Source organism: Flavobacterium sp., from assembly GCF_027531905.1.
Taxonomy (GTDB): Bacteria; Bacteroidota; Bacteroidia; order Flavobacteriales; family Flavobacteriaceae; genus Flavobacterium.
On the sequence record NZ_JAPZSU010000067.1, the window covers coordinates 1 to 53047 of the forward strand.

The 53047-nt window shown below is 35.1% G+C and carries 43 protein-coding genes and 1 pseudogene; 26 read left to right on the top strand and 18 right to left on the bottom strand.

The features are described 5' to 3' along the window. Window positions 1-268: 268 nt before the first annotated feature. From O9307_RS14060 to O9307_RS14080, 5 genes are all read right to left on the bottom strand, one after another. Window positions 269-2821 carry a sodium-translocating pyrophosphatase gene (locus O9307_RS14060; RefSeq protein ID WP_298300452.1) on the bottom strand — a complete coding sequence of 851 codons (2553 nt, stop codon included), beginning with the start codon at window positions 2819-2821 and terminating at the stop codon, window positions 269-271. A 110-nt stretch (window positions 2822-2931) separates the two neighbouring features. Beyond that, a complete protein-coding gene (locus O9307_RS14065; protein ID WP_298300455.1) occupies window positions 2932-3462 on the bottom strand; it encodes an inorganic diphosphatase in 531 nt (176 codons plus the stop codon). A gap of 104 nt (window positions 3463-3566) precedes the next feature. Further along, a complete protein-coding gene (locus O9307_RS14070) occupies window positions 3567-4175 on the bottom strand; it encodes a DNA-3-methyladenine glycosylase 2 family protein (RefSeq protein ID WP_298300458.1) in 609 nt (202 codons plus the stop codon). Between the two features lie 85 nt (window positions 4176-4260). Beyond that, window positions 4261-6762 carry a DUF5686 and carboxypeptidase-like regulatory domain-containing protein gene (locus O9307_RS14075; protein WP_298300462.1) on the bottom strand — a complete coding sequence of 834 codons (2502 nt, stop codon included), beginning with the start codon at window positions 6760-6762 and terminating at the stop codon, window positions 4261-4263. 129 nt (window positions 6763-6891) lie between these two features. Further along, a complete protein-coding gene (locus O9307_RS14080) occupies window positions 6892-7911 on the bottom strand; it encodes a pyruvate dehydrogenase complex E1 component subunit beta (RefSeq protein WP_298300561.1) in 1020 nt (339 codons plus the stop codon). A 378-nt stretch (window positions 7912-8289) separates the two neighbouring features. Here O9307_RS14080 and O9307_RS14085 point away from each other — a divergent pair, with 378 nt between their 5' ends. The 5 genes from O9307_RS14085 to O9307_RS14105 all read left to right on the top strand — a co-directional run bounded on the left by O9307_RS14085 (window position 8290) and on the right by O9307_RS14105 (window position 13109). Next, complete coding sequence (locus tag O9307_RS14085) at window positions 8290-9036, top strand: electron transfer flavoprotein subunit beta/FixA family protein (protein ID WP_159687800.1); 747 nt, start codon at window positions 8290-8292, stop codon at window positions 9034-9036. 120 nt (window positions 9037-9156) lie between these two features. Then, window positions 9157-10125 (top strand): electron transfer flavoprotein subunit alpha/FixB family protein, encoded by a 969-nt coding sequence (locus tag O9307_RS14090; RefSeq protein WP_298300469.1) that lies wholly within the window; start codon window positions 9157-9159, stop codon window positions 10123-10125. Between the two features lie 157 nt (window positions 10126-10282). Further along, window positions 10283-10906: a bifunctional nuclease family protein gene (locus O9307_RS14095; protein ID WP_064715563.1), complete on the top strand. Its 624-nt coding sequence runs from the start codon at window positions 10283-10285 to the stop codon at window positions 10904-10906. Window positions 10907-10983: 77 nt separating this feature from the next. Further along, window positions 10984-12270: an amidohydrolase family protein gene (locus tag O9307_RS14100; RefSeq protein WP_298300472.1), complete on the top strand. Its 1287-nt coding sequence runs from the start codon at window positions 10984-10986 to the stop codon at window positions 12268-12270. A 14-nt stretch (window positions 12271-12284) separates the two neighbouring features. Next, entirely contained in the window at window positions 12285-13109 is an 825-nt protein-coding gene (locus O9307_RS14105) for a thymidylate synthase (protein WP_298300474.1), read from the top strand. 34 nt (window positions 13110-13143) lie between these two features. On the opposite strand, the gene O9307_RS14110 is transcribed toward O9307_RS14105, so the two are convergent. Next, window positions 13144-13440, bottom strand: a complete 297-nt coding sequence (locus O9307_RS14110) for an isoamylase early set domain-containing protein (RefSeq protein WP_298300476.1) — start codon at window positions 13438-13440, stop codon at window positions 13144-13146. Between the two features lie 234 nt (window positions 13441-13674). Here O9307_RS14110 and O9307_RS14115 point away from each other — a divergent pair, with 234 nt between their 5' ends. After that, a complete protein-coding gene (locus tag O9307_RS14115) occupies window positions 13675-14004 on the top strand; it encodes a 2TM domain-containing protein (RefSeq protein ID WP_298300478.1) in 330 nt (109 codons plus the stop codon). Between the two features lie 4 nt (window positions 14005-14008). Next, window positions 14009-14494 (top strand): dihydrofolate reductase, encoded by a 486-nt coding sequence (locus O9307_RS14120; protein WP_298300481.1) that lies wholly within the window; start codon window positions 14009-14011, stop codon window positions 14492-14494. 68 nt (window positions 14495-14562) lie between these two features. On the opposite strand, the gene O9307_RS14125 is transcribed toward O9307_RS14120, so the two are convergent. Beyond that, window positions 14563-14886 carry a hypothetical protein gene (locus O9307_RS14125; protein WP_298300483.1) on the bottom strand — a complete coding sequence of 108 codons (324 nt, stop codon included), beginning with the start codon at window positions 14884-14886 and terminating at the stop codon, window positions 14563-14565. A gap of 196 nt (window positions 14887-15082) precedes the next feature. Here O9307_RS14125 and ubiE point away from each other — a divergent pair, with 196 nt between their 5' ends. Both ubiE and O9307_RS14135 read left to right on the top strand, forming a co-directional pair. Beyond that, window positions 15083-15814, top strand: a complete 732-nt coding sequence (gene ubiE / locus O9307_RS14130; RefSeq protein ID WP_298300486.1) for a bifunctional demethylmenaquinone methyltransferase/2-methoxy-6-polyprenyl-1,4-benzoquinol methylase UbiE — start codon at window positions 15083-15085, stop codon at window positions 15812-15814. 21 nt (window positions 15815-15835) lie between these two features. Next, entirely contained in the window at window positions 15836-16555 is a 720-nt protein-coding gene (locus tag O9307_RS14135; protein ID WP_298300489.1) for a porin family protein, read from the top strand. Here the strand turns inward: O9307_RS14135 and O9307_RS14140 are convergent. Further along, window positions 16552-17283: an RNA methyltransferase gene (locus O9307_RS14140; RefSeq protein WP_298300492.1), complete on the bottom strand. Its 732-nt coding sequence runs from the start codon at window positions 17281-17283 to the stop codon at window positions 16552-16554. The two genes, O9307_RS14135 and O9307_RS14140, sit on opposite strands and share 4 nt — an antisense overlap. A 38-nt stretch (window positions 17284-17321) precedes the next feature. Between O9307_RS14140 and O9307_RS14145 the strand changes: the two genes are divergently transcribed. The 3 genes from O9307_RS14145 to accD all read left to right on the top strand — a co-directional run bounded on the left by O9307_RS14145 (window position 17322) and on the right by accD (window position 21978). Next, entirely contained in the window at window positions 17322-19880 is a 2559-nt protein-coding gene (locus O9307_RS14145) for a BamA/TamA family outer membrane protein (RefSeq protein ID WP_298300494.1), read from the top strand. Window positions 19881-19944: 64 nt separating this feature from the next. Then, window positions 19945-21012, top strand: coding sequence for a class II fructose-bisphosphate aldolase (fbaA, locus tag O9307_RS14150; RefSeq protein ID WP_298300497.1), 1068 nt, complete (start codon window positions 19945-19947; stop codon window positions 21010-21012). 111 nt (window positions 21013-21123) lie between these two features. Beyond that, window positions 21124-21978: an acetyl-CoA carboxylase, carboxyltransferase subunit beta gene (gene accD, locus O9307_RS14155; protein WP_298300499.1), complete on the top strand. Its 855-nt coding sequence runs from the start codon at window positions 21124-21126 to the stop codon at window positions 21976-21978. A 94-nt stretch (window positions 21979-22072) separates the two neighbouring features. Here the strand turns inward: accD and O9307_RS14160 are convergent, their stop codons facing one another. Then, window positions 22073-23320, bottom strand: a complete 1248-nt coding sequence (locus O9307_RS14160; RefSeq protein WP_298300503.1) for an ABC transporter permease — start codon at window positions 23318-23320, stop codon at window positions 22073-22075. A gap of 163 nt (window positions 23321-23483) precedes the next feature. Here O9307_RS14160 and purH point away from each other — a divergent pair, with 163 nt between their 5' ends. From purH to rodA, 6 genes are all read left to right on the top strand, one after another. Next, window positions 23484-25010: a bifunctional phosphoribosylaminoimidazolecarboxamide formyltransferase/IMP cyclohydrolase gene (gene purH, locus O9307_RS14165; protein WP_298300506.1), complete on the top strand. Its 1527-nt coding sequence runs from the start codon at window positions 23484-23486 to the stop codon at window positions 25008-25010. A 44-nt stretch (window positions 25011-25054) separates the two neighbouring features. Continuing rightward, window positions 25055-26083 carry a rod shape-determining protein gene (locus tag O9307_RS14170; RefSeq protein WP_064715550.1) on the top strand — a complete coding sequence of 343 codons (1029 nt, stop codon included), beginning with the start codon at window positions 25055-25057 and terminating at the stop codon, window positions 26081-26083. Window positions 26084-26146: 63 nt separating this feature from the next. Further along, window positions 26147-26980 carry a rod shape-determining protein MreC gene (gene mreC, locus O9307_RS14175; protein WP_298300511.1) on the top strand — a complete coding sequence of 278 codons (834 nt, stop codon included), beginning with the start codon at window positions 26147-26149 and terminating at the stop codon, window positions 26978-26980. Beyond that, window positions 26973-27479, top strand: coding sequence for a rod shape-determining protein MreD (locus O9307_RS14180; RefSeq protein WP_298300513.1), 507 nt, complete (start codon window positions 26973-26975; stop codon window positions 27477-27479). Before mreC ends, O9307_RS14180 begins: the two co-directional genes overlap by 8 nt. Further along, window positions 27476-29428 carry a penicillin-binding protein 2 gene (mrdA, locus tag O9307_RS14185; RefSeq protein ID WP_298300515.1) on the top strand — a complete coding sequence of 651 codons (1953 nt, stop codon included), beginning with the start codon at window positions 27476-27478 and terminating at the stop codon, window positions 29426-29428. The genes O9307_RS14180 and mrdA overlap by 4 nt, the downstream gene beginning before the upstream one ends. Before the next feature lie 15 nt (window positions 29429-29443). Beyond that, the gene (rodA, locus tag O9307_RS14190; protein ID WP_064715546.1) at window positions 29444-30679 is read left to right on the top strand and encodes a rod shape-determining protein RodA; all 1236 of its coding nucleotides are present in this window, start codon (window positions 29444-29446) and stop codon (window positions 30677-30679) included. A gap of 1 nt (window position 30680) precedes the next feature. Here rodA and O9307_RS14195 read toward each other — a convergent pair whose 3' ends face one another. Together O9307_RS14195 and O9307_RS14200 are read right to left on the bottom strand one after the other, a co-directional pair. Further along, on the bottom strand, window positions 30681-31493 hold the full coding sequence (locus tag O9307_RS14195) for a DNA/RNA non-specific endonuclease (protein WP_298300520.1): 813 nt from the start codon (window positions 31491-31493) through the stop codon (window positions 30681-30683). A 78-nt stretch (window positions 31494-31571) separates the two neighbouring features. Continuing rightward, entirely contained in the window at window positions 31572-33824 is a 2253-nt protein-coding gene (locus tag O9307_RS14200; RefSeq protein WP_298300564.1) for a carboxy terminal-processing peptidase, read from the bottom strand. 182 nt (window positions 33825-34006) lie between these two features. Here O9307_RS14200 and surE point away from each other — a divergent pair, with 182 nt between their 5' ends. The 6 genes from surE (at window position 34007) to O9307_RS14230 (ending at window position 41326) form a co-directional block, all read left to right on the top strand. After that, window positions 34007-34786 carry a 5'/3'-nucleotidase SurE gene (gene surE, locus O9307_RS14205; RefSeq protein WP_298300522.1) on the top strand — a complete coding sequence of 260 codons (780 nt, stop codon included), beginning with the start codon at window positions 34007-34009 and terminating at the stop codon, window positions 34784-34786. Further along, entirely contained in the window at window positions 34779-35054 is a 276-nt protein-coding gene (locus tag O9307_RS14210; RefSeq protein ID WP_298300525.1) for a hypothetical protein, read from the top strand. The genes surE and O9307_RS14210 overlap by 8 nt, the downstream gene beginning before the upstream one ends. A gap of 169 nt (window positions 35055-35223) precedes the next feature. After that, entirely contained in the window at window positions 35224-36210 is a 987-nt protein-coding gene (locus tag O9307_RS14215; protein ID WP_298300529.1) for an SDR family oxidoreductase, read from the top strand. 9 nt (window positions 36211-36219) lie between these two features. Next, entirely contained in the window at window positions 36220-37935 is a 1716-nt protein-coding gene (locus O9307_RS14220; RefSeq protein WP_298300532.1) for a hypothetical protein, read from the top strand. Between the two features lie 194 nt (window positions 37936-38129). Then, window positions 38130-39242: a lipid-A-disaccharide synthase gene (lpxB, locus tag O9307_RS14225; RefSeq protein WP_298300534.1), complete on the top strand. Its 1113-nt coding sequence runs from the start codon at window positions 38130-38132 to the stop codon at window positions 39240-39242. 29 nt (window positions 39243-39271) lie between these two features. Beyond that, window positions 39272-41326, top strand: coding sequence for a ComEC/Rec2 family competence protein (locus tag O9307_RS14230; protein ID WP_298300537.1), 2055 nt, complete (start codon window positions 39272-39274; stop codon window positions 41324-41326). Window positions 41327-41338: 12 nt separating this feature from the next. Here O9307_RS14230 and O9307_RS14235 read toward each other — a convergent pair whose 3' ends face one another. The 5 genes from O9307_RS14235 to O9307_RS14255 all read right to left on the bottom strand — a co-directional run bounded on the left by O9307_RS14235 (window position 41339) and on the right by O9307_RS14255 (window position 48980). Further along, on the bottom strand, window positions 41339-41806 hold the full coding sequence (locus O9307_RS14235) for a thioredoxin family protein (protein ID WP_298300540.1): 468 nt from the start codon (window positions 41804-41806) through the stop codon (window positions 41339-41341). A 55-nt stretch (window positions 41807-41861) separates the two neighbouring features. Beyond that, window positions 41862-43346 (bottom strand): peptide MFS transporter, encoded by a 1485-nt coding sequence (locus O9307_RS14240; RefSeq protein WP_298300541.1) that lies wholly within the window; start codon window positions 43344-43346, stop codon window positions 41862-41864. Between the two features lie 9 nt (window positions 43347-43355). Further along, window positions 43356-45014: a peptide MFS transporter gene (locus O9307_RS14245; protein WP_298300544.1), complete on the bottom strand. Its 1659-nt coding sequence runs from the start codon at window positions 45012-45014 to the stop codon at window positions 43356-43358. 65 nt (window positions 45015-45079) lie between these two features. Then, window positions 45080-46771, bottom strand: coding sequence for a peptide MFS transporter (locus O9307_RS14250; protein ID WP_298300547.1), 1692 nt, complete (start codon window positions 46769-46771; stop codon window positions 45080-45082). A 37-nt stretch (window positions 46772-46808) separates the two neighbouring features. Further along, complete coding sequence (locus tag O9307_RS14255) at window positions 46809-48980, bottom strand: S9 family peptidase (protein WP_298300549.1); 2172 nt, start codon at window positions 48978-48980, stop codon at window positions 46809-46811. A gap of 320 nt (window positions 48981-49300) precedes the next feature. On the opposite strand from O9307_RS14255, the gene O9307_RS14260 reads away from it, so the two are divergent. Both O9307_RS14260 and O9307_RS14265 read left to right on the top strand, forming a co-directional pair. Next, entirely contained in the window at window positions 49301-50617 is a 1317-nt protein-coding gene (locus O9307_RS14260) for a hydroxymethylglutaryl-CoA reductase, degradative (RefSeq protein WP_298300552.1), read from the top strand. 20 nt (window positions 50618-50637) lie between these two features. Continuing rightward, window positions 50638-51558 (top strand): GYDIA family GHMP kinase, encoded by a 921-nt coding sequence (locus O9307_RS14265; RefSeq protein WP_298300555.1) that lies wholly within the window; start codon window positions 50638-50640, stop codon window positions 51556-51558. 453 nt (window positions 51559-52011) lie between these two features. Here the strand turns inward: O9307_RS14265 and O9307_RS14270 are convergent, their stop codons facing one another. Both O9307_RS14270 and O9307_RS14275 read right to left on the bottom strand, forming a co-directional pair. After that, the gene (locus O9307_RS14270) at window positions 52012-52818 is read right to left on the bottom strand and encodes an endonuclease/exonuclease/phosphatase family protein (protein ID WP_298300558.1); all 807 of its coding nucleotides are present in this window, start codon (window positions 52816-52818) and stop codon (window positions 52012-52014) included. A gap of 102 nt (window positions 52819-52920) precedes the next feature. Continuing rightward, window positions 52921-53047, bottom strand: a pseudogene (locus tag O9307_RS14275) (IS982 family transposase); the annotation flags it as partial.

Consider the following 53047-nt stretch of genomic DNA (forward strand, 5'->3'; position numbering starts at 1 on the left):
GCAGAAAGAATTAACGGTGCAATTGAAGAGCTAAAACGAATCGGTAGAGGATATAGAAACAAGCAAAATTTTAGAACAGCTATTCTTTTTTTTCACGGTGACTTAAATGGATATTCACACAAAACCCAGTAGAACCATAAAAACAAAAAGCTTTGCAGATGCAAGGCTTTTTTTTTGATTGGATAAAAAAACACCTCACAACAAAATAATGCTGTGAGGTGTTAGTTTGAACTAGTGTCAAAGCAATTAGTTTGACACTTTAATAGTTTTACTTCAAAGCATTTACTTTCGCTTTCACTTCTTCCTCAGTTCCTTCAAAAGTTTGAGTGGTGGTCGTTCCGTTGGCTGTAGTAGTTACTGTCGCATTGGTTTTTCCGTTATCATTAGTCATTTCCACACGCACATCTTTCATTGTGGTCACTTTGATGGTTTGTGTCTTTTCGCCCACAAATTTTCCATCGGCTTCGAACATGGACAAACATTTGGCGGTACATTCTTCTGAACAGCCATTTTCTTTGCACATCGCTGCGCATTCGTCTTTGGTCATGTTGGCCATTTTTGCAGGGTCACATTTTTTGGCTTCGCACATCATTTCTGTTGTAGCTCCACCTGCGCAACAAGACGCTGTTGCAGCGGTATCAGCATGCCCACTTCCTAAGATAGGTGCGATTACTAATCCAATCAAACAAGTCAATTTGATTAAAATATTCATAGATGGTCCAGAGGTATCTTTGAATGGATCTCCAACCGTATCTCCTGTAACCGCAGCTTTATGCGCATCAGAACCTTTGTACGTCATTTCTCCATTGATCATAACCCCAGCTTCAAAAGATTTCTTTGCATTATCCCAAGCACCTCCAGCGTTATTTTGGAAAACCGCCCAAAGTACACCAGAAACTGTTACTCCAGCCATATAGCCTCCTAACATTTCAGCAATTAATTGGTTGTTATCACCGTAAACTAATTTTCCAAGTAAAACAATAGCAATTGGAAACCCGATAGTTAAAACCCCAGGCAACATCATTTCACGTAAAGCCGCTTTGGTTGAAATCTCCACACATTTGCCATATTCTGGTTTTCCAGTTCCTTCCATAATACCTGGAATCTCTTTGAACTGACGACGTACTTCGTAAACCATATCCATAGCCGCTTTTCCAACAGAATTCATCGCTAAAGCCGAGAACACCACCGGAATCATTCCACCCACAAATAACATTGCTAAAACAGGTGCTTTGAAAATATTGATTCCATCAATTCCTGTAAAAGTTACATAAGCCGCAAACAAGGCCAATGATGTTAACGCAGCAGAAGCAATCGCAAAACCTTTTCCAGTTGCTGCGGTAGTGTTTCCAACAGAATCCAAAATATCGGTTCTCGTACGCACTTCTTTTGGCAATTCACTCATTTCTGCAATTCCACCAGCGTTGTCTGATATAGGTCCAAATGCATCAATTGCTAATTGCATTGCAGTAGTAGCCATCATAGCAGAAGCTGCTAAAGCCACACCATAAAATCCTGCCAACGCATAAGAAGTCCAAATGGCGGCTGCAAATAATAAAACCGTTGGGAAAGTAGAAATCATTCCTGTTGCTAAACCAGCAATTACATTAGTTCCAGCACCAGTTGATGATTTTTGGACAATAGCCATTACTGGTTTTGTTCCTAAACCAGTGTAATATTCCGTTACGGAAGAAATCGTTCCCCCCACGATCAAACCTACAATCGTTGCATAGAAAACACGCATTGAGTCGATGTCTTTCATTCCTTCGCCATAAAACTCCATTTTCATGGTCGTAGGTAACATATATTGTACTAAAAAATAACATGCGATTAATGTTAAACCAATAGACACCCAGTTTCCAATGTTTAAGGCTTTTTGTACTTGTGCTTCTTTGGCATCATCACTGCTGATTTTTACCAACATGGTTCCGATGATAGAAAACAAAATTCCAAAACCAGCAATCGCCATCGGCAATAAAATTGGACCGATTCCGCCAAAGGCATCTTCGATTTTACCGCCCATATCTTTAATCACGTAGTTTCCAAGAACCATTGCTGCCAATACAGTCGCTACATACGAACCAAATAAATCGGCACCCATACCGGCAACGTCACCCACATTATCTCCCACATTATCAGCGATAGTTGCAGGGTTTCTTGGATCGTCTTCAGGAATTCCAGCTTCTACTTTACCTACTAAATCAGCACCAACATCGGCTGCTTTGGTGTAAATTCCACCACCAACACGAGCAAACAATGCGATAGATTCAGCTCCTAAAGAAAAACCAGCTAAGGTTTCTAGAACAATCGTCATGTCTTCGGTAGAAGTCCATTCGCCATTCATAAAAATTCTGAAAAAGATAATAAAAAAACCGGTCAACCCTAAAACAGCTAAACCAGCTACACCTAATCCCATTACGGTTCCTCCACCAAAAGACACTTTTAAAGCTTGAGGTAAACTAGTACGTGCGGCTTGAGTAGTTCTTACATTGGTTTTGGTGGCAATTTTCATTCCCATATTTCCAGCCCAAGCCGAGAAAAATGCTCCAAAAATAAAGGCTATAACTATTAACAAATGGGTCTTTACACCAGGTAAAAAAGTGATTCCTGCCAAAACAGCACTTGCTAAAAGTACAAACACCGCCAATAATCTATATTCTGCTTTTAAAAAGGCTAAAGCTCCTTCATAAATATAATCTGATATCTCCTTCATTTTGCCATCACCAGCATCTTGTTTGAGCACCCAAGCTCTTTTTACCCACATGAACAAAAGTCCAATAAGCGCCATTACAATAGGCACGTAAATCATAAATGCATTCATAAAAAAAATATTTTTGGTTAGTTAAATAATCTAGTTGGTAACGAATTTAAACAAAAAAAGCAACACTCATTACTGAGTATTGCTTTTTTTATAAATTTTGATGGTTAAAATTATTTAATACTAAATAATCCCTCTGGTTTATTTTCGATTTCATCAAAACGCTTCGTACATTCTTTAATGATTGCATACGCTTCATTCACGTCTCCCCAACCTTCAACATCTACTTTTTTGTTTTCCAAATCTTTGTAAACTTGAAAGAAATGTTCAATCTCTTTTAACAAGTGTGGATTTACATCTGAAAGATTTTCTAATGAATTCCAAATTGGATCAGAAACAGGCACACAGATTACTTTTTCATCTGGCCCTTTATCGTCTGCCATGTGAAAAACGCCAATTGGTTTCACTTCCATTACACATCCAGGAAAAGTTGGCTCATTTACCAATACCAAAACATCCAATGGATCGCCATCTAAGGCCAATGTTTCTGGAATAAATCCATAATCTGCTGGATACATCATAGAAGAGAATAACATTCTATCGAAACGCATTCTTTTAATAGCAAAATCGTACTCGTATTTGTTTCTACTTCCTCTTGGTATTTCGATCAATACATCGAAAGTTTTTAATTTGTCTGCAGTCATTTTTATTACCTCTTAGCTTTATATAATTTTTTTGCAAAAGTATGCAAACCGAACGTTTTTACAAGAAAAAAATAAGGATATATAGCTATAACGTTTTCGACAATTTAAGGATTATAAACCACTTTTCGATTTCGTTTGCACAAATAGTGATGCCATAACAAATAAGTAGCAAAAGAACGATGGGGTTTCCACAGTTGTGCGCGCTGCTCCATCTGCTCTTTGTCGTGTAGGTTAAATAATTCTTTGAAAGTATTTACCACGGCGATATCACCAAGAGGTAACAAATCTGGTGCTTGAAGCGAAAACATCAAATAAATATCGATAGTCCAATGACCGATGCCTTTTATTTTGATTAATTTTTCTCGAACCACTTCAGCAGAAAGTGTAGACAATTCTTCTAAAACTAATTCTTTTGACAGGAGTGCAGCAGCCAAAGCTTTGATGTAGGATATTTTTTGACGACTAACGCCCACTGCCTTTAATTGCTCATCATTAAGTTGCACAACCATTTCTGAAGAAAAGGGTTTTGCGATTTCTTTTATTCGCAAAAAAGTCGCTTTAGCGGAATCAATAGAAACTTGTTGTTCTAGAATCAAGAGTACGAGTGTCTCGAAACCTTCGGGGCGTTGTGGAATGGTGGGCAAACCGTACGTTTCGACTATAGTCTTGAAAATGGGTTCTTGGGTAATTAATAACGAAAAAGGTTCTTGCATAATCGATTTTTTAGCCCAGATGGAAGCGGCATCCTCTAGTGGCGGGGTTCGACACTAGAGATATAGCGTACAGCTGGATTAGCTCCTAAAAATTAAATCCAAAGGTTCCTTTGACCGTGAAATTTTGTGCTTCGGGCGTGTTGAGATAGCTACCGCGCCATGCAAAATCTATTCTAAATACTTTGAAAATATTTCCAATTCCGGCGCTGTATTCCCAATAAATGTTCTCGGGCGCCACATAGGGTAACCCAGAGGCATTGATGGCTCGGTTGGCATCTGAGATCGTTCCATAAACGCCTTTTACCCCCACTACCTCTCTCCAATTGAGCTTTCGCATGAAGGGAATTCGAGCAAACAAACGCCCTTGGAAGTTGTGATTCCATTGTAAGGTTACGTATTGATCGCTTATGAATTCGTAGAAATTCAGATTATTGAAGGTATTCTCGATACTGAAATAGGTTTGATTCCCAGGAATAACACTCATCAATCCTAAAGGAATGGTGCCAAATGTTTTTCCGGCTTCTAAAATTAAATTGGTTCTTCCGAGTGGTCCGATAATGAACGGCTGTTTGTAATACACCTGAATTTTATCATATCTAAAGTCACTATTTAAGACACCTTTGAATCCGTGGCTAAAATTGACAAAAACACGACTGTACGGACTGTCTACAATATCACGTTCTACGCCAAACCCTATGGTTTTTCGGTTGGGAGTGTACTCAATTTGAAGATTTGCTTCGGACTGTTTCACCTCACTTTTTGTAACACCCAGAGGATTCGAAGCCGATGGCAAAGTCGTATAATAATCTAAACTAAAGGTTGGCGAGGCAGAAACTAAGGTGCGATGTGAAATCCCAGTTTGAAAGGTCCAGTTCTTAAAAGGTTCTATCTCGAATGAAAAACTGGTCAGGTTAATGTTTGTGAGCTTTCCGTTACTTCCTGTAGTAAACAAAGCCGAAGAAGCAAAACTTCGTCCCAAGACATCATTGGTCGTGGTCAAACTGGCTCCAATTTGCTCAATGTCTCGGCGATTTCCTCCCGAAATGATGATTCGATTTTTCTTATCGACCATCCATTTTCCTGAAACACCATATTTGATTTTTTGATCATTAAAACCATAGGCTGTAAAAGCCTGAACGCGCCAGGGGTCATTGGGGCCAAAATAGGTTCTTCCGCCCAAACGAAGTCGAATACCCTCTACTTCGTTATAACCAAAGGTGGAAAAAACATTACCAAAATCAAAGTTATTGAACTCTACATAACCACTTCCTAAGATAGAAACCAAGCTGTACAATTGCTTAAACTTTTTGACGGTTTGCAAGGTGTCGAGCATTTTGTAAACACCTTTTTCGTCTTTGGAAAGCTTTTCAAAGCGATTCTCTTCCCAATATTCTTCGGACTTGTTGTAAACTTCGTTGTCTATAAAATTGACTTCGTCTTTGTAAAAAGAAGTGGGTTTAGGCTTATTGAACTCGTGATTGCGATAAAAAGAAGTTCTTTTGCCATAAACACCTTTTGATTTTTCTTTTTTGTTCAAAGCAAAATCCGACATCAAATAATCGCGAGTCAAAAGAAAAACAGAGTCGTTCATTACCTCAAATTCTTGTTCGATATAAATATCTTTAACCCAGTTGATATTGGCACTCTTGGTTACCGCCATATTAATTTTCTTGATAGCAAAAGTGGTATCGTTTACCCAAAAATCGCCTTTGAAGGTTAATTCGTTTTTACGTCTCGGATAGAAAACGATATTAAAACACCATTTGTTATCGATTAATGCGCTATCACGCAACACATAATTATAGACATCAATCCCTGTTCTAGAAAGCGGACTGGTAAAACTTTTGTCGAAAAAAGTCAAGTGATTGTCATAGATATTGTAATCAGAATACAAATCTTTAACAAAAGCTAGGATTTGCTGATTTCCATTAAATCCAGAGGTTTTATTGGCTTTATTGATTTCTTTGACTTTCTTGATGGTATTGTCTCCATACACATCGTACAAAGCTTCGTTGATAAAAATCGGCAAATACGTTTTTCCAGTAACTTTTGATGTATCGACTTGTTTAAAGACAAACTCCATGCCTTTGAAAATTCTATTCTTCATAAAAGCACTGTCAATGGTGTTCATATCAAATTCAATCTTCTCATATTTCTCCATTTGGTATTGATTGAATTGATACAAACCATTTTTGCGTTTGCGTTCCCAAATTTTACGCAAAATATCTAAGGCAGGATTGTTTTTCTTGGAAGTTTTGCCAGTAAAAATAACCACTTCATTCAATTCTTCCATTTCTTTCAATACAATTTTAAAATTGTAATTCACCGCCTTTTCTAAAGTGATTTCCTTATCCGAAAAGCCAGCCGAGGTAATTACTAAAACCGTATAGTTTTTTGGAGACTCAATGTAAAAACGCCCATCTTCGTTAGATACAATTCCAACGTTAGAATTTTTAAACACAACATTAGCATAGGGAATTGGTTGATTGGCTTTATCGACCACAATACCGCTAACCTTAGTTTGTGCTTTTACAACAGCAACTGATGCAAATAGAAGTATAATGAGATATAAAATTGATTTTTTCATAATAAAAAAAGGGCTTCATCGAATGCGTATCGATGAAGCCCCAAATATAATAAGTTAGATGATAAGTAGTCGTCTTAAACCGCTACTAGGACTGTTAAAAAAAACCTATTTTATGCTTTTTAACCTCTCTTATTTTCTGTACATCACTTTTTTAACTGCTTTAACTACGTCATCAGCGTTTGGCAACCACTCTTTTAATAGTACAGGAGAGTAAGGTGCTGGTGTATCAGCTGTTGTGATTCTTTGAATTGGCGCATCCAAGAAATCAAAAGCCTGTTCTTGAACTAAATAAGTAATTTCTGAAGATACACTAGCAAAAGGCCAAGCCTCTTCTAAAATTACCAAACGATTTGTTTTCTTAACCGATTTCAAAATCGCTTCTGTATCCATAGGACGAACCGTTCTCAAATCGATTATTTCACAAGAAATCCCTTCTTTGGCCAAGTCATCAGCTGCCTTAAAAGCTTCTTTAATGATTTTACCAAAAGAAACAATTGTCACATCGGTTCCTTCTCTAGGAACATCTGCCACTCCAAGTGGTATAGTATATTCACCATCTGGCACTTCGCCTTTGTCTCCATACATTTGTTCTGATTCCATGAAAATCACCGGATCGTTATCACGAATGGCCGATTTCAACAATCCTTTGGCATCATATACATTCGAAGGCACTACAACTTTTAGCCCTGGAGTATTCGCAAACCAATTCTCGATAGCTTGAGAGTGCGTTGCTCCTAATTGTCCCGCAGAAGCTGTTGGTCCTCTAAAAACAATTGGAATATTGAATTGCCCACCAGACATTTGACGCATCTTGGCAGCATTATTAATAATTTGATCAATACCCACCATACAAAAGTTGAAGGTCATGTATTCTACAATCGGACGACATCCATTCATGGCTGAACCTACAGCAATACCAGTAAAACCAAGCTCTGCAATAGGAGTATCGATTACTCGTTTTTCACCAAATTCGGCCAACATCCCTTTCGATGCTTTGTAGGCACCATTGTATTCAGCAACTTCTTCACCCATTAAGTATATGGACTCATCGCGACGCATTTCTTCACTCATCGCTTCGCAAATCGCCTCTCTAAATTGTATCGTTCTCATATTATAATATCTATGTGTGTTTTTTCGAACAGCAAAAATAAATATTTTAAACTAGTTTAAAGCATAAAATAGGTTTAAAATTATTTAGGAGCTATTTCCAGCTATCCGCTCTATCTCTAGTGGCGAACCCCGCCACTAGAGGATGCCGCTCCTATCTGGGCTAGGGTTCAGCTTACAAAAGACCTATTTCATTTTCATATCAAGAAAGTGTTTAAAACAAATAAAATTAATTTTGTTAAAAAGAGAGCAAACGAAAACAACACTAATTCCTGCCCAGCCGTTTCTTTGAAAGTTTTCTGAGAGAACACAGACCCTCCAGCGAAATCGTAATAGTTTTGAAAAAATATTATGCATGCATAGTAAATATTCCAATTATTATTTTAAATTTGTAATGCTTTATCAAAAAAAACAAGTCTTATGAAAATATTAGTTTGCATCAGTCACGTTCCTGATACTACTTCAAAAATCAATTTCGTTAATGGTGATTCAGAATTCGACACCAATGGCGTTCAGTACGTTATCAATCCAAATGACGAATTTGGATTAACTAGAGCAATCTGGTTTCAAGAACAACAAGGCGCAACGGTAACTGTTGTAAATGTTGGTGGACCAGACACCGAACCTACTTTAAGAAAAGCCTTAGCTATTGGAGCCAACGAAGCAATTCGTGTAAATGCCAATCCAACGGATGGTTTCTTCGTTGCCAAACAATTGGCAGAAGTAATTAAAAATGGCGGATACGATTTAGTAATCGCTGGAAAAGAATCATTAGATTATAACGGTGGAATGGTTCCTGGAATGATTGCTGGAATCTTAGGCTACAACTTTTTGAACTCTTGCGTGAGCTTAACTGTAGACGGAAATGCCGTTACTGCTTCCAGAGAAATCGATGGTGGAAAAGAAACTGTTGCTACAACATTACCCTTAATCATTGGAGGTCAAAAAGGTTTAGTTGAAGAGAAAGATTTGCGTATTCCAAACATGAGAGGAATTATGACAGCAAGAACAAAAGCCTTAACTATTTTAGAGCCTGTAGATGCTAATGTAGCTACTAAAGCAGTAAAATTTGACAAACCAGCTCCAAAATCAGCAGTAAAATTGGTAGCAGCGGATAACTTGGATGAACTAATCAGTTTGTTACACAACGAAGCTAAAGTAATTTAGTATTCAGTAATCCGTTTTTAGTGTTCCGTTTAAAAATCTAAAATAATTCAGTTTTTAGTATCTGTTTTTTAAGTTTTAAAACTTTAAATCTTAAACTTTAAACTCTTAAACAAAAAAATCATGTCAATATTAATATACGCAGAATCTGCAGAAGGAAAATTCAAAAAAGTAGCATTCGAGCTTGCATCTTATGCTAAAAAAGTAGCAGAAACGTTAAGCACCACAGTAACAGCTGTAACTGTAAATGCTGGTGATGTTTCAGAATTATCAAATTATGGTGTAGATAAAGTTTTAAAAGTATCTAATGACCAATTAGCAACTTTTTCAGCAAAAGCTTACGCGGATGTAATCAAACAAGCTGCTCAAAAAGAGGGTTCAAAAGTGGTGATTCTTTCATCAACTACAGATAGCATTTATTTGTCTTCATTAGTAGCTGTTGGTTTAGAAGCAGGTTTTGCATCGAACGTTGTTGGATTGCCAGTAAGCACAACTCCTTTTCAAGTAAAAAGAACCGCTTTTTCAAACAAAGCTTTCAATACAACCGAAATTAGCACTGAAGTAAAAGTATTAGGAATTGCCAAAAATTCTTATGGTATTTTCGAAAATGCAAGTTCGTTAACAGAAGAAGATTTTAATCCAACCATCGATGCTAACGATTTTGGTGTGAAAGTTACTTCAGTTGAAAAAAGTTCAGGAAAAATTTCAATTGCCGATGCTGATATTGTAGTGTCAGCAGGACGCGGAATGAAAGGGCCAGAAAACTGGGGTATGATAGAGGAATTAGCAGGCGTTTTAGGCGCTGCAACTGCTTGTTCAAAACCAGTTTCCGACTTAGGATGGAGACCTCACGGAGAACACGTTGGACAAACAGGAAAACCAGTTGCCACTAACTTATACATTGCAGTAGGTATTTCTGGAGCGATTCAACACATTGCAGGTATTAACTCTTCAAAAGTAAAAGTAGTTATCAATAGCGATCCAGAAGCACCTTTCTTCAAAGTGGCTGATTATGGAATTGTTGGAGACGCTTTCGAAATTGTCCCTCAATTGATTGAAAAATTCAAAGCTTTCAAAGCGCAACATTCATAAAAAACAATCTTTTTAAATTATAAGCTACCTAAAAACAAGATAATCGTATCTTTGCTTTAGGTAGCTCTTTTTTTTATGCCTTTTTTTGATTAAAATTGCACCTTTAAAAAACCGAATAACTAGCCACATCAGTAGTTATTTTTTCTATAAAAAATCCATGAGCTTAGTAAAATTAACCATAAAAGGAATATCATACAGTCAAACACAAAACGGAGCTTATGCTTTAATTTTGAACGAAGTGGATGGCGAACGAAAACTACCCATTGTTATTGGAGCTTTTGAAGCACAATCTATTGCTATTGCATTAGAAAAAGAAATCAAACCACCCCGCCCGTTAACACATGATTTATTTAAAAACTTTGCAGAACGTTTTGATATAGTTGTAAAGCAAGTTATTATTCACAAGTTGGTTGATGGCGTATTTTATTCTAGTATCATCTGTGAACGAGATAAAATAGAAGAAATTATAGACGCAAGAACATCAGATGCTATTGCATTAGCGCTTCGATTTAGTGCTCCTATTTTTACGTATAAAAATATTTTGGATAAGGCAGGCATTTACTTAAAATCAAATCCAAACCCAACAGATCCAGGTGCTGAAGAAATTGACAACATCCTCTCCAACCCCCAAACTTTTGGTCATGGAGAAGAAACGAATCAATCAGGACCAACCTATGCCAATCATAGCTTACAGGAACTAAACGAACTTTTAGAACAAGCTGTAGCCAATGAAGACTATGAAAAAGCAGCCAAAATAAGGGACGAAATATCCAAACGTTAAGCAAATAATCGTTTTTTAATAAAAGAAAGACACCCCAACAAAACAACTAATACTTGTGTTCATTCAATTGTATCCCTATGAAACTAAAACAACTCATTTTTGGCTTTGCACTACTTTTGGCGCAAGTTACTTTGGCACAAGACTATTATTTGCATTGCGGCTCTATACTTGATACGAAATCAGGCAAATTACTTCCAAATAAAACCATTGTTGTTACTAAAAACAAAATAGCTAAGATACAAGAAGGTTTTGTTGCCAAAGCCAATCCAAATGATATTGAAGTTGATTTAAAAAACAAATTCGTTTTACCCGGACTAATTGACCTTCATGTCCATATAGAAGGAGAACTAAACTCTAAAAGCTACGTTTCAAAATATGTAGACAATGAAGCCGATGTCGCTTTTCAAGCCGTGAATTGCGCTGAAATTACTTTACTGGCTGGTTTTACCACCGTTAGAGATTTAGGAGGAACGGGAGTTAATATTTCTCTACGAAATGCCATCAACAAAGGACTGATTAAAGGACCTAGAGTTTATACCGCAGGAAAAGCTATTGCCACAACAGGAGGTCACGCTGACCCAACAAACGGGAGCAACAGAAAACTCGTTGGTGATCCAGGACCACATGAAGGCGTAATCAATTCACCAGAAGAGGCAGTAAAAGCCGTTAGAGAACGCTATAAAGAAGGAGCAGATGTAATTAAAATCACCGCAACTGGAGGCGTTTTAAGTGTAGCAAAAAGCGGTAAGAACCCACAATTCTCTATTGAAGAAATAAAAGCCATTACGGCTACTGCCAAAGATTACAATATGCTAACCGCAGCACATGCTCATGGAGATGAAGGCATGCAAAGAGCCATATTAGGAGGAATCAAAACCATTGAACACGGTACTTTTATGAGCGAAGAAACCATGGAACTTATGAAAAAACACGACACTTACTTAGTTCCAACGCTTACTGCTGCAAAAGAAGTAGAAAAAAATGCAGAAGTACCAGGCTTCTATCCAGAAATAATAGTGCCTAAAGCTCGCGAAGTAGGTCCTCAAATTAAAGCCACCTTTGCCAAAGCCTACAAAAAAGGCGTAAAAATTGCCTTTGGAACCGATGCTGGCGTATTTCCACATGGAATAAATGGAAAAGAATTTGGATATATGGTCGAAGCTGGAATGCCAGAAATAGAAACCATTCAATCTGCAACCATCACCAATGCTCAATTACTTGGAATTGATAAAGAAGCTGGTCAACTAAAAGAATCTTTTTGGGCAGACATTATCGCTGTAAATGATAATCCTCTCAAAAACATCAAAACACTCGAAGAAGTTTCTTTTGTAATGAAAGACGGAAAAATTTATAAAAATCAATAAAAACGCTCCATACTATGAAACAATACCACGACTTAGTTAAGCACGTTTTGGAAAACGGCACACAAAAAGGAGATCGTACTGGAACGGGCACCAAGAGTGTATTTGGGTATCAAATGCGTTTTGATTTAGCCGAAGGATTCCCGATGGTAACTACCAAAAAACTACATTTAAAATCCATTATACATGAGTTGCTATGGTTTTTAAAAGGAGAAACTAATATTGCTTACCTACAAGAACATGGAGTGAAAATATGGGATGCTTGGGCAGACAGCAATGGAGATTTAGGACCAGTTTACGGCCACCAATGGCGTAATTGGAACAGTGAAGAAATTGATCAAATCTCCGATTTAATTACGGAACTAAAAACCAATCCCAATAGCCGAAGACTATTAGTTTCTGCATGGAATCCATCGGTATTACCAGATACTAAGAAATCCTTTGAGGAAAATGTGGCCAACAACAAGGCTGCTTTGCCCCCATGCCACGCTTTTTTTCAATTTTATGTGGCCGATGGGAAATTATCCTGTCAATTGTATCAACGAAGTGCTGATATTTTCTTAGGAGTACCTTTTAATATTGCATCATACGCATTACTAACACTTATGATAGCGCAAGTTTGCGACTTAGCTCCAGGCGAATTCATTCATACCTTTGGGGATGCACACATCTATAACAATCATTTTGAACAAATTGAATTGCAACTCTCCAGAGAACCAAGACCTTTGCCAAAAATGATATTAAACCCCAATATAAAAGACATCTTCGCCTTTACATACGAAGATTTCACCTTAGAAAATTACGACCCACATCCTACAATAAAAGGAAGCGTTGCTGTATAAAAAAACCGCTTAAATAGCGGTTTTTTAATATAATTTATAAAGCTAAAATAGAATTTTCAGCACCAGCATAATCATTCCACTTTAAACCGTCAGCTTCTGGGTCGTTAAGATAGGCGCCATCAACCCAATATTTAAATTCATAGGAAGAATCTTTAGGTAAATCGAAAACACCTTTAAAAGTACCATTTTTTAATTTTGCCAAAGTACCTTCTTCTACATTCCAGTTATTAAAATCACCTACTACTGCCGCAGAAGCTGCTTCTTTTGCTTCGATTGAAAACGTTACTTTACACACTGGTTTCGTTTTAACAAATTGTTTTTTAATAGCCATAACTTTTTGATTTTTAAAATTTTAAGACAAGGTAAGTGATTTAAAAACAACTACATACATCCTATATTCATTTTTATAACTTAATACAAATCAATGTTAAAAATTAAATAAATCAATAATTTAAAGACTATTAAAAAATAAAATTAGAAATTTACAAATTCTCAAAACCATGTAAAACTTGCTATAGATTATCACTTTTGGAAAATAAATTTTATCTTTATCTACAAAAAAAATATGGACCAAGCCACTCACGAACAATACGAATATGCTAGAAGAAGAATTAAGCAAAAAAAGAGATTGTACTTTCATTTTGTACTTTTTGCATTAACTAGCATTTTTTTATTCATAGCACATCGATTTTTTGCAATTGGAGCAGAAAATAATTGGTGCTTATGGATTATTACTTTTTGGGCTTTTTTATTTGTGCTTCACTTTATAAAAGTATTTATAACAGACCGCTTTATGGATAAAAATTGGGAAAGAGATCAAATTGATCGATTAGTAGCTTTGCAACAAAAAAAAATAAGTCAATTGCAACATCAAATTGAAAACGAAACCAAATAAAAAAATGATTACACTTATTGCCGCTGTGGCTGATAATCGTGCTTTAGGCAAAAACAACGATTTACTTTGGCACCTACCCAATGACTTTAAACGATTCAAAGCAATAACTTCGGGTCACTATATCATTATGGGCAGAAAAACTTTTGAAAGTTTCCCCAAGCCATTACCTAATAGAATCCATGTTATCATTACTCGACAAAAAAATTATCAACCCGAAGGATGCATTGTGGTTGATTCCATAGAAAAAGCGATTGAAGCTTGTTCTACAACAGATAACATTTATGTCATTGGAGGAGGAGAAATCTACAATTTAGCCATGCCTTATGCCGATCTATTGGATATTACTAGAGTGCATCATGAATTTGAAGCAGATACTTTTTTCCCTGAAATTGATCCTAAAAAGTGGCAATTGTCAGAATCCGAAAAACATTTGAAAGACGAGAAACACCTTTATGATTATAGTTTTGAAATCTATTCCCCGATAAAATAATCAAACGCTATAAAACAAAAAAACATCCTTTTCAGGATGTTTTTCGTTTTGTAAAAGAAATGATTTTGTTAATGACTTTCTAGTAACAGAATTTGAGACAACAATATTAAAATACCAAGAAACAATATTGATCCAGAGACTGAAATAATAATGTTTGATACTTTTTTTGAGTAAAACTCAAAGTAGCCTTTAATACCAAATACCACAAAGATACTAAAGACCAAAAAAATTAAAATTTCCAAAAACAAATTTAATCCTAAGAACGTATTTTGCGCTTGAAAAAAAGTACCGCTCACAAGAGCAATATTTTCAAAACTGATAACTAGAACAAAAGTGACTATCAGCGCAATGATAAACAATTTGATTTGAGTCATTAAATTAATTCTAATCATTTATGATTCTTTTACATGACAAATTTGACTAATATTTTCATACTGTACAATACCCACTTTTAGTGATATTTCATTTTTTTTTGACAACCTAAAAATGCACCTTTAAGAAAAGTCAATTCATAAAAATCTAGCTTTGAAATTAAATCAAGTACTATGATAATGGAGTTTATAGTATATTTGTAGAAATTAAAATACAATGTCAGAAAAAGTTACCCCCTATAAAGATTCACAGTTAAGCAAAAAAGAACAGGTCGCCACCATGTTCAACACGATATCAGGAAATTATGACAATTTAAACCGAGTTATTTCTTTTGGCATTGATATTAAATGGCGCAAAAAAGTACTGAATTTAGTAACAAAATCTAATCCAAGTACCATTCTTGATATTGCAACCGGCACAGGAGATTTAGCCATTTTAATGGCGCAAACCCAGGCTAAAAAAATCATAGGATTAGACATTTCGGCGGGGATGTTAGCGGTAGGCGTTGAAAAAATAGCCACCAAAAAACTTTCTAACCGTATCGAAATGCTTTTAGGCGACTCCGAGAACATGCCTTTTGAAGACAATTACTTTGATGCCATAACCGTGGCCTTTGGGGTTAGAAACTTTGAAAACCTAGAAAAAGGACTGTCAGAAATTTTAAGAGTATTAAAACCGGGAGGAACTTTTGTAATTTTAGAAACTTCAGTTCCTGAAAAAACGCCTTACAAACAGGGGTATCATTTTTATAGTAGAAATATTTTACCATTAATTGGAAGATTATTCTCAAAAGACAATACAGCTTACGGTTATTTGTCTGAATCATCGGCAGTTTTTCCTTATGGCGAACGATTGAACAATATTTTGAGAAAAACAGGGTTTATAGATGTAAAAGACATGCCTCAAACTTTTGGGGTGGCTTCCATATATTATGCATCAAAAAAATAATTAGAAACTATCCCGTTTCCTATGAAAAAAACACTTGTTCTCTTTTTTATGCTTTGTTTAACCTTTGCAAATGCACAAGGAAACAAACGCCTTTTTAGCAAAGACCCAATCATCAATTTAGAAAACTTTCAAAAACAAAAATTGTATTTTGGATTTTATATGGGTCTTAATGGTTTTGATTTCAAAATTGATTATAAAGACAACATCCCAGATATATTAATAAAAAGAAGTACCGGCTTTAATGTAGGATTGGTGTCTGATATAAGACTTCAAGAATACATCAACTTAAGATTTGAACCAGGATTATATTACACCAAAAGAGATTTGTACTACCCTAGCAGCTATTTTGCAACCACACCTACTGCAAGTGATAGATTAAGAGAAGTAAATAGTACTTATATTCATTTTCCTTTATTGGTTAAATTTTCTGCACTACGAACAGGAAATGTTAGACCCTACTTAGTAGGTGGTGGCTCATTTACATTAAATTTGTCCAGTAATGCCAAATCGTTGGACGACAATGCAGAGGGAAGATTCAGAATGAAATCATGGACAACCAACTATGAATTAGGCTTCGGAATTGATATTTTTTCTGAGTACTTTATTTTTTCACCATCCATACGAGGGGTTTTTGGAATAAATGATGAATTAATAAGAGACAAAGACCCCAATAGCCCTTGGACTAGCAATATTGAATCCATAAAAAACAGAGCTATTTTTATCAACTTTACTTTTCATTAAAAAACCCTACGCTTACATTCACTCAAAACAATTGCTGCAGCAGTAGCGACATTTAAACTTTCGGTTTGTTGTAAATCACCAAAACGCGGAATTGTAATTTTTTGGGTGACCAAAGCCTCTATTTCAGGAGAAATACCATTTGCTTCATTTCCTAAAATAACAATTCCTTCAGTTGGAAGTTCTGTGCTATACAAAACATCACCTTCCATAAAAGTACCCAAAACAGGTAATTTCGTCGCTTTTAAATATTCTTTTAAATCCAAATAATTCACATTCACCCTTGCGATAGAACCCATGGTAGCTTGCACTACTTTTGGATTATACAAATCGACTGTTTCTTTTGAGCAAATCACTTGCTTAATCCCAAACCAATCACACAATCTCAAAATCGTCCCCATATTTCCAGGATCACGAATCGTGTCTAACGCAACTGTAATTCCTTCATTCAAAATCGTTCTTTCTTTTGGAATTTTAAATACAGCCAAACACGTATTAGGAGTAGTTAAGGCGCTAATTTTTTTTAAATCAGCATCAGAAATAACGGTTTTTTGCGTTAACGGAATAGTTTTAAAATCATCAACAGTGCTATAAAGATGTTGCAACTCGAAATTAGAACGCAATAACTCATCAATTCCTTTTACGCCTTCGGCAATAAATAATTGATGCGCTAATCTATATTTTTTTTGATGCAAACTCGATATAAGCTTTATTTGGTTTTTACTAACCATAAAAAAATGTACTTTTGAATTAAATTTATTTAGAGCACTTGAAAAAGAATACCACAAAAGTAGTTGCATTTCTTCTAATTGCAATAATTATTTCGGCATGTAATGCTGTAAAACGAGTTCCTGAGGGCAAATTTTTACTAACAAAAAATCAAATAGTAGTAAATGATAAACCCATCAAGGATCAATCGGCATTCGATCAAATGTCTCAAAATCCGAACGGAACTTTTGGCGGTTTTAAGCTACGATTAGCGTTATACAATGCAGCAAATTTAAATCCAGATTCTACTTATCAAGCCAAATTCACCAACAATCCAGGAAAATACGAACGAAAAGCCAAGTGGTTGTCTGCAAAACAAGTAGACCGACTTGGAGAATCATTTTATTACAAAGGCATTCATAAATTTCTAAAAAAAGTAGGCGAACCTCCTGTAATCATTGACACGATTAAGACCCAAAAAACAGTTAATCGTTTAAACAATTACTATTTTAATAATGGCTATTTCAACGCCAAAACCTCCTACTCTATTGATACCGTTGGCTTTAAAAAAGCAAAAGTTAAATACAAAATTGCTTTATCAGATCCTTTTATTTTAGACACCATCAGCAGAGTGATTTCGACACCGGCCTTAGACTCGCTCTACAATTCGACTAAAGAAAGTAGTTATATTCAATCAGGGAAACAATATAAAACGAGTGATTTTGAAGAAGAAAAAAACAGAATCACCACTTACTTCAGAAACAACGGGGCTTATCACTTTCAACCCAACAATGTGACTTTTGACATAGATACCATTGGCAAAAAAAACAAAGCCAATGTAAAAATGATCATTAAAAATTACTCGTATCAAAAAGACGACTCAACTTATACCGCTCCTTTTAAGCTTTTTAAAATAAGTGATGTAAAAATTTACACCGACTTTTCAGCAAAAAATCCACCCGAAACTGTAACTGATAGCACAGAATACAAAGGATTTCATCTGTACAGTCATGGAAAGCTAAAATACAAACCATCTGCCATAACAGATGCAGTCTTCTTGACAAAAGGTTCTTATTTTGGGGACTACAAAACGGTCCTTTCTAATCGTTCTTTAAATAATTTGAAAATATTTGGCTACCCAAGTATCCAATACGAAGTAGACCGAAAAGATAGTACCGCTCAATCCCTTATTGCAAAAATATATCTTTCGCCAAGGAAAAAATTTAGCTTTGGAACTACTTTGGAGGTAACCCATTCTAATATCCAAGATTTTGGGATTGGAGCCAGTATAACCGAAACGATTCGAAATGTATTTAACAGGGCCGAAACATTGGAAATTGGTCTTAGAGGCAATATTGGTTCTTCTAAAGATTTTGCTAACCCGAATGACGCTTTTTTCAATGTAACTGAATATGGAATCAATTTAAAATTAAACTTCCCTCGTATTTTATTCCCTATCAGTACTGATAAAATCATCCCTAAACGAATGATTCCGTATACGCAAATTTCATCGGGATTCAACAAACAAAGAAACATCGGATTAGACAAAGAAAACTTTACTGCTTTATTCACCTATAACTGGAACCCAATTCGTAATAATACTGCTCGAGTAGAATTATTGAACGTTCAATTTGTACGAAATCTAAATCCAGACAATTATTTTAATGTCTATGGCTCTTCTTACAACGCTTTGAATAAAATAGCTAAAGACTTTAACACCAACACAGACTATATAGATTACGAAACAAAAAACCTCATAATTAACTCCGGAACAGATGGATTTATTAATGACGTTTTAAACCTTAATACTGCTATAAAATTTGAAGATAAAGAATTTAAAGAAGTATTGAGCATAGAAGAAAGAAGGCAACGATTGACAGAAAACGACTTTATCCTTGGAACAAGTTACACTTTTACTCAATCCACAAAAAAAGACAACCAAGACAATGACTTTTACCAATTTAGAACCAAAATCGAATCAGCGGGAACTTTATTGAGTTTGATCGCCAAAGCCAGCAACCTACCAAAAAGCTCCTCAGGCAAATACGAAATCTTCAATTTGCCCTATTCAGAATATCTAAAATTAGAATTAGACTATATAAAGCATTGGGATTTTTCGAAAGAAAACATTGTTGCCTTTAGAAGTTTCTTCGGCATTGCGCTCCCTTTTGGAAATGCAGATTACATTCCTTTCTCGAGAAGTTATTTTTCGGGAGGGACCAATGACAATAGAGCTTGGCAACCCTACAGTCTAGGGCCAGGAAGTAGCGGTTCTATTCTTGATTTCAACGAAGCCAACATGAAGATTGCTTTAAGTGCCGAGTACCGTTTCAAAATTGCAGGAAGTATGAAAGGTGCTTTTTTCGCAGATGCTGGAAACATTTGGAATGTATCTGATGCAATGGAAGTAGAAAGCGCCAGATTTAATGGACTCGAAGACTTAAAAGAAATTGCTCTTGGAACAGGATTTGGACTACGATATGATCTTAGCTTCTTTGTAGTTCGATTTGACTTAGGTTTTAAGACTTACAACCCTGCTTACCCAATTGGAAATCGTTGGTTTAAAGATATAAATTTCACAAAATCGGTCTTAAATTTTGGAATTAATTACCCGTTCTAAAATTAGAAATGATTAATTTTGCAAACTGATAAGTAAAAAACAAATAACTTAAAAAATAAGTAAAATGGCACACAACATAAAACCAGGAGTTGCTACTGGAGACCAAGTACAAGAGATATTTAAATATGCAAAAGAGAAAGGCTTCGCGCTTCCAGCAGTAAATGTAACTGGCTCAAACACCATCAATGGAGTTCTTGAAACAGCAGCAAAATTGAACGCGCCTGTTATTATTCAATTCTCTAATGGTGGAGCGCAATTCAACGCAGGAAAAGGACTTTCAAATGCAGGAGAAAAAGCAGCAATCGCTGGTGGAATCGCTGGTGCAAAACATATTCATACTTTAGCAGAAGCATATGGTGCAACTGTAATTTTACATACTGACCACTGTGCAAAAAAATTATTGCCTTGGATTGATGGTTTGTTAGATGCTTCTGAAGCGCATTTTGCAACTACAGGAAAACCATTATTTTCTTCACACATGATTGACTTGTCTGAAGAGCCAATCGAAGAAAACATCGAAATCTGTAAAGGTTATTTAGCTCGTATGAGCAAAATGGGAATGACGCTTGAAATCGAGTTAGGTATTACAGGTGGTGAAGAAGATGGTGTTGACAATTCTGATGTTGATAGTTCAAAATTATACACTCAACCTTCTGAAGTATCATACGCTTACGAAGAATTATCAAAAGTAAGCCCACGTTTTACTATTGCTGCTTCTTTTGGAAACGTTCACGGTGTTTACAAACCAGGAAACGTGAAATTGACTCCAAAAATCTTGAAAAACTCTCAAGACTATGTTCAAGACAAATTCAACACAGGACATAACCCAGTTGATTTTGTATTCCACGGAGGTTCTGGATCTACTTTAGAAGAAATTAGAGAAGCTATCGGATATGGTGTAGTTAAAATGAATATCGATACTGATTTGCAATTTGCTTTCACAGAAGGAATTCGTGACTATATGGTTAACAATTTAGAGTATTTGAAAACTCAAATTGGTAACCCAGAAGGTGCTGATGCTCCAAACAAAAAATACTATGACCCAAGAAAATGGTTAAGAGAAAGCGAAGTGACTTTTAATGCTAGATTAGAACAAGCATTTGCTGACTTAAACAATGTAAATACACTATAAAAAAGTGATTCACTTTTAATTTTAAGTGTTCAGTTATCAAAAACTGATAATTGAACACTTTATTGATTAATAAACAGAATACTTGATTACTGAACACTGAATACTAAATAAATGGCTTGGTTTAAAAGAAAAGAAAAAGGAATTACTACCGCTACCGAAGACAAAATGGACATCCCAAAAGGGCTTTGGTACAAATCACCTACAGGGAAAATTATAGATGCTGACGAATTAGCACGTAACTTATATGTTAGCCCAGAAGATGATTTTCATGTTCGAATTGGTAGTGCAACCTATTTTGAAATTTTATTCGACAACAATGAATTTGTTGAATTAGATAAAAACATGAGCTCGAAAGACACTTTACATTTCGTAGACACCAAAAAATATTCAGACCGTCTAAAAGATGTGATGGACAAAACACAACTCAAAGATGCTGTTAGAACTGGCGTTGGAAAATCTAAAGGAAAAGAGTTAGTAATTTGCGCAATGGATTTTGCTTTCATCGGAGGATCTATGGGGGCTGTGGTAGGAGAAAAAATTGCTAGAGGGATTGACTATGCCATCCAAAACAAATTACCTTTTGTAATGATTTCCAAATCAGGAGGTGCTCGTATGATGGAAGCTGCCTATTCCTTAATGCAATTGGCCAAAACATCGGTAAAATTAGCACAATTGGCAGAAGCAGGATTACCATACATCTCTTTATGTACAGATCCAACCACCGGAGGAACCACCGCTTCTTACGCCATGTTAGGCGATATTAATATCTCTGAACCAGGAGCATTAATTGGATTTGCAGGACCTCGTGTAGTTAGAGACACTACTGGTAAAGATTTACCAGAAGGTTTCCAAACTGCAGAATTTCTTTTGGAACATGGTTTCTTAGATTTCATTACCCCAAGAAAAGAATTGAAAGACAAAATCAACTTGTATATTGATTTGATTCAAAACAACGATATTCGATAAGTCTTTTTACTTTTAAATACAAAATCCCAAGGAATTCTTGGGATTTTTTTTATTCAATAAACTAAAACATTTAGTCACTCTTTGACAAACCATACTACATCCCTGTTCGAATTGCCTCAACAGGATCTAAATTAGCAGCAGAAATAGCAGGTAAAATACCCGAAAGCAAACCAATAAAAGCTGCCAAACTTGTTCCCAGAAGAATATTACCAAAACCTAATACAAATTCGAAATCCAACGCATTGGTCAACACAATTGCTATAACCCAAACAAAGAATAATCCAATTAATCCACCAATTAAAGAAAGAATAACCGCCTCAAACAAAAACTGAAACAAAATAAATCGATTTTTGGCTCCTAAAGATTTTTGAATGCCGATTAAATTGGTTCGTTCTTTTACCGAAACAAACATAATATTCGCAATTCCAAAACCACCAACCAACAAAGAAAAACCACTAATTATCCAGCCAACCACATTCATTTGCCCAATGATTCCATCGATAAAATCAGTAAATCCTGAAAAAACATTAATGAAAAAGTTATCAATTTCACCTGCTTTTAAACCGCGAAAAGCTCTGAGTTTTTGCGTAATTTCACCTTTATAAGCCTCCATATCTACCCCTTTTTCGGGCTTGAATATGATTACATTCGTCAATCCATCATTATTATCTCCAAATAATTGACGTACAAAATTCACTGGAATAAAAGCAGACGTATCGTCTTCATCAAAAATACCCGAGCCTTTCTTCTTTAGCACGCCAATCACTGTAAAACGTTTCCCATACAGGCGCACCGTTTTGCCAATTGGATCACTACCTTCGAATAATGACGAAGCGATTTCATCGCCCAAAACAATCACCGAAGCACCAGAATTGGCCTCAGACTCGTTATAAAAACGGCCTTTTTCAAATTCTAACCCTTGAATATCAATAAACTCATGAGAAACCGGCACAATATTGACGTCACTAACCGTTTTTGATTCATGTTTTATGGATTCTCTTTTGGTAAAAATCTGATACCCCATTTGGTCTGTATGGGTCATTGCCCCTTTCATATAAATGTATTCATCATATTTTACATTCGGAAACTGTTCTCTTTTCCACTGCGGAATTTCTGAAGGACCAAAAGAAAACTTCATCAGATAAATGGTGTTTTTATCTAAACTACTCAAATCCTTGGATATTTTTCTATCCAAAGAATCGACCGCTGCCAAAACTGCGATTATTGAAAAAATACCAATGGTAACCCCTAATAAGGAAAGTAAAGTCCTTAATTTATTAGCCAACAATGCATTCATTGCAAAACTAAAACTCTCTTTCAACAATCGAAGATAAACTAGCATAGACTTAAAAATTGTGTTAGGTAAAATTCATTAAATTTTATTCAAAAACCTAATAAATATAGTACTTCCATAAGTACGAATTTAAATAAAAATGTTACAGCATTTCCTGTGAATTTATTTATAAAAATTAACTATTTTTGCACTTTCAAAAAAACTACTACACATGAGCACTACTAAAAAAATACAATCAGCCTTAATTTCAGTGTTTTCCAAAGACGGATTAGAGCCAATTGTTAGAAAATTACACGAACAAAACGTTGTTTTTTATTCTACTGGAGGAACCGAAGAATTCATTAAAAACTTAGGCATCCCTGTAATCCCTGTAGAAGACGTAACCTCTTATCCTTCAATTCTTGGAGGCAGAGTAAAAACCTTGCACCCAAAAGTATTTGGTGGCATTTTAAATCGTCAAGACAACGAATGCGATGTGCAACAAATGATGGAATTTGAAATCCCTCAAATCGATTTAGTAATTGTTGATTTGTATCCTTTTGAAAAAACGGTTGCTTCTGGCGCAAGTGAAGCCGATATTATAGAAAAAATTGACATTGGTGGTATTTCATTAATTCGCGCTGGTGCCAAAAATTTTAAAGATACCGTGATCGTTTCATCAATGGATCAGTATGGTTTATTTTTAGAGATGATTACCAATCAAAATGGAAACACTACTTTAGAAGATAGAAAACTTTTGGCTACCAAAGCATTTCACGTTTCTTCGCATTATGACGGAGCTATTTTCAACTACTTCAATACCGACGAAACAATTTATAAAGAAAGTATCGCTAACGGTCAAGTCCTTCGTTATGGCGAAAATCCACATCAAAAAGGGTTTTTCTTCGGAGATTTTGAAGCAATGTTCGATAAAGTTCACGGAAAAGAATTGTCTTACAATAATTTACTAGATGTTGATGCTGCCGTAAACTTAATCAATGAATTCAAAACTGATGGCCCTACCTTTGCCATTTTGAAACACAATAACGCTTGTGGACTAGCCACTAGAACCACTATTAGCGAAGCATACAACGCTGCATTAGCTTGCGATCCAACCTCTGCTTTTGGTGGCGTTCTTATATCCAATACCAAAATAGATGTTGCTACTGCCACAGAAATCAACAAATTATTCTGCGAAGTTGTAATTGCTCCAGCTTATGACGCAGAAGCTTTGACAATTTTACAAGAAAAGAAAAACAGAATCATTTTAATTCAAAATGAAGTAACCTTACCAGAGAGACAAGTTCGTACGTGCTTAAATGGATTATTGATTCAAGATCGAAACAATATCACAGATCAAGCATCAGATTTGAAGACAGTAACAACTACAGCACCAACTGAGCAAGAAGTTAAAGATCTTATTTTTGCTTCGAAAGTGTGCAAAAACACCAAATCAAATACGATTGTTTTTGCTAAAAACGGTACGCTTATTGCATCAGGAACAGGCCAAACCTCAAGAGTTGATGCTTTGATGCAAGCTGTAGACAAAGCAAAAGCATTTGGATTTAGTTTAGAAGGTGCTTCTATGGCAAGCGATGCCTTCTTTCCTTTTCCTGACTGTGTAGAATTAGCCAAAAAAGCAGGAATTACCGCTGTTATTCAGCCTGGAGGATCCATTAAAGATGAGTTAAGTATCAACTATTGCAACGAAAACAATTTGGCAATGGTATTTACAGGAACACGTCATTTTAAACATTAATTTGTTTAACTTTGTTTAATAATTTTTACAATACATAAAAACCTATGGGATTTTTTGATTTCATGACTGAGGATATCGCGATAGACCTTGGTACCGCAAACACTTTAATCATTCACAATGATAAAGTAGTTATTGACAGTCCTTCTATTGTCGCTAGAGATAGAGTATCAGGCAAAATCATTGCCGTTGGCAAAGAAGCCAATATGATGCAAGGAAAAACGCATGAAAACATAAAAACAATTAGACCATTAAAAGATGGTGTAATTGCGGATTTTGATGCCTCTGAAAAAATGATCAGTATGTTCATCAAAAGTATCCCTGCGCTAAATAAAAAAATGTTTACTCCAGCATTGCGTATGGTTATCTGCATTCCATCAGGGATTACCGAAGTTGAAATGCGTGCCGTAAAAGAATCTTGCGAACGAGTAAACGGCAAAGAAGTATACTTAATTCATGAACCAATGGCAGCCGCAATTGGTATAGGTATCGACATTATGCAACCAAAAGGAAACATGATTGTAGATATTGGAGGAGGTACTACAGAAATTGCTGTAATTGCTTTGGGCGGAATTGTTTGTGACAAATCTGTAAAAATTGCAGGGGATGTATTCACGAATGACATTGTTTACTATATGCGTACCCAACACAACCTTTTTGTTGGAGAAAGCACCGCTGAAAAAATAAAAATCCAAATTGGAGCCGCTATAGAAGATTTAGAGAGTCCACCAGAAGATATGTCTGTTCAAGGGCGTGATTTATTAACTGGTAAACCAAAACAAGTAGAGGTTTCTTACCGTGAAATTGCTAAGGCATTAGACAAATCAATACAAAGAATCGAGGATGCTGTGATGGAAACTCTTTCGCAAACACCTCCAGAATTAGCAGCCGATATTTACAATACAGGGATTTATCTAGCTGGCGGAGGTTCTATGTTGAGAGGACTTGACAAACGAATTTCTCAAAAAACAGATTTACCAGTTTACATTGCGGAAGATCCATTGCGAGCTGTTGTACGAGGAACTGGTATGGCCTTAAAAAATATTACTAAATTTAAAAGTATCTTGATTAAATAAGCATTTTCAAAAATCAACTTATATAACCCATCCGCAATTATCACTTAATTATTCCATTACAAAATGCAGCAAATATTTAATTTTATTACTAGAAACAGTTATAGAATACTGTTTTTGCTGCTTTTGGGGATATCATTAACACTCACTATTCAGTTTCATTCCTTTCACAGAAGCAAAGTCATAAGCTCCGCTAATGTAGTAAGTGGCAGCATTTATAAAGAAATAAATGAAACCAAAGAATACTTAAACTTAAGAAAAGAAAACGAAGACTTAGCGCTAGAAAACGCGATGTTGAGAAGCCTACTCTTTCAGGTTAAAGACTCCGCTTTTATGTCAAAACTCGACACTATCAAAGGAGTAAAACCCTCGGATATTGTAGTTGCCAAGGTAATCAAGAACTCTTATAGCGTTTACGAAAACTATCTTACCCTTGACGCAGGTGCCAAACAAGGTATTAAACCTGATATGGCTGTAATCAATAGTCTTGGAATCGTAGGAATTACGGATGACACTTCAGAAAACTACTCAACTGTAGTTAGTATTTTGAATAAAAAGTCTAGAATTAATGCCAAAATAAAAAAATCCAATCATTTTGGATCATTGATTTGGGATGGAAAAAGTACCGGTTTCGTTCAATTGGTCGATGTGCCTAGACTAGCTACCATTCATAAGGGTGATACAGTTGTTACAGGAGGCCAATCTGTCATTTTCCCAGAAAACATTAATATTGGTACAATTCATAGAGTTTTTCGTGATAAGGATAATCAAACTAATTTTTATACTCTCGAAGTCAAACTATTTAACGACATGACGAATTTGGGTCATGTTTATATTCTTAAAAGCAAAGGAAAAGAAGAAATTACAAAATTAGAAAACCAAAGAAAGAAGGATGAATAGTACATTGATTGTAAATTTTTTCCGTTTTATAGCATTATTAGCAATACAAATCGTTGTTTTTAATAATATGAATTTCTATGGCTATATTAGTCCCTTTCCTTATATTTTGTATATTATATTGTATCCTGTAAACGGTAATAAATCAACTTTGCTTGTCTCAAGTTTTATGCTCGGTTTGATTATGGATATGTTTACAAATTCGGGTGGAGTACACGCTACAGCATGTTTAATTTTGGCTTACTATAGACCTTATATTTTTAAATTCTCTTTTGGTCTTAGTTATGAATACCAAACGGTAAAACTAAACGATGTACTGACCCCGGAACGGTTCTCATTTTTGCTCATATCCATTCTTTTACATCATATCATTCTATTTACACTAGAAGCTTTTGAATTTAGTTTTATCCTTGATGTAGCATTAAGAACCTTGCTAAGCACTGTTTTTACTTTACTTTTATCTATCACCATCATATACCTTATTAAGCCAAATAAACGATGAGAAAAGTCTTGTTGCCTGCTTTAATTATTATTGGCGCTGCACTGCTTGTAATTCGAATATTTTACCTTCAAATCATTGACGACACTTTTAAATTAAAGTCCGAAAACAATGCTATAAAGATAAAATACGATTATCCTGAGCGTGGTTATATTTATGACCGATTTGGAAAACTATTGGTTGCCAATCAGGCTTCCTATGATATCATGGTAATTCCAAGAGAAATTAAAAATTTAGATACCTTAGAATTCTGTCAACTTTTAAATATAAAAAAAGAAGATTTTATTAAAAATATTGAAAAGGCTAAAGTGTACAGCCCAAGACTTCCTTCCGTATTTTTATCACAATTGAACAAGGTTGAATTCGCTGCTTTTCAGGAAAAAATAAGAAATTTTGAAGGGTTCTATTTTCAAAAAAGGTCCTTAAGAGATTACCAAGCCAATTTTGGCGCCAATATTTTTGGATTTATCACCCAAGTAAATGATAACATCATCAAAAAGAACCCATACTATAAAAGTGGAGATTTGATTGGTAAACAAGGAGTAGAAGAAAGCTATGAAGAAATTCTACGAGGAATTAAAGGAGTAACCTATACACAGAAGGACAAATACAACCGTGAAATTGGCCCATACAAAGACGGGCGTTACGATACAATAGCGGTTCCTGGAAAAGACATTACTCTAACAATAGATGCAGAAATTCAAAAGTATGGCGAAGAATTGATGGTCAATAAAAGAGGTGGAATTGTTGCTATTGAACCAAAGACTGGTGAAATTCTGGCTTTAATAACAGCACCTTCTTATGATCCTGGTATTCTAGTAGGAAGACAACGTTCAAAAAACTACACCAAATTGTATCGTGATTCTATTGCAAAACCGCTTTATGACCGAGGACTTTTGGCTGAATATCCCCCAGGTTCTCCTTTCAAAATCATGACTGGACTTGTAGCCCTTCAGGAACAGGTAATCGACGAAAACACAACCGTAGCATGTCATCACGGATTCAGTTATGCTAGAGGCCGCTTTATGCGTTGTCATTGTCGCGGAGGTCTGTTGCAATTACATCGTGGAATCTATGAATCTTGTAATGCGTATTTTGGAACAGCTTACATGAGAACTATTAATAAGTATGCTAAACCAGGTTATGCTGTTGACGTATGGAGTGACCACGTAAAAAGTTTTGGTCTAGGTCAATTTATGGGATATGATTTACCAACAGGACGTAGAGGAAAAATCCCTACTTCAGCTACCTATAAAAAAATGTATCCAAACGGGGGCTGGAGAAGTACCGCTATTGTTTCAAACGCTATTGGACAAGGAGAAGTCTTAATGACCCCGATTCAATTGGCTAATATGATGGCAACTGTTGCTAATGAAGGCTATTATTACACCCCTCACATCATCAAAAAAATTGCAGGAACTACTATTGATAAAAAATTCACTACTAAGCACGTAACTACCATAGATAAAAGTCATTTCAAACCCATTATTAGTGGACTTTTTGATGTTTATAATATGGGTACAGCAGCTGGTTTGAGAGTAGAAGGCATTGACATTTGTGGAAAAACAGGAACTGCCGAGAATTTTGCCAAAATTAATGGGGTTAGAACGCAGTTAAAAGACCACTCGATTTTTGTGGCTTTTGCCCCAAAAGACAATCCTAAAATTGCCATCGCCATAATGATTGAAAACGGTGGATTTGGTTCTACTATTGCGGGACCAATAGCTAGTTTGATGATTGAAAAGTATTTAAAGAAAAAAATCACAAGAACAGATCTTGAAACTAGAATACTCAATACAAGTTTGCAAGGTCAATATGCAAAATTAGGCGGATTGAATGAGGATGTAAAAAGAGAGTTACGAATTAAAGATTCTATTGCACAACTCAAATTAAAGAAACAAAATCCAAAACTTACGACTGAAGTAAAAATGGACAGCACCAAGAAAAACTAAATCATTTGTACTAAAATGAAAAACCAAAGTATAACTAGCAATATTGACTGGATTTGTGTACTAATTTACATAGCACTTGTTGTTTTAGGATGGCTAAACATTTACTCTTCTTCTCTATCCTCTGAAGAAGGCACCTCAGACAAACAATTGATATTTATACTATTTGCTATTCCTTTAATCTTTACAGTGCTTTATGTAGATGGCAAGTTCTATGAAAAATATGCGTCTATTATTTTTGCAGTTTCACTAATATCATTACTTGGTTTATTTGCGTTTGGTAAAACGATTGCAGGTCAAAGATGCTGGTATGCCATTGGTAGTTTTACCCTACAACCCTCAGAATTTGCAAAAGCTGCAACAGCTCTAGCCTTAGCAAAGTATCTGAGTGACCCGCAGATCAATCTTAAAGAATTCAACAGACAAATTCAAGCATTAGCGATCGTCTTTTTGCCTGTAATGCTCATTTTACCTCAGCCAGACCCAGGTAGCGCATTGGTTTACAGCATCTTTATCATTGTCCTGTATCGCGAAGGTTTGCCAGGATGGTATGTTGGAACCGGGTTTGCTATCATACTTCTATTTGTATTAACTTTAGTTTTAGAAACCTATGTTGTGATTTTATTTGCCGCCTTGGTATTGTTAGCCATACATTTTAAATCACGCTTAGCCGATAGAAACATCCTCAGAAGCTTTCTGATTTTAGCTTTAATTTCAGGATTTGTTTTTTCCGTTAGTTTTGTATTCGACCATGTGTTCAAACAACACCACAGAGATCGTTTTAATATCGTATTAGGCAAAGCGGTAGACGACAAAGGATTTGGTTACAACACCAATCAATCTGAAATCGCCATTGGCTCTGGAGGTTGGCTAGGAAAAGGATTTTTAGAAGGCACTCAAACCAAAGGAGGATTCGTACCTGAACAACATACCGATTATATCTTTACTACCGTTGGAGAAGAATGGGGCTTTTTGGGGGCAAGTGTTGTCATCTCTTTGTTTGTCATTTTGTTATTGCGCATCATTTATTTGGCAGAAAGACAAAAAACAAAATTTAGTCGAGTTTACGGCTATTCTGTGGCGGCCATACTATTCTTGCACTTTTTTGTAAACATAGCGATGGTAGCTGGTGTATTCCCTACAATTGGTATTCCGTTGCCTTTCTTTTCTTATGGAGGTTCAGGACTCTGGGGATTCACCATTTTACTCTTTATTTTTATAAAAATGGATGCGAACAAAGTAAATGAATGGTAAATCAATTAAAACTCCATTCTTTGTAGCTAACTTTTTTTTCTAATTGATTTTCAATAGTGTCTGGCAGCTGAGGAAAAAAGTCTATTCCCGTTAATTTTTCAATTTGATCAACGGATACCACATATTCATACAGAGGTTTAGTACTCGCTCTATTTGGAATCAAAAAAGCAATTAAACGGTATTTACCCTGATTTTCATCCAAAACTATTTTGTAAAAATAATTGGGTACTGCAACTTTTTCTTTGCCAATAGTTTTTAAATTAGGTGCTAAAACCCCTGCTGTAACAATAAATAATCCATCATATTTTACCGCCCAGTATCTAACTTTTTCTTCTAATCGATTCCATATTCCGCTATTGAATTCATGATCCTGAGGCGAAATATTTGAGGTTAAAAAAGTAGCTTCATAGGCTTTTTTATTAAATTCTCTATCAGCAGCTGGACATAAGTGCCCTTTGTCATAGCCAGATTTTTTGTAATTACGCCAATCGGCTGAATTTGTAGTTACTCTATTATCTTGAATAAAAAAAGGGCGTTTAAAGTGGGCATTAACAACCTGTTCTTTCTTCAATTCATAAGCTACCCACTCCGCTTGTTCATACTTTTCATGATAAGATAAAGTATAAAAATCATGATCTACAATTGCTTTAGTGGTAGACTTTGGCAGAAGATTTATCTTAGCACCATTAGATTGATTCAAAGCAAATAATGTAGTAGTAACAGTATTTGATTCAACAAAATTACTTGTACCTTTTTGTTCTTCCACAAAAGAAAAAAATGGGATAAAAAGAAATAAAACTAAATACTTACTCATATTCTAATGCTTAAGAGATTAAACAAAAACGACCCAAAATAAAACTATTTTGAGTCGTTGTCTGAAAAAATTAAGTCTTTAAGATTTAACTAATTTGCTATTCATCGCTTTTGAAGGCATTGATTTTGCGATAGTCTTGGGTTGCAAATCATCCAAAACATTAAGAGCTTCTTCAACATAAATATCTTTTGACAAACTCTCGTGCCATCTTTCTCTTTTTTCTTTCAATGTTGGATCTTTTTTGTATTCTTCTATTTCATAAGGTAAAGAAGAAAACTTCAATTGATTTTTATACTCAAAAATTGGCTTGTATTTTTTAGCCATTTCTTCTACGCTATTTTGTGCAGTTCTAAATTTATCAATATTCAAACTATAAGTATTTTCATTGCTTTTGCTATCAATCCATTTAGCATTTTCTTCTATTAATTTAAACTGAGGATTTTCAGCAATTCTAGCTTTACTTTTAGCAATGGCTTTATCAAAATTTTCAGTTTTTTTCCATTGTGTAAAAGGAGCAGCGTCGATTTTGTCCCATGGCATTGCATTATCAACATCGCGTTCTCCCATTTTCAAATAAGCATAACGATCTGGCATTACCACATCACTACTAACGCCTTCACGCTGCGTAGAACCGCCATTTATTCTATAAAATTTTTGAGTAGTCGTTTTTAAAGCTCCTAAATCACCCACAGAACTATTACGGACAAACTGATTCAAATCAATCACGTTTTGAACTGTTCCTTTTCCGTAGGTTTGCTTGCTACCAATAATAATTCCGCGTTTGTAATCTTGTATAGCAGCTGCTAGAATTTCTGATGCAGAAGCTGAAAAACTATTCACCATAATTACCAATGGTCCATCCCACTCAATTTTTGGATCCTTATCATAAAGCACTTCTTTTTTCTTGCCCGCAGATTTCACTTGAACAATTGGCCCTTCTTGAATAAAAAGTCCAGCAATATCCACTACAGTAGACAAAGAACCTCCTCCATCGTCTCTGACATCTAACACAATTCCGTTTACTTTAGCTTGCTTCAAACGTTCTACCTCAAGAGCAATATCTTTACCGGCATCACGTCCGTCACGGTTTTCAAAATCGATATAGAATTTAGGCAAATAAATCACTCCATAACGCAATCCATTTTTCTCCACCACACTGGATTTTGCATACGTTTCTTCAATTTCAACGATATCACGAACAATAGAAATGTTTTTAATGGTTCCATCAACCTTTTTAACCGTCAAACGAACAATAGTACCTTTTGGCCCTTTTATTTTTTTGACTACGTCATCTAAGCGCATTCCTACCACATCAACTGGTTCTGCACTAGCTTGACCTACTTTCAAAATAACATCTCCAGCCTCGAGTTGTCGCCCTCTCCAAGCAGGACCTCCTGAAATCAATTCACTAATTTCTGTAAAATCATTTTTCTTTTGCAAACGAGCACCAATTCCTTCGAGTTTCCCACTCATACTCACATCAAAACGTTCTTTTTCTTCTGGTGCAAAATAGCTTGTATGAGGATCAAAACGAGTCATAATAGAATTGATATACACCGTAAACCAATCATCTCTGGTCAATTCTTTAATAAAACCAAACGATTCGTCTAAAGACTTGCCAATATTCACTCTACTTTCTGCTTCTAATTCTGCAAAAGTCTTTATTTTAGTATTTTTATCTGCTTTTAAATTAGCATCCATTCCTAAATCAGAACTTAATTCTTCTGTTTTAGTTGTTTCTGTACCTTCAACTGCTTTCCCCTTACTTTCTTGCAAACGCAAACGCTCCGTAATAGAAGATAAGGCAGACAATTTCATTTGTTTACGCCATCTTTCTATCAATTCTTTATTGTTTTTAGCATAAGGCATTTTTTCATAATCTGTGTCGAAACTTTCATCAATAGAAAAATTATTCGGAGTAGCCAATAATGCTTTGTAGACTTTCTTGCTTTCTTCCATACGAACCATCAAGCGAGAATACGTCAACTCGAAAAAAGTTAATTCTTTATTATTGATTTGGTCATCTAAATCCAATTCGTATTTAGCAAATTCATCGATATCTGATTGCAAGAAAAAGCGTTTAGAAGGATCCAAGGCTTGAATATAATCTTTATAAACCCCTTTTGAAAATTCGTCATCCATAACCGCTGGATCATAATGCCCTTTTTCAATTACAAAAGTCAACAACTCCAATAAGAGTCTATCTCGTTCTGGATCTGCAGTGTCCTTCTTTGAACCATTAATGGTAAAAGCAAACAATACTCCTGACAAGCATAATGTAGCAAGTATAATTTTAAAATTTTTTCTCATAAAAGTAATAATAGCATTCATCAATCCAATGTGTAATTTATGTAAAGATAAAGCCAAGAAACATTGGCTCTTTATAAATTTTTGTTAAAGATATAAAAATGTTTATAGGATTTAATTTTTATGAAAAAAGTTAACAAAAAAAAGGATTTAGCTACTTTTTAATACGAACCCCTAGTATATTTGTGAAAATTTAAATCAAAACCATGTCTTCCAAAAAGCCACTCCTATTAATTACCAATGATGACGGAATTTCCGCCCCTGGAATCCAAGCCTTAATCAGTGTAATGACTCAAATTGGAAATGTTATCGTTGTTGCCCCAGACAAACCTCAGAGTGCCATGGGACATGCCATTACCATCAACAGTACTTTGTATTTGAATAAACTTTCGAAAGAGGGAGATGCCATTACCCAATACAGCTGTTCTGGAACACCGGTAGATTGTGTAAAAATGGCGACTAATGAAATCTTGAAGCAAAAACCAGATTTATGTGTTTCAGGGATTAATCACGGATCCAACTCCTCTATTAATGTCATTTATTCAGGCACCATGAGTGCAGCCGTTGAAGCTGGAATCGAGGGTATTCCTGCCATTGGATTTTCGCTTTTGGATTATAATTGGGATGCTGATTTTACACCGATTTTGTCTTTTGTAAAAAAAATAGCCCTCGAAACGCTAGAGAAAGGACTTCCAGCAGGAGTTGTTTTGAATGTCAATTTTCCGAAACTAGAAGAACAAAACATCAAAGGCATTAAAATTTGCCGACAAGCCAAAGCACAATGGGTAGAGAAATTCGACAAGAGAAAAACACCTTTCGGGAAAGAATATTATTGGTTAAGTGGTGAATTTGTCAACCAAGACAAAGGAGAAGACACCGATGAATGGGCTTTAGAAAATGGTTACATTTCGGTAGTTCCTGTTCAATTTGATTTGACGGCACATCACAGCATTCAACAACTCAACACATGGAATTGGGATGAATAAAATTGATGTATTATATGGTTTCCTTATTGGATTAGCAGCTTCGTTACTAGGCTCATTTTTATTTATGACGTTTTTCACAGATTATGAATTTATAGAAGGCGTTCAAATACTAAAATCACAAGGCTATTTGGGAAAACTAATCACTGTTGGCTCTATATTGGATTTGGTTGCATTTGGAATTTTACTAAAAATAAATAAAGAATTGATGGCTAGAGGAGTAGTTTTTTCCGTAATCATTTTAACGATAATCACCTTGATGTATAGGTAACAAAATAAAAAAAACGTTACCTTTTGAAGGCATAGCATCAAAACAAATAAGTGTATTCTTATTTTACTCCAAAAAAGCAGCTTTATTCTATTGATATTAAAAGAGATGTAAATTATTTGCCTTAATTTTATTGCTGCAATAAATTTTGTTCAACTTAAACATGAAAAACATGAAAACTACCATTTTTTTTAAATCATTAATAAAAAAAGGATTTGTTCTCTCATTCCTTTTTGCAATCTCTTTGGTTTATTCTCAATCTGCCCCTAAAAAGAATGACATTACACCCATCGATTCTACTTATTTTGCTAAAGATCGACTGAAAGGAAAAGTTATCATAATTACTGGCGCAGCAAGAGGAATTGGTCGCGCTACAGCTATTAGAGCTTCCAAAGAAGGAGCTTCAGTGGTAATTGCAGATTGGTTAGAAAAAGAAGGTAATGCGACTGCCAAAACTATTGAAGCCAATGGAGGAAAAGTATTATTTGTAAAAACAGATATTAGAAGTACTGAGGACTGTAATAGATTGGTGTCTGAAACCATTAAAAAATTCGGAAAATTAGACGGAGCAGTATTGAATGCCGGTGTAATGGATGGAATACATTCTGGTGATCCTTTGGATTACGACAAACAAAAAGCTTTATTACCTTCTGCAGTAGATACAGCTACTGATGAATATTGGGATTTTGTTTTTGATGTAAATGCTACTGGAACTTTCAAATCAATGCGTTCTGTTTTGAAACAATTACTTAAAGAAGGAAAAGGAGGCGCGCTAGTAACTGTAGGCTCAATTGCAGGATTAACAGGACTGGCCGGAAATCCCGCCTATGTAGCCAGTAAATATGCTGTAAATGGATTAACCAAAAGTGCAGCAATTGATTATGCTCCGTATGGAATTCGAGTGAATTCTGTAAATATGGCAGCAACAAAAACACCTATGACTGATAAAGCCTTCGAATTTGTAAAAGAAGTAAAAAAAAGAGGCATCACAGGAATGGGAGGTGCTAAGACAGAAAGTTTACTCATGTTAAATGACAGCAAGCATAGAATGTCAACCTCTTGGGAACAAGCATCAGTGATTTTATTTTTATTATCAGATGAAGCCTCTAATTTGACTGGAGGAACTTACGCAACTGACGGAGGATGGACTGCTTACTAATCTAAAAAGATGATGAAAAAAATTGGAATTCTTTTCCTATTCCTCTTTATAGGATTAAATGTAACTTTTGCTCAAGAAAGTGGTAATTTTTTGGAAGGAGAAAACATTCAGTCAGTTGTTATCGAATTCAAAAATCCTTTGGATGATGATTTAAATCAAAAGAATTTAAATGCAAAAATTGAGCTGCTTTTCCCTGTTTATCCGCAAACTACCGTAAGAACCATTTTATTGGATGCGTATGCCGCCAAGGTAAAACAATTACCCGAAGTAGCTGATGCGTACTACGAAGTTAGGCCATCACTTACAGGAGACATCAACGTAACCTTGAAAGTAACCCTAAGCGATACTTTGAAAGACAAACCTTCAAAAAGCGGAGTTTTAGCTGGAGGAAAAGATTTCCCCTTGTTGTATTTAGATAATAAATCTTTACTAACTACAAAATTTGCTTTGGCAGAAATGCTGTATTCTAACAATAACTCTTGGTATGGAAGAGATGATGCTATGCTACAAGGAAATCCACTTGTAGATGGCCCTGCCGGAAAAGGATATACTGGTTGGTTTGAAGGCTGGGTTTCAGGAGGAATATACGGTATCACAACATTGTCGAATAAACGCAATATCTATTTATATGGAGGCGCTAGCTTCATTATGAGCGGAAGTGCTGGAAGGGAATTATTTACGGATGTTTCCAGAATACATACTGCTTTTGATGATGCTTATGTTGGTTTTTTTGGCACCAAATCTTTTTCAAAAGGAAATCTTTTGAGTTATAATTTTTCTGTTGGAAGGCAACAATTTACGATAGGTAACGGTTTCATCATTCGAAATACCGCTTCGAATGGTGGAGATAGAGCTGCATTACAACTCAATCCAAGGTGGGCAGCGGATTATCTAGGATTGGCAACCATTAAGTACAACAATTTAATGTTGCAAGTATTTCAAATCAATCCCGATGAATTACCCATTATAGATTCAAGAACAGTGATGAACGGTTTCAATACGGAATACGGCATTAACTTAGGTCATAAAGTGGGCTTTACCTATTTGAATGTTTCTAGATCAGATTTTGGTTATTATACACCTACGGGTGATGTTTTTAGACGCAACGGCCTAAATCTCTATAACATTCGTTATTTTAAAAATTTGACCCAAGGAAATGCTGGGCTTTTAATTAAAACCGAATTGGCTCACGAAACCAATTCTAATTTCAAAATGTCTGCTTTTGCTGGCTATGGAGAAATAGGATGGAGTTTTGCCAAAGCCAAAGCGTCACCTACCTTTATCTATCGTTTTTCATATTTTTCTGGAGACGATCCCACTACTAAAACCTTCGAAAGATGGGATCCATTGTTGACTGGCGGAAATGGTGAAGATTGGGTTTTGGGTGCCAATCATTTTAAAATTGTGCAAAACAGCAATTTGATTGCTCATAAAATTCAAGCTAGTTTAAGGGTTAGTAAAAAAGTAGAATTAGTCCCTCAATATTTCTATTTCCTAGCAGCCAATAACAACAATGTAGGAGGAAATCCTGCATTAAGCTACATGCCACAAAAAGAATACGGTCAAGAAGTTAATCTAACTTGGAAATATTTTCATTCTAGAAAATGGTATTTTCATGGGCATTTTGCACAAACTATTCCCGGTGCTGGAGTAAAGGAAGCATTAGGAGGTGATGCCAAATCTTGGTTTAGCGCTATGTTATTTTTTAGGTATTCGTTAAATTAAAAATTTTAAATTGAATAGCAGAAAATACCTATTTGAATCCATTATAACTAACAAGAGGCAAAGTGTTTTTATTACCTTTGCCTCTTGTTGCTTTATTCAGTTTTTCCATTGTTAATGAAATTAGACAAAGTTTCTTTAAAAAAAGTAACAAAATCAAAAGATTGGTCATAAAAAAATATTAGAATCATCTATTTATGAAATACTACATCATTGCAGGAGAAGCCTCAGGAGATTTGCATGGGTCCAACTTGATGAAATCTATTTATCAAGAAGATTCAACTGCTGAAATTCGTTTTTGGGGTGGCGATTTAATGCAAAAAGTGGGTGGGACTTTAGTAAAACACTACCGCGATTTAGCATTTATGGGATTTGCAGAAGTGGTAATGAATCTAAAAACCATTCTCAACAACATCAAAATATGCAAAACGGATATTTTGGCTTTCCAACCTGATGTTATCGTTTTTATTGATTATCCTGGTTTTAATTTGAGAATTGCCAAGTGGTCAAAAGCCTTAGGTTTTAAAAATCACTATTATATTTCCCCACAAATTTGGGCTTGGAAAGAAAGTAGAATCAAAGAAATCAAACGAGATATTGACAAAATGTATGTGATTCTTCCGTTTGAAAAAACCTTTTACGAAGACAAGCATCATTTTCCTGTTTCCTTTGTAGGTCACCCGCTTATTGATGCCATACAAGCACATCCGTTAGTGGATGATGCTACTTTTAGAAAAGAGAACCAATTGAACGATTTGCCAATTATTGCTTTATTACCAGGAAGCCGTAAACAAGAAATCACCAAAATGCTGAGTGTTATGCTAAGCGTAGCCGATGATTTTAAAGAATATCAATTTGTAATCGCTGGTGCGCCAAGTCAGGAGTATTCATTTTACCAACAATTCATTACTTCAGATAACATTAAATTTTTATCGAACAAAACCTATGATTTGTTGCAACACGCTACTGCAGCCCTTGTTACTTCTGGAACAGCAACACTTGAAACGGCATTGTTCAAAGTACCTGAAGTGGTTTGCTACAAAGGAAATTGGATTTCGTATCAGATAGCTAAAAGAATCATTACCTTAAAATACATTTCACTGGTCAACTTGATTATGGACAAAGAAGTAGTTACCGAGTTGATTCAAGACGATTGTTCTACCCAAAGAATTAAAACAGAATTACAAAAAATTCTATATCCTGAGCATCGAAAAGTTGTACTAGAAAACTATACTCTACTTGAAAAAAAATTAGGCGGTAAAGGAGCAAGCAGTACCACCGCAAAATTAATTGTAGCCGATTTAAAATAATTTAAATAAACACCATTTCTTACTAAAATTTGTATTTTAGTAGAATGAATGTGTTACAATTCCCACTTATTAAAATTACGATTGGATTTATAATAGGCCTAATTACAGCTTATTATACAACCTTATCCATCGAATTAACTATTCTATTTGCTGTAATTGCGCTACTGAATTTACTGGCGGCTTATTGGTATGTTCAAAAGAAGAATAGCCACAGTCTGTATTTTGAAGGTTCTTCACTATTTGCATACTTCACACTTGGACTCCTTGTTCTGGCCCTACATACAGAAAGTAATCATAAAAATAGTTACACCAATTATCCTGAAGCCTTTCAAAAAAGAAATTGGATAGAGTTCATCATTAGAGAAAAACTCAGGGATTCCAATCAAAACTATCGCTATGTAGCCTTGATTCAAAGTATAAACCATCAACATAAAAGTGGCAAAATCGTTCTAAATATTCCTAGAAATTCTGGTATAATGCCTTTGAAAATAGGAAATCAGATACGCTGTTCTATTCAATTGATAAAAACTGAAAAACCTAAAAACCCCAATCAATTTGATTACTCGGCTTATCTCAAAAACAAGCAGATTTACGCTCAAGCCTATGTAAATCAAGAAGCTATTTTTTATCATAAAACGCTATCAAAAGACATTTGGTACTATACCTCGAAATTGAGAACAACCATTGTAACTCATTTAGAAGAAAGTGGTTTTGACAAAAAAGCATTGCCAGTAGCGATGGCATTACTATTGGGACAACAACAAGATGTTGACCCAAACATTACGAAAGACTATCAATATGCAGGTGCAGTCCATATTTTATCTGTTTCTGGGCTTCATATAGGTTGCATTGTACTATTCATAAATTTTTTACTTAATCCCATTCCCAACAACAAGAAAGGACGTTTTATTAAATTATTACTTTCATTAATCACCTTAGCCTTGTTTGGAGTTTTGGCAGGATTGGCTCCATCGGTTGTGCGTTCTATTACAATGTTTTCTTTTGTTGCCGTTGGACATTATTGGAGACGAAGCACCAATATCTATCATACTCTAGTTGTTTCAATATTTTTAATACTATTGTTTCAACCCTATTTCTTATTCGATGTAGGCTTTCAATTGAGTTATGCGGCTTTGTTTTTTATTGTTTGGTTGCAACCAGTATTGTCAAATTATTGGACACCAAAAAACAGAATTTTAAAATTCTTCTGGGACATAATAACCGTTTCATTTGCTGCTCAAATTGGAACTTTACCGATGAGTCTCTATTATTTTCATCAATTCCCTGGATTATTTTTTGTAACCAATTTATTAGTACTGCCGCTAGTAAGTGTCATTATGCTTCTTGGAGTGATGGTGATGACAATAGCCACTTTCACATCCTTACCCATTTGGTGTATCAAACCTTTAGAATGGGGTATTTCATTAATGAATTCAATCATTCATTGGGTCGCTTCGTTTGAAAGTTTCATTTTCACCAATATTCCGAGTACATTTTACTTAATGATTGCCTCCTACTTTTTTCTAATTGCGCTTGTTTTATGGTGGAAGAAAAACTCTTTTACTAGAATTACTTTCTTCTTCTCATCAATAATCATTTTTCAACTGGTTCTAATCAAAAACAAACTAGACTATGGCAGCAGTAAGGAGTGGGTCGTACTGAATGCCTCAAGAAAAACCATTATTTGCCAACGAATAGGAAATGAAATAGAAGTCATTTCGAATGCTATTCCAAATTCAGAAATTCTGAAGAATACCGTTTTGCAAAATTATGCAACTGGAACATTTAGTGCGATTACAAAACAAAGTCCTTTAAAAAACTTGGCTTATTTTAACGGAAATCACATTCTTATTTTAGACAGTAGCAGCGTATATTTTCCAAATAAAGCAACAGATGTTTTACTACTAACAGCATCACCAAAAGTAAATTTAGAGCGCGTCATAAAAAACAATACACCAAAGATGGTCGTGGCAGATGCTTCTAATTACAAATCATTGATAACCTTATGGGAACGAACCTGTGATCAACAAAAAATCCCTTTCCACTCAACTCGTGAAAAGGGATATTTTTACATTAAAGAGTAATTATCTAAAAAACTATTTTTTCTTTTGCGCTAAAAAACCATTGGCTACAGCCAACCAAGCGGATGGACCACCAGCTACATAGCCTGTGCTTCCTAAGCCTTGAAAATTAGTTTTACCATTTTTTGTTACCCCTTTGGCAAAATGAATCGTAGGATAGCCTTGAACTCCGAAGGCTTGTTGCAATTCCTCATTTTGCTTTCTAATCTCGGCAGTTTGGTATTGTTTTCGAGGATAATCAAGCTCTACTAAAATCACATTATCTTTGGCCCATTTAGCAAACTCTGGCGTTTTCAATACCTCTTTTTGCAAACGAATGCACCATCCACACCAATCACTTCCTGTAAAAAATAACAAAAGAGGTTTATTTTCTTTATTTCCTACCTTAATGGCTTCATTTACATTAGTAAACCATTTTAGTTCTTGCGCTTGCCCTTCGATTACACAAAATGTAAACAAAAGAAATACAATTATTTTTCTCATATGTGTTATTGATTTTTTGACAAATGTATATAAAATTCTAACGTTTAATTGTTGGCTACTTTACTTCTTGCATTAATTTTCTAACCAATGGCGAAAGTAAAATCAAAACCACACCAGCAATTAAGGCATAAATAGCCAATTGTAAATAACCATCTGTAAAAGATTGTAATTTAGACATTAGTGAAGTTCCAGTATTAGACATAGAAATTTCAGCACCTAATTTTCCAGCAAACAATTGTCCAAATGCGCTTGCCAAAAACCACAAGCCCATCATCATTCCAAACAATCTTTTTGGAGATAACTTAGTGATAATTGACATTCCAATAGGGCCTAAACAAAGTTCCCCCAGGGTAGTAACTAAATAAGCTAGAGTAAATAAATTCAATGAAGTAATTCCCTTATCATTTGCAAAAAACTTAGTATAATAAAAAATAAAAAAAGAGGCAGACAAAAATAAAAAACCAATACCAAATTTTATCAAAGTATTTGGCTCTATCCTTCTTTTGGCTAACCAAAGCCACAACAATCCAACCAAAGGACTAAAAACAACAACAAATAATGTATTTGAACTATTATTAACTGCATTAGGGTCAACGGTAAAACCTAACAAATCATAATCCAAATTATCTTTTGCGAACAAGGATAAAGAACCACCACTTTGTTCATAAATTGCATTAAAAACCAAATAAAAGAAAATAAAAACAAAAGCAGCAATCATCTTTTTTTGCATCTTATGATCCCCTAACTTAATCACTTCGTAAACAAAATAAACTACTGCAATTATGCCTATTGTATACATAAAATAATCTGTGAAATCTGTGTTCTTAACCATAATAAAAATAAATGGTATGCTTAATAACGAAATTAAATAAACACAAACTTCTCTAAATTTTCTTTTACTTGGCGCTAAATGTAACAATGGGGAGTCCCCAATAGGCCCCAAATGCTTTTTGGTAAATAAAAAAGTTATCAATCCAAAAGCCATTACAATTGCAGCCGAAAGAAAACACAAGGGCCAAGAATAATATTTACCAAGATATATACATATAATTCCTCCAAAAAAACCTCCAATATTAATACCTGCATAAAACATTCCATATCCAGCATCTCTTCTATTATCTTTTTCATGATAAAGCTCTCCAACCATGGATGAAATATTAGGTTTAAAAAAGCCAGTACCAATAATTGAAAATGCCAACCCATAATAAAACAATTGTTGAGGAGCCAAAGCAATAAGCAAATTCCCCAAAATCATAACAATTCCACCAAAGAATAATGATTTTCTAAATCCTAAAATTTTATCGGCAAAAACACCTCCAATAAAGGTAAACGCATACACAAAAGCCTGAATAGCACCGTATTGCAAGCTAGCTGCTGCATCTTTAAGCAAAAGCTGATCGACCATGAAAAAAGTTAAAACTCCACGCATTCCATAAAAACAAAAGCGCTCCCACATCTCAACTGTAAACAAATACCACAATTGTTTTGGGTATTTCCCTTTAAAATTCTGAATTTGTTCTAATGTTATATTTGATTCCATTTACTTAATTTAATTAATTCCTTTTTCTTTCATCACCTTATTCAATTCTTTTACCAAAGCAAACATCAGTAATGTTGCAAAAATTAAAAGACTAAAATTAATCCAGAAAAAATTAGCTTTGTTTTCATAAGAATCCCACATACTGGCCAAAACGCCGCTTAATTTGTTACCGATTGAAGTGGCCAAAAACCAACCACCCATCATCAAAGAGGTGATGTTTTTTGGACTTAATTTTGAGACCACAGATAATCCCATCGGACTTAAGAATAATTCACCAATAGTAATTACCCCATAATTGGCCACCAACCACCATACGGAAACTTTTTCTGCGCCATTATTACCAATATGAACCGCAGCCACCATAACCAAGACCGATAAAGCTGAAATCAACAATCCAAAAGCAATTTTGGTAGGTGTTGAGGGTTCCTTTTTTCTGCTTCGCAAAAAAGTAAAAAACGCCACTACCAAAGGCGTCAAAAGAATTACCCAACCTGGATTAATCGATTGGCTCAAGTTTGCCGACCAAGTATAGATTTTACTTTCTTCTTTAGGCAATTTTTCTTTGGCTACATTTCTAAAATACAAAGGATAATCCACCACTTTGATGACTTTTCCATCTTCTTTCTGAATTCTAAATGCTGCATCATACAAGGCAACAGAATCTTTCTTATAAGTCAACGTATCAGTAAGCACCAACTTTGAACCAATTTGTTGTGTCACACCTGTTAATTCTCTATCAGTATATTTATCGCCCCAATTGTTGAGTGCAGAACCATTCAATTTAAAAACCGCCCAAAATAAAATCACCACTGCGAAAATTGAAAGCAAAGCCCCAATAGGTCGTTTATCTTCTACCTTAGCTTTAAAGTAAAGGCTTCCGTAAAAGAAAATCACTGGAATACAAGCGAACACAAAAGCATCGGTACTATCCGAACCAAAAATGGAACTGTCTAGGTTACTATCCGAAGTAATTCCTTTGATTAACCAACCAATCACTCCAAAAATCAACGAAGGCACTAAAATAAAAAGAACAATTTTGTAAAAAGGCATATCCCCTTCTTGAACTCCTTTCTTTTCGGTTTTATCCCCATAATGTTTGGTGCCCAACATAAATACCAAAACACCAATAAACATCCCCACACCAGCAGCCATAAAAGCTTCTTGCCAACCAAAAAGAATTTTTAGTGCCGCACCGAAGAAATTACAAATGAAAGCCCCAACATTGATTCCCATATAGAAAATGTTGTACCCTTCATCTTTTCGGTCTTTGTATTGCTCATCGTTATAGAAATTCCCCAATAAGGTAGAGATATTGGGTTTAAAGAAACCATTCCCAACAATGACCAACGTCATCGCAGTATACAACATTGGAATGCTGTGCACTCCCATAATTAGATATCCCACTCCCATCATTAATCCACCAATTATAATGGATTTTTTATAACCCAAATAACGGTCAGCAATTAATCCACCAATAAAAGGGGTTAAGAATACCAAAGCGATAAATGTTCCATACAAATCCGACGCTTCTTTTTCGGTCATTGAAAATCCAGCTTCTACATCTTTAAGATAAAGCGTAAAAATTCCAATCATTAAATAATAACCGAAACGTTCCCACATTTCAGACAAAAACAAATAAGGTAGAGCTTTAGGATGATTTTTCCACATAGAAAATAGTATTAAAAAATAAACCTACAAGAAATACTTGTAGGTTTAAAAAGAGTATAAATAAATTAACGGATACCGTGCATCATTTTTTTCAAAAATGGCGTCAACAAGAATAGAATAATTGCAGCTACACCAGTTGAAATAACGAATACCATAAAAAATTCAAATAAATTATGGATTTCAAAACCTGCAAAAACAGGATTGTTTGGACTAATTTGATTGGTTTCTAAAAGCTGTAATTGCTCTGGAGTTGGAACCATTTTTTTATCCAAAATGGCTTGTAAATCAATCCCCAATTCTTTCGCTTTAATAAACTTATCCCCAGTAGCAGGCAGAATAGACCCTAAAGTTCCTGCCAACGCATATCCTGAAGCGTTAGACAAAAAGAAAACACCATACAATAAAGAAGAAAAACGCTTTGGTGACAATTTACCAACTAATGAAAGTCCAATTGGAGACAAACACAACTCTGCACAAGTATTGATTAAGTATAAAAGAATTAACCATTTAATTGCCAACAATCCAGAAGTTCCTAAATCTTTAACTTGAGTAGCAATCATATAAAAACTTACTGCAATCAAAAATAAACCAATGGCTAATTTTACTGGCGAAATTGGTTCTTTATCATTAGCTCTTAATTTATCCCACAACACACTAAATGGAACGGCTAAAGCCACAACGAACAATCCATTAAAAATTTGAACCATAGAAGCTGGCATTTGGAAACCAAAGAAATTTCTATCGGTTTGGTAATCGGCGATAAAAGTCAATGAAGAACCTGCTTGTTCGAAAGCTGCCCAAAAGAAGATGATGAAAAAAGAAATAATATAAATTACCAAAATACGGTCGCGTTCTACTTTGGTCAAAGAACTATCAGATAAAATTAATCCTGCCAATGTAATACCCGCAGCATAAATAATTGGATAAATGATTGTTTTTACGACATTGGTTCCATCTACAGAAAAATGAAACGCGAGAAACAAACCTACAAAAGCAACTACAGAAAGGGCTAAAGCTTTGGTTGAAAAAACAGCACTTTGAGCTTCTCCTTCTTCATAATCTGAAGATTCATTTTTAGAAGGCAATCCACCTAATGGTTTTCCTTCTGGAGAAACTACATATTTATCTTTTAGGAAGTAAAACAAAATGGTTCCAATGAACATCGCTGCTGCTGCTGCTAAGAATCCCCATTTGAAAGCATGAATATCTCTGATTCCGCCAGTATCTTTTACATCGCCCAAATAAGGACAAATAAACTGACCTAAAAAAGCTCCTAAATTAATTCCCATATAGAAAATAGTAAAAGCAGTATCCAATTTGCTTTTTTCTTGTTTTGGATACAAACTTCCCACCATACTTGAGATATTTGGTTTAAAGAATCCGTTTCCAAAAACAATAATTCCCAATGCGCTATACATTAACGTAGTAGCTAATGATAAATTGGTTGGAAAAATGCTTCCGCTAAAGAACAACAACAATTGCCCTACCGCCATCATTAATCCACCTAAAAGAATACAGTTTCTATTTCCAAAAAAACGATCTGCAATAAAACCTCCCAACATGGGTGTTAAATAACACAATCCTAGAAAACCACCATAGATTAAAGAAGCATCTTCTTCTTTCATTAATAATGAATTTACTAGGAACAGCACCAATAGGGTTCGCATTCCATAGAAATTGAATCGTTCCCACATTTCTGTTCCAAACAATACCCAAAGTCCTTTTGGATGTGCTGTTTTCTCTTGAGTTTCTACCATATTGTTTTAGTTTAAATTAGATAATTTAGGTTAGTTGTTATAAATTTTCAAGGATAAAGTTAGTCATTTTATTATAAAGTTGAATTCGGGTATAGCCTCCAAAAATACCGTGGTTTTTGTCTGGATAAATTTGAGAATCAAACTGCTTATTAGCTTGAATCAAGGCTTCCATCATTTGCATTGAATTCTGAACGTGTACATTATCATCTGCTGAGCCGTGTATTAATAAAAACTTACCTTTTAACTTCTGTACGTGATTGATGGGTGAGTTATCGTCATAACCCGTTGGGTTTTCTTGCGGCGTTTGCATATAACGCTCAGTATAAATACTGTCATAGAATCTCCAATTGGTTACAGGAGCAACTGCTATAGCCATTTTGAAAACATCGTTTCCTTTCAAAATACAATTCGATGCCATAAATCCACCAAACGACCAACCAAAAATCCCTATTCTTGATTTGTCTACAAAAGAATAAGAACCCAATACTTTAGCAGCATCAATTTGGTCGATTACTTCGTATTTCCCTAATTCTTTTTGAGTCACTTTTTTGAATGCTGCGCCTTTAAAACCAGTTCCTCTTCCGTCAACACAAGCCACAATATATCCTTTTTGTGTAAGCGAGGCAAACCAGTAATCATCGCCGCTGTTCCAATCATTATTGACTTGTTGTGAACCCGGTCCTGAATATTGGAACATAAAAACAGGATATTTTTTATTAGGATCAAAATCTTTAGGTTTCATCATCCACATATTGAGTTCAATTCCTTTTTCTGTTTTCAAAACAGAGAACTCTTTTGTAGGCAAATTGAAGCCTTTTAAATTGTTGGATAAGGTTTGATTCTCCTCAATCATTTGCAATTGCTTTCCTGTTTTTGCTTCATTCAAAGTATAAACTGGAGGCTGCGTTGCGCTTGAAAATGTAGTAATAAAATATTGAAAATTTGGGCTAAAAGTAGCTGCACTAGTTCCCGTTTGAGACGACAAACGTACTTTGTTTTTACCATCTAAACCAATACGATAAATATCACGGTTGATGGAACCATTTTCTACCGATTGATAAAAAATAGTTTTTGTTTTTTCATCAAATCCGTAATAATTGGTTACTTCCCAATTGCCTTTGGTCACTTGATTAATTAATTTTCCTGTTTTATCGTATAAATAGATATGATTGAAACCATCTTTTTCGCTAGTCCAAATAAAACTGTTATCTTTTAGAAAAGTTAAGTTGTCCGTAACATCAATATAGGCTTTATCCTTTTCGTTTAGAACTACTTTTGCAGCACCTGTAGCACCATCAATGAATAACAAATCTAAATTATCTTGATGGCGATTCAATACTTGAGCTGACAAAACGTTGGCCTCGTTTGTCCATTTTAATCTTGCAATATAAAAATCAGAATAGTTGCCTAGATTTACATTTTGCTTGGCTTGAGTTGCAACATCATAAATATGTAATGAGGCTACTGCATTTTTTTCACCCGCTTTGGGATATTTAAAAGTCTCTACTTTTGGGTATAAGTCTTTATGAAAAATAGACATGGAGAATTCAGGAACTTCGGATTCGTCAAAACGGATAAAAGCAATCTTTTTACTATCAGCACTCCAATCAAAAGCCTTTACAAAAGCAAATTCTTCTTCGTACACCCAGTCGGTGATTCCGTTGATAATGCTATTCTTTTTTCCGTCTGTAGTAATTGGAGTTGTCGTTTTGGAAGCAATGTCGTAAACAAACAAGTTATTGTCTTTTGCATAAGCTATCTTTTTACCATCTGGCGAAAAAGTAGGTTCTTGAACTGGAAAATCAAATAATTTGACTAATTGTTTAGAAGCTATGTTGTATAAAAAATAATTAGCTGTAAAGGAATGACGGAAAATGGGTTGGGTAGTATTGGCAATTAGCATTTGTTTTTCGTCGTCGCTAAAACTATAGCTATCAATTCCGTCTGCTAATTGAGGGAAGTCTTTAGTATCAATGATAGTGGCTACTTTCTTTAATGTAGCATAATCATACCAGTCAATTTGTGCGCTTCCGCTTGCTCTATTAGCATTCAAAACCGTATATTGGTTGGTGTTTTTCATGGCTTGCAAAGCATCCATTCCTTTGGTTCTAAAAGCACCGGTAAAGATTGATTCAACGGTTATCTTTTGTTGTCCAAAAACAGAACAAACGCCAACCAAAAAGAACAATGCCAATTTTCCTAATTTCATAAAAGTAAAATTTAAATGTTATCGTATTAAAATATGATTTTATCTGAAATCACTACTGCTAATTATAGTAAAACTCGAACTGGATTAGGTGTGTTTTTTGTCATTACTTAAATATTGGAATAAAAACAAAAAACAGCACTTAATTAAGTTATGTGTAAAACGATGTCAATTTTAATAAAAAAATTACAATAATCAGCCATGAAATGTGTTAAAACTTACCAATCTCACATACCAAACCAAAAGCTAAGATTACAAAAAGTAATGGTTTTAAAAAAAAGCAAAACCGTATATTTGCCAGCAGAAACAATAATCAGCTGAAAATGAACAACACCATTGCAGGATTTTCAAAATTATCCAAAGAAGAAAAAATACATTGGATAGCCAACCACTATTTTTCCAGTCCAACAGAAGCAATTGATTTATTAAAAAAATACTGGAATTCTGACGCTACTTTACAACAATTGCATGACGAATTCATCGAAAATACGATTACCAACTTTTATATTCCACTTGGCGTCGCACCAAATTTTTTAATCAACGGAAAATACAGCACTATTCCAATGGCCATTGAAGAAAGTTCGGTTGTGGCAGCCGCAGCAAAATCGGCTAAATTTTGGGCTACAAGAGGTGGGTTCAAAGCAACAATAATCAACACCGAGAAAATTGGTCAAGTTCATTTTTTATACACTGGAGATAAAGACAAATTGACCGCTTTTTTCAGCCAAACAAAAACTACTTTCTTTTCTGAAACTGATGCGTTGACCAAAAATATGAGACAACGCGGTGGCGGAATTTTAGACATCGAGTTGAGAGACAAAACCGACTTGATTCCAAATTACTATCAATTGCATGCTACTTTTGAAACGAAAGATAGTATGGGAGCTAACTTCATCAATTCTTGCTTGGAGCAATTTGCTAAAACCTTAAAAGAAAAAGCAGAAAACTATGAATTATTTACAGCTGAGGAAAAGGAAATCGAGGTAATCATGAGTATTCTCTCTAATTATGTTCCGAATTGCTTGGTTCGAGCAGAAGTTTCATGCCCTGTAGAAGATTTAGCCGAAAAACATATTCCAGACCCAGAAGTTTTTGCCCAACGCTTTGTACAAGCCGTTCGCATAGCCGAGGTAGAACCCTATCGTGCCGTTACTCACAACAAAGGCATTATGAACGGCATTGATGCTGTAGTTTTGGCAACAGGAAATGACTTTAGAGCTGTAGAAGCAGGAATACACGCCTTTGCTTCTAGAAACGGTCAATACAGTAGCTTATCTCATGCCGAAATAGAAAACGGCCAATTTAAATTTTGGTTAGAAATTCCACTAGCATTAGGCACGGTAGGCGGCTTAACCTCCTTACATCCGTTAGTAAAATTATGCCTTGAAATGCTAGAAAAGCCTTCCGCTCAAGAATTAATGCAAGTGGTAGCCGTAGCAGGGCTTGCACAAAATTTTGCAGCACTACGTTCTTTAACGACCACCGGCATTCAAGAAGGACACATGAAAATGCATTTAAACAACATTTTAAATCAATTTATGGTAAATGAAGAAGAACGTCTTGCCATCAAAAAACATTTCAAAAACAACACCATTTCGCACAGTGCCGTTGTGAGCTACATAGAAGAATTAAGAAAATAAAACAACAACTTATTTTACGCATGAAGCAGACTTTTTACAGCAACGGAAAACTATTACTTACTGGTGAATACCTCGTTTTGGATGGTGCCAATGCCTTGGCGCTCCCCACCAAAATGGGGCAAAATCTACAAGTTGTTGCTCAAGATAAACCTACTATCTCATGGAAAAGTTTTGATGCAGATGGGAGCATTTGGTTTGAAGACGAACTTGAACTTGAAGCCATCATTAATCACAAAGAAAGCGCAGATTCCTCGATAAAAAACACTTTGTTGACTATTTTACATCATGCACAGTTGCTACAACCCAATGCCTTTCAAAAAACAACTGGATATAAAATTGAAACGACACTGACTTTTCCAAAAAAATGGGGACTGGGAACCTCCTCTACTTTGATTAACAATTTGGCCCAATGGCTAAAAATAGACGCTTTTGAATTACTAAACAACAGTTTCGGTGGAAGCGGTTATGACATAGCTTGTGCGCAACATAATACGCCAATTTTCTATCGCCTAGAGAATCAAAAACCCATCGTTACACCTGTGAGGTTTCAACCTGAATTTGCTTCAAATTTGTATTTTGTATATCTGAACCAAAAACAAAACAGCAAAACAGCAATTGCAGCTTACTACAACAACAAAAATCAAAATTTACAAGAGAATATTGCTGCTATTAACAAACTAACCAATACTGTAGTCAATGCCAAAAGCATCCACGCTTTTGCTAATGCATTACAACTACACGAAAATGAAATGAGCACCATTTTAGAATTACTAACCGTACAAGAAGCGCTCTTTCCAGATTTTGATGGCGTAATAAAAAGCTTAGGCGCTTGGGGTGGTGATTTTGTTTTGGCTATTGCTATCGATGATCCAACGGCTTATTTTACCGAGAAAGGCTACACAACAATTATTCCTTACCAAGAGATGATTTTAGGGGCTTAACTCAACTTGCCAAAGACGCTCAAAATATTGATTATCAACCACTACAAGCAAAATATGGCACACTACCTATTTTTTACTGGTACGCTACATAAACTTTATTTGTTTTCCTTTCGATTTTAAAATGTAGGACATCATATATTGCCCTAATTTGTATTTGAAATAGTGGCTCTACCTTGAATTGTATGGTTTTTACTATTTTAATAGTGTTGTTCCAGCGCAAGAAACTTCTATTTTTGAACCATTTAAGGCATTTAAGATCATATAAGTTTGATAAACATACCGCTCTTATTTCTTACACAACTCATCCCTACTACAACGAATCAATTGACTTACATTTATAAAATGTACATTTTCTCTATTCTTATATGACCTTACCTACCTCCTATGTTTTTTTTGCTAGTGTGTTTACCCACACAGTTGAGGGTAGAACCGAAATAGTTTTGAATGGCTACTTTAGTATTCCTCTAGAGAAAAAACCATCCATATTGGAATATGGTCTGAAATTTTTCTAGCTTCTTGCAAAGAACTAAACGCTTTATAAAAATGGATGACCCCTCCATCGATTTTTTTGACTTTTTTATGGTAAAATAGGTTGTCAAATTCAGAGGCCAATGCTGCTCCGTTCTTACTGTTTCTCTTTAAGGAGGTTTTTTGTCCTTTCAAAGTCGATTCATAGCCCATTTTCTTCAAGGGAGTAAAAACAGAGTGGGATTGTGGACAGTTGAAATCACCCAAAAACAAAAGGTTCAATTGTGGGTATTGACCAGGCAACAACTTAAAATATTTGATTTCTCGCTCGGGTTGTTTGCTTTTGGTGATGGCGTGAAAGTTCACGAGCGTAACTTCTTTTTGGTTGACGATAAAAGTAGCCAAATACGGTTCGCGGTCAATTTCGAGTTGAAACTTGGACTCCAACCACGGTTTTCCTTTTAAACGTGCCCGACTCGTTTTCCATAAATAAGCATAGCGCTCCGTTTTGTAGGCACTGCTGCTGGTGGGATTGCTGATGGAATAGTCCCATTTCGCTCCTTTTCGGTTCAATTCGTCTGCTAATTTAGTCACAGTTTGCGCACCTCCATCACCAGCTACGACTTCTTGCAGCGCTACGATATCGTAGTCCTTTAGGGTATTGGCAATAAACTCCAGTTCAAGATTCGATTTGGATTTTCCTAAGTTTTCGATATTCCAAGACAAAAGCCGTGTTTGAGCATAAAAGGAAGTACATAATAGGAAAAGAAACAGGCTGTAGGTCTTGTTCATGAATGGGGGAATTTGGGTACCAAAGATAAAGATTGTAAAAGAAACATCAGTCCTCCCAACCACAGAGCGAAAGACCAAAATTCTTTACTAACCTGAACTCGATTAATAAAAGACCGCTAATTGGTTAGTTTTAACCGTTTCGTATTTCAAAGAAGGCTTTTTAGGCAGAAAATTATAAGCAATTATTCCAGCGATAAGATTAGACAAAAAGTTAGTAAATGATCGATGT

Excerpts from the sequence above, each read along its gene's own strand:
- O9307_RS14060 (WP_298300452.1), bottom strand. The coding sequence starts at position 2,821 with ATGAATGCATTTATGATTTACGTGCCTATTGTAATGGCGCTTATTGGA.
- O9307_RS14065 (WP_298300455.1), bottom strand. The coding sequence starts at position 3,462 with ATGACTGCAGACAAATTAAAAACTTTCGATGTATTGATCGAAATACCA.
- O9307_RS14070 (WP_298300458.1), bottom strand. The coding sequence starts at position 4,175 with ATGCAAGAACCTTTTTCGTTATTAATTACCCAAGAACCCATTTTCAAG.
- O9307_RS14075 (WP_298300462.1), bottom strand. The coding sequence starts at position 6,762 with ATGAAAAAATCAATTTTATATCTCATTATACTTCTATTTGCATCAGTT.
- O9307_RS14085 (WP_159687800.1), top strand. The coding sequence starts at position 8,290 with ATGAAAATATTAGTTTGCATCAGTCACGTTCCTGATACTACTTCAAAA.
- O9307_RS14090 (WP_298300469.1), top strand. The coding sequence starts at position 9,157 with ATGTCAATATTAATATACGCAGAATCTGCAGAAGGAAAATTCAAAAAA.
- O9307_RS14095 (WP_064715563.1), top strand. The coding sequence starts at position 10,283 with ATGAGCTTAGTAAAATTAACCATAAAAGGAATATCATACAGTCAAACA.
- O9307_RS14100 (WP_298300472.1), top strand. The coding sequence starts at position 10,984 with ATGAAACTAAAACAACTCATTTTTGGCTTTGCACTACTTTTGGCGCAA.
- O9307_RS14105 (WP_298300474.1), top strand. The coding sequence starts at position 12,285 with ATGAAACAATACCACGACTTAGTTAAGCACGTTTTGGAAAACGGCACA.
- O9307_RS14110 (WP_298300476.1), bottom strand. The coding sequence starts at position 13,440 with ATGGCTATTAAAAAACAATTTGTTAAAACGAAACCAGTGTGTAAAGTA.
- O9307_RS14115 (WP_298300478.1), top strand. The coding sequence starts at position 13,675 with ATGGACCAAGCCACTCACGAACAATACGAATATGCTAGAAGAAGAATT.
- O9307_RS14120 (WP_298300481.1), top strand. The coding sequence starts at position 14,009 with ATGATTACACTTATTGCCGCTGTGGCTGATAATCGTGCTTTAGGCAAA.
- O9307_RS14125 (WP_298300483.1), bottom strand. The coding sequence starts at position 14,886 with ATGATTAGAATTAATTTAATGACTCAAATCAAATTGTTTATCATTGCG.
- ubiE (WP_298300486.1), top strand. The coding sequence starts at position 15,083 with ATGTCAGAAAAAGTTACCCCCTATAAAGATTCACAGTTAAGCAAAAAA.
- O9307_RS14135 (WP_298300489.1), top strand. The coding sequence starts at position 15,836 with ATGAAAAAAACACTTGTTCTCTTTTTTATGCTTTGTTTAACCTTTGCA.
- O9307_RS14140 (WP_298300492.1), bottom strand. The coding sequence starts at position 17,283 with ATGGTTAGTAAAAACCAAATAAAGCTTATATCGAGTTTGCATCAAAAA.
- fbaA (WP_298300497.1), top strand. The coding sequence starts at position 19,945 with ATGGCACACAACATAAAACCAGGAGTTGCTACTGGAGACCAAGTACAA.
- accD (WP_298300499.1), top strand. The coding sequence starts at position 21,124 with ATGGCTTGGTTTAAAAGAAAAGAAAAAGGAATTACTACCGCTACCGAA.
- O9307_RS14160 (WP_298300503.1), bottom strand. The coding sequence starts at position 23,320 with ATGCTAGTTTATCTTCGATTGTTGAAAGAGAGTTTTAGTTTTGCAATG.
- purH (WP_298300506.1), top strand. The coding sequence starts at position 23,484 with ATGAGCACTACTAAAAAAATACAATCAGCCTTAATTTCAGTGTTTTCC.
- O9307_RS14170 (WP_064715550.1), top strand. The coding sequence starts at position 25,055 with ATGGGATTTTTTGATTTCATGACTGAGGATATCGCGATAGACCTTGGT.
- mreC (WP_298300511.1), top strand. The coding sequence starts at position 26,147 with ATGCAGCAAATATTTAATTTTATTACTAGAAACAGTTATAGAATACTG.
- O9307_RS14180 (WP_298300513.1), top strand. The coding sequence starts at position 26,973 with ATGAATAGTACATTGATTGTAAATTTTTTCCGTTTTATAGCATTATTA.
- mrdA (WP_298300515.1), top strand. The coding sequence starts at position 27,476 with ATGAGAAAAGTCTTGTTGCCTGCTTTAATTATTATTGGCGCTGCACTG.
- rodA (WP_064715546.1), top strand. The coding sequence starts at position 29,444 with ATGAAAAACCAAAGTATAACTAGCAATATTGACTGGATTTGTGTACTA.
- O9307_RS14195 (WP_298300520.1), bottom strand. The coding sequence starts at position 31,493 with ATGAGTAAGTATTTAGTTTTATTTCTTTTTATCCCATTTTTTTCTTTT.
- O9307_RS14200 (WP_298300564.1), bottom strand. The coding sequence starts at position 33,824 with ATGAATGCTATTATTACTTTTATGAGAAAAAATTTTAAAATTATACTT.
- surE (WP_298300522.1), top strand. The coding sequence starts at position 34,007 with ATGTCTTCCAAAAAGCCACTCCTATTAATTACCAATGATGACGGAATT.
- O9307_RS14210 (WP_298300525.1), top strand. The coding sequence starts at position 34,779 with ATGAATAAAATTGATGTATTATATGGTTTCCTTATTGGATTAGCAGCT.
- O9307_RS14215 (WP_298300529.1), top strand. The coding sequence starts at position 35,224 with ATGAAAACTACCATTTTTTTTAAATCATTAATAAAAAAAGGATTTGTT.
- O9307_RS14220 (WP_298300532.1), top strand. The coding sequence starts at position 36,220 with ATGATGAAAAAAATTGGAATTCTTTTCCTATTCCTCTTTATAGGATTA.
- lpxB (WP_298300534.1), top strand. The coding sequence starts at position 38,130 with ATGAAATACTACATCATTGCAGGAGAAGCCTCAGGAGATTTGCATGGG.
- O9307_RS14235 (WP_298300540.1), bottom strand. The coding sequence starts at position 41,806 with ATGAGAAAAATAATTGTATTTCTTTTGTTTACATTTTGTGTAATCGAA.
- O9307_RS14240 (WP_298300541.1), bottom strand. The coding sequence starts at position 43,346 with ATGGAATCAAATATAACATTAGAACAAATTCAGAATTTTAAAGGGAAA.
- O9307_RS14245 (WP_298300544.1), bottom strand. The coding sequence starts at position 45,014 with ATGTGGAAAAATCATCCTAAAGCTCTACCTTATTTGTTTTTGTCTGAA.
- O9307_RS14250 (WP_298300547.1), bottom strand. The coding sequence starts at position 46,771 with ATGGTAGAAACTCAAGAGAAAACAGCACATCCAAAAGGACTTTGGGTA.
- O9307_RS14255 (WP_298300549.1), bottom strand. The coding sequence starts at position 48,980 with ATGAAATTAGGAAAATTGGCATTGTTCTTTTTGGTTGGCGTTTGTTCT.
- O9307_RS14260 (WP_298300552.1), top strand. The coding sequence starts at position 49,301 with ATGAACAACACCATTGCAGGATTTTCAAAATTATCCAAAGAAGAAAAA.
- O9307_RS14265 (WP_298300555.1), top strand. The coding sequence starts at position 50,638 with ATGAAGCAGACTTTTTACAGCAACGGAAAACTATTACTTACTGGTGAA.
- O9307_RS14270 (WP_298300558.1), bottom strand. The coding sequence starts at position 52,818 with ATGAACAAGACCTACAGCCTGTTTCTTTTCCTATTATGTACTTCCTTT.